43 protein-coding genes are annotated in these 44,097 nt (G+C 70.8%); 18 read left to right on the top strand and 25 right to left on the bottom strand.

The annotated features are described in order from the left end of the window. Nucleotides 1-755: 755 nt before the first annotated feature. Nucleotides 756-2,711 (top strand): substrate-binding domain-containing protein, encoded by a 1,956-nt coding sequence (locus tag ABZU32_RS37540; RefSeq protein ID WP_354930623.1) that lies wholly within the window; start codon nucleotides 756-758, stop codon nucleotides 2,709-2,711. A gap of 205 nt (nucleotides 2,712-2,916) precedes the next feature. On the opposite strand, the gene ABZU32_RS37535 is transcribed toward ABZU32_RS37540, so the two are convergent. Further along, nucleotides 2,917-3,408 carry an Lrp/AsnC family transcriptional regulator gene (locus ABZU32_RS37535; RefSeq protein WP_354930620.1) on the bottom strand — a complete coding sequence of 164 codons (492 nt, stop codon included), beginning with the start codon at nucleotides 3,406-3,408 and terminating at the stop codon, nucleotides 2,917-2,919. Nucleotides 3,409-3,877: 469 nt separating this feature from the next. Here ABZU32_RS37535 and ABZU32_RS37530 point away from each other — a divergent pair, with 469 nt between their 5' ends. Next, nucleotides 3,878-4,792, top strand: a complete 915-nt coding sequence (locus tag ABZU32_RS37530) for a phenylalanine 4-monooxygenase (protein ID WP_354930617.1) — start codon at nucleotides 3,878-3,880, stop codon at nucleotides 4,790-4,792. Nucleotides 4,793-4,979: 187 nt separating this feature from the next. Here the strand turns inward: ABZU32_RS37530 and ABZU32_RS37525 are convergent, their stop codons facing one another. The 5 genes from ABZU32_RS37525 to pstS are packed head-to-tail and all read right to left on the bottom strand — an operon-like array spanning nucleotide 4,980 to nucleotide 9,483. Further along, the gene (locus ABZU32_RS37525; RefSeq protein WP_354930614.1) at nucleotides 4,980-5,696 is read right to left on the bottom strand and encodes a response regulator transcription factor; all 717 of its coding nucleotides are present in this window, start codon (nucleotides 5,694-5,696) and stop codon (nucleotides 4,980-4,982) included. 21 nt (nucleotides 5,697-5,717) lie between these two features. Continuing rightward, complete coding sequence (pstB, locus tag ABZU32_RS37520; protein ID WP_354852983.1) at nucleotides 5,718-6,494, bottom strand: phosphate ABC transporter ATP-binding protein PstB; 777 nt, start codon at nucleotides 6,492-6,494, stop codon at nucleotides 5,718-5,720. A gap of 13 nt (nucleotides 6,495-6,507) precedes the next feature. Next, nucleotides 6,508-7,395, bottom strand: coding sequence for a phosphate ABC transporter permease PstA (gene pstA, locus ABZU32_RS37515; RefSeq protein ID WP_354930611.1), 888 nt, complete (start codon nucleotides 7,393-7,395; stop codon nucleotides 6,508-6,510). Next, nucleotides 7,392-8,372, bottom strand: a complete 981-nt coding sequence (pstC, locus tag ABZU32_RS37510) for a phosphate ABC transporter permease subunit PstC (protein WP_354930608.1) — start codon at nucleotides 8,370-8,372, stop codon at nucleotides 7,392-7,394. Before pstC ends, pstA begins: the two co-directional genes overlap by 4 nt. Before the next feature lie 4 nt (nucleotides 8,373-8,376). Continuing rightward, a complete protein-coding gene (gene pstS / locus ABZU32_RS37505; RefSeq protein ID WP_354852978.1) occupies nucleotides 8,377-9,483 on the bottom strand; it encodes a phosphate ABC transporter substrate-binding protein PstS in 1,107 nt (368 codons plus the stop codon). Between the two features lie 231 nt (nucleotides 9,484-9,714). On the opposite strand from pstS, the gene ABZU32_RS37500 reads away from it, so the two are divergent. Beyond that, nucleotides 9,715-10,227: a low molecular weight protein-tyrosine-phosphatase gene (locus tag ABZU32_RS37500; protein ID WP_354930605.1), complete on the top strand. Its 513-nt coding sequence runs from the start codon at nucleotides 9,715-9,717 to the stop codon at nucleotides 10,225-10,227. Between the two features lie 272 nt (nucleotides 10,228-10,499). Here the strand turns inward: ABZU32_RS37500 and hisN are convergent, their stop codons facing one another. The 3 genes from hisN to aroA all read right to left on the bottom strand — a co-directional run bounded on the left by hisN (nucleotide 10,500) and on the right by aroA (nucleotide 13,846). Then, a complete protein-coding gene (gene hisN / locus ABZU32_RS37495; RefSeq protein ID WP_354852975.1) occupies nucleotides 10,500-11,285 on the bottom strand; it encodes a histidinol-phosphatase in 786 nt (261 codons plus the stop codon). Nucleotides 11,286-11,537: 252 nt separating this feature from the next. Continuing rightward, the gene (gene rsgA / locus ABZU32_RS37490) at nucleotides 11,538-12,599 is read right to left on the bottom strand and encodes a ribosome small subunit-dependent GTPase A (protein WP_354930602.1); all 1,062 of its coding nucleotides are present in this window, start codon (nucleotides 12,597-12,599) and stop codon (nucleotides 11,538-11,540) included. Continuing rightward, nucleotides 12,569-13,846: a 3-phosphoshikimate 1-carboxyvinyltransferase gene (aroA, locus tag ABZU32_RS37485; RefSeq protein WP_354930599.1), complete on the bottom strand. Its 1,278-nt coding sequence runs from the start codon at nucleotides 13,844-13,846 to the stop codon at nucleotides 12,569-12,571. The genes rsgA and aroA overlap by 31 nt, the downstream gene beginning before the upstream one ends. Nucleotides 13,847-13,961: 115 nt before the next feature. On the opposite strand from aroA, the gene ABZU32_RS37480 reads away from it, so the two are divergent. Both ABZU32_RS37480 and ABZU32_RS37475 read left to right on the top strand, forming a co-directional pair. Further along, nucleotides 13,962-14,756, top strand: coding sequence for an SOS response-associated peptidase (locus ABZU32_RS37480; protein ID WP_354930596.1), 795 nt, complete (start codon nucleotides 13,962-13,964; stop codon nucleotides 14,754-14,756). A gap of 176 nt (nucleotides 14,757-14,932) precedes the next feature. Then, complete coding sequence (locus ABZU32_RS37475; protein ID WP_354930593.1) at nucleotides 14,933-15,265, top strand: TraR/DksA family transcriptional regulator; 333 nt, start codon at nucleotides 14,933-14,935, stop codon at nucleotides 15,263-15,265. Between the two features lie 46 nt (nucleotides 15,266-15,311). On the opposite strand, the gene ABZU32_RS37470 is transcribed toward ABZU32_RS37475, so the two are convergent. Beyond that, entirely contained in the window at nucleotides 15,312-16,058 is a 747-nt protein-coding gene (locus ABZU32_RS37470; protein WP_354852967.1) for a methyltransferase domain-containing protein, read from the bottom strand. 235 nt (nucleotides 16,059-16,293) lie between these two features. On the opposite strand from ABZU32_RS37470, the gene ABZU32_RS37465 reads away from it, so the two are divergent. The 7 genes from ABZU32_RS37465 (at nucleotide 16,294) to ABZU32_RS37435 (ending at nucleotide 21,600) form a co-directional block, all read left to right on the top strand. After that, nucleotides 16,294-16,899, top strand: coding sequence for a sigma-70 family RNA polymerase sigma factor (locus tag ABZU32_RS37465; protein ID WP_354852996.1), 606 nt, complete (start codon nucleotides 16,294-16,296; stop codon nucleotides 16,897-16,899). Between the two features lie 79 nt (nucleotides 16,900-16,978). Next, entirely contained in the window at nucleotides 16,979-17,248 is a 270-nt protein-coding gene (gene rsrA / locus ABZU32_RS37460; protein WP_354852965.1) for a mycothiol system anti-sigma-R factor, read from the top strand. A 174-nt stretch (nucleotides 17,249-17,422) separates the two neighbouring features. Then, nucleotides 17,423-18,355 carry an NAD-dependent epimerase/dehydratase family protein gene (locus ABZU32_RS37455; RefSeq protein ID WP_354930590.1) on the top strand — a complete coding sequence of 311 codons (933 nt, stop codon included), beginning with the start codon at nucleotides 17,423-17,425 and terminating at the stop codon, nucleotides 18,353-18,355. Between the two features lie 116 nt (nucleotides 18,356-18,471). Beyond that, nucleotides 18,472-18,594 carry a hypothetical protein gene (locus tag ABZU32_RS37450; protein WP_354930587.1) on the top strand — a complete coding sequence of 41 codons (123 nt, stop codon included), beginning with the start codon at nucleotides 18,472-18,474 and terminating at the stop codon, nucleotides 18,592-18,594. A 32-nt stretch (nucleotides 18,595-18,626) separates the two neighbouring features. Beyond that, complete coding sequence (locus tag ABZU32_RS37445) at nucleotides 18,627-19,982, top strand: HD-GYP domain-containing protein (protein WP_354852961.1); 1,356 nt, start codon at nucleotides 18,627-18,629, stop codon at nucleotides 19,980-19,982. Nucleotides 19,983-20,047: 65 nt separating this feature from the next. After that, on the top strand, nucleotides 20,048-21,256 hold the full coding sequence (locus ABZU32_RS37440) for an HD domain-containing phosphohydrolase (protein WP_354930629.1): 1,209 nt from the start codon (nucleotides 20,048-20,050) through the stop codon (nucleotides 21,254-21,256). Nucleotides 21,257-21,387: 131 nt separating this feature from the next. Beyond that, nucleotides 21,388-21,600, top strand: a complete 213-nt coding sequence (locus ABZU32_RS37435) for a biotin/lipoyl-binding carrier protein (RefSeq protein WP_354852958.1) — start codon at nucleotides 21,388-21,390, stop codon at nucleotides 21,598-21,600. A 49-nt stretch (nucleotides 21,601-21,649) separates the two neighbouring features. Here the strand turns inward: ABZU32_RS37435 and ABZU32_RS37430 are convergent, their stop codons facing one another. After that, on the bottom strand, nucleotides 21,650-22,030 hold the full coding sequence (locus tag ABZU32_RS37430; protein ID WP_354852956.1) for a hotdog domain-containing protein: 381 nt from the start codon (nucleotides 22,028-22,030) through the stop codon (nucleotides 21,650-21,652). 421 nt (nucleotides 22,031-22,451) lie between these two features. On the opposite strand from ABZU32_RS37430, the gene ABZU32_RS37425 reads away from it, so the two are divergent. Beyond that, nucleotides 22,452-24,248 carry a protein kinase gene (locus ABZU32_RS37425; protein ID WP_354930584.1) on the top strand — a complete coding sequence of 599 codons (1,797 nt, stop codon included), beginning with the start codon at nucleotides 22,452-22,454 and terminating at the stop codon, nucleotides 24,246-24,248. Nucleotides 24,249-24,308: 60 nt separating this feature from the next. Here ABZU32_RS37425 and ABZU32_RS37420 read toward each other — a convergent pair whose 3' ends face one another. The 5 genes from ABZU32_RS37420 to ABZU32_RS37400 all read right to left on the bottom strand — a co-directional run bounded on the left by ABZU32_RS37420 (nucleotide 24,309) and on the right by ABZU32_RS37400 (nucleotide 29,802). Next, on the bottom strand, nucleotides 24,309-25,955 hold the full coding sequence (locus ABZU32_RS37420) for an acetolactate synthase (RefSeq protein WP_354852952.1): 1,647 nt from the start codon (nucleotides 25,953-25,955) through the stop codon (nucleotides 24,309-24,311). Between the two features lie 75 nt (nucleotides 25,956-26,030). Beyond that, complete coding sequence (gene bioB, locus ABZU32_RS37415; RefSeq protein WP_354852950.1) at nucleotides 26,031-27,029, bottom strand: biotin synthase BioB; 999 nt, start codon at nucleotides 27,027-27,029, stop codon at nucleotides 26,031-26,033. A gap of 28 nt (nucleotides 27,030-27,057) precedes the next feature. Next, nucleotides 27,058-27,774: a dethiobiotin synthase gene (gene bioD / locus ABZU32_RS37410; protein WP_354930581.1), complete on the bottom strand. Its 717-nt coding sequence runs from the start codon at nucleotides 27,772-27,774 to the stop codon at nucleotides 27,058-27,060. Nucleotides 27,775-27,784: 10 nt separating this feature from the next. Next, nucleotides 27,785-28,519, bottom strand: a complete 735-nt coding sequence (locus tag ABZU32_RS37405; RefSeq protein WP_354930578.1) for a GntR family transcriptional regulator — start codon at nucleotides 28,517-28,519, stop codon at nucleotides 27,785-27,787. After that, nucleotides 28,516-29,802 (bottom strand): 8-amino-7-oxononanoate synthase, encoded by a 1,287-nt coding sequence (locus tag ABZU32_RS37400; RefSeq protein WP_354930575.1) that lies wholly within the window; start codon nucleotides 29,800-29,802, stop codon nucleotides 28,516-28,518. Before ABZU32_RS37400 ends, ABZU32_RS37405 begins: the two co-directional genes overlap by 4 nt. A 69-nt stretch (nucleotides 29,803-29,871) precedes the next feature. On the opposite strand from ABZU32_RS37400, the gene ABZU32_RS37395 reads away from it, so the two are divergent. Continuing rightward, complete coding sequence (locus ABZU32_RS37395; RefSeq protein ID WP_354930572.1) at nucleotides 29,872-31,329, top strand: histidine kinase N-terminal domain-containing protein; 1,458 nt, start codon at nucleotides 29,872-29,874, stop codon at nucleotides 31,327-31,329. A 298-nt stretch (nucleotides 31,330-31,627) separates the two neighbouring features. Here the strand turns inward: ABZU32_RS37395 and ABZU32_RS37390 are convergent, their stop codons facing one another. Both ABZU32_RS37390 and ABZU32_RS37385 read right to left on the bottom strand, forming a co-directional pair. Continuing rightward, on the bottom strand, nucleotides 31,628-31,882 hold the full coding sequence (locus ABZU32_RS37390; protein ID WP_354852941.1) for a WhiB family transcriptional regulator: 255 nt from the start codon (nucleotides 31,880-31,882) through the stop codon (nucleotides 31,628-31,630). Nucleotides 31,883-32,170: 288 nt separating this feature from the next. Then, nucleotides 32,171-33,145, bottom strand: a complete 975-nt coding sequence (locus ABZU32_RS37385; protein ID WP_354930569.1) for a diacylglycerol kinase family protein — start codon at nucleotides 33,143-33,145, stop codon at nucleotides 32,171-32,173. A 60-nt stretch (nucleotides 33,146-33,205) separates the two neighbouring features. On the opposite strand from ABZU32_RS37385, the gene ABZU32_RS37380 reads away from it, so the two are divergent. After that, nucleotides 33,206-33,583, top strand: coding sequence for a hypothetical protein (locus ABZU32_RS37380; RefSeq protein ID WP_354930566.1), 378 nt, complete (start codon nucleotides 33,206-33,208; stop codon nucleotides 33,581-33,583). A gap of 195 nt (nucleotides 33,584-33,778) precedes the next feature. Here ABZU32_RS37380 and ABZU32_RS37375 read toward each other — a convergent pair whose 3' ends face one another. From ABZU32_RS37375 to sodN, 3 genes are all read right to left on the bottom strand, one after another. After that, a complete protein-coding gene (locus ABZU32_RS37375; RefSeq protein ID WP_354852937.1) occupies nucleotides 33,779-34,579 on the bottom strand; it encodes an RNA polymerase sigma factor SigF in 801 nt (266 codons plus the stop codon). Next, nucleotides 34,576-35,013 carry an anti-sigma factor gene (locus tag ABZU32_RS37370; protein WP_354852935.1) on the bottom strand — a complete coding sequence of 146 codons (438 nt, stop codon included), beginning with the start codon at nucleotides 35,011-35,013 and terminating at the stop codon, nucleotides 34,576-34,578. Before ABZU32_RS37370 ends, ABZU32_RS37375 begins: the two co-directional genes overlap by 4 nt. 233 nt (nucleotides 35,014-35,246) lie before the next feature. Beyond that, a complete protein-coding gene (sodN, locus tag ABZU32_RS37365) occupies nucleotides 35,247-35,648 on the bottom strand; it encodes a superoxide dismutase, Ni (protein WP_354852934.1) in 402 nt (133 codons plus the stop codon). Nucleotides 35,649-35,730: 82 nt separating this feature from the next. Here sodN and ABZU32_RS37360 point away from each other — a divergent pair, with 82 nt between their 5' ends. After that, nucleotides 35,731-36,048, top strand: coding sequence for a S24 family peptidase (locus ABZU32_RS37360; protein ID WP_354852932.1), 318 nt, complete (start codon nucleotides 35,731-35,733; stop codon nucleotides 36,046-36,048). 83 nt (nucleotides 36,049-36,131) lie between these two features. On the opposite strand, the gene ABZU32_RS37355 is transcribed toward ABZU32_RS37360, so the two are convergent. Further along, nucleotides 36,132-36,677, bottom strand: coding sequence for a CGNR zinc finger domain-containing protein (locus ABZU32_RS37355; RefSeq protein ID WP_354930563.1), 546 nt, complete (start codon nucleotides 36,675-36,677; stop codon nucleotides 36,132-36,134). A gap of 459 nt (nucleotides 36,678-37,136) precedes the next feature. On the opposite strand from ABZU32_RS37355, the gene ABZU32_RS37350 reads away from it, so the two are divergent. Then, on the top strand, nucleotides 37,137-38,267 hold the full coding sequence (locus ABZU32_RS37350) for an NADP-dependent malic enzyme (RefSeq protein ID WP_354852994.1): 1,131 nt from the start codon (nucleotides 37,137-37,139) through the stop codon (nucleotides 38,265-38,267). 372 nt (nucleotides 38,268-38,639) lie between these two features. Beyond that, entirely contained in the window at nucleotides 38,640-40,001 is a 1,362-nt protein-coding gene (locus ABZU32_RS37345) for a hypothetical protein (RefSeq protein ID WP_354852929.1), read from the top strand. A 162-nt stretch (nucleotides 40,002-40,163) separates the two neighbouring features. Here the strand turns inward: ABZU32_RS37345 and ABZU32_RS37340 are convergent, their stop codons facing one another. From ABZU32_RS37340 to ABZU32_RS37330, 3 genes are all read right to left on the bottom strand, one after another. Then, complete coding sequence (locus ABZU32_RS37340; RefSeq protein WP_354930560.1) at nucleotides 40,164-41,240, bottom strand: trypsin-like peptidase domain-containing protein; 1,077 nt, start codon at nucleotides 41,238-41,240, stop codon at nucleotides 40,164-40,166. Between the two features lie 270 nt (nucleotides 41,241-41,510). Further along, the gene (locus ABZU32_RS37335; RefSeq protein WP_354852925.1) at nucleotides 41,511-42,590 is read right to left on the bottom strand and encodes a trypsin-like peptidase domain-containing protein; all 1,080 of its coding nucleotides are present in this window, start codon (nucleotides 42,588-42,590) and stop codon (nucleotides 41,511-41,513) included. 425 nt (nucleotides 42,591-43,015) lie between these two features. Then, on the bottom strand, nucleotides 43,016-44,056 hold the full coding sequence (locus ABZU32_RS37330; protein ID WP_354930626.1) for a hypothetical protein: 1,041 nt from the start codon (nucleotides 44,054-44,056) through the stop codon (nucleotides 43,016-43,018). Nucleotides 44,057-44,097 lie beyond the last annotated feature (41 nt).

Genomic DNA, 44,097 nt, shown 5'->3' with positions numbered 1-44,097 from the left:
TAAGCTTTCCAGCGCCGATGGTACTGCACCGGGGACGGTGTGGGAGAGTAGGACACCGCCGGACAAAACTTGATAGATAGTTATGTGTGTTATGCAAGGTAGGCCATCCACGGTGTGGATGGCCTACCTGCGTTTATGGACCATTTCCGCCACAGGCCCCGGATCGGCTGTTACGACCCCTGGCGCCCACCTCGGGACTCCCATCCCGCGGGCCGGCCAAGACCCAGGACCCAGGGGAACCGGCACATCCGTGCCCGCCAGGGGCAAGCGAATGGGACCCGCCCGGCATATGAGTGGGTGGTCCGAGGGTCGCTGCCCACCCCGATCGTCAGTCCGACAGATACGGCGGTAGTGAGGTGTCAGTCCGTCAGATGGGGCGGTAGTGAGGTGTCAGTCCGTCAGATGGGGCGGTAGTGAGGCTGGCGCGGGGGACCGAGTTGGTAGGGCTGGGGGCGGGCTCGTCCTACTGCTCGGTCTCGGCTGGTTCGCTCGCAACACGGCCGAGTCGGACTACGTTCTCAGCGCCTTGGCCGGCCGCCGCGTCCCGACATTCACAAGGGGCGGTATCCAGGGACGTACCGGAGTGGTGGTCGCGGTGGTGGGCCGTGCGTCCGAGGGTCTGACAATCGGAGTCAATCCGTTATTCAGGTGGCCGATCGGAGTGGGGTTCGCCGACCAGGGGACACGCTACGCTTCCCCGTACCTGGGGGAGATCTTCGTTGAGTGTCCTTTGTTGGCGTTAAGGGCGTGACGTCGTGACAGGCAGGCATCGTAATCCCGATCCCCTCGACGGTGACGCGTGGAGCCAGGAGGCGCCGTCCTGGCGCGACCGGTTCGCGGGCTTGCTGGAAGCGGCGAGGACGTCCGGCCCGCTGGCCACGGTCCGCAGGCGGGCCGTCGTCGCGCTCTCGCTGGGCGTCGTCCTGCTGGCGTCATTGGTGGGCGGGGCGTATGCGCTGGTGAGCCGTTCGGCGTGCGCCGAGCATCCGCAGTTGCGGGTGATGGCCGCACCGGAGATGGGGCCGGCGCTCCAGCAGGTGGCCGAAAGGTACGCCAAAGACGGCGGTTGTGCCTCGGTGACGGTGCTCACCGGTAGTCCTGCCGATGTGGCCGACAAGTTGGCGCTTCGCAAGGATCTCCTGGACGTATGGGTGCCCGACGATTCGGTGTGGGTGGACCTGGCGAAGGTCCAGGGGGCCGATCGCGAGCTGTTCTCCCCAGGAACGTCGATCGCACGCTCGCCGGTGATCATGGGGGTGACGGAGAGGACCGCCGTCAAGCTCGTCGCCGGAGGAGAGCAGGCCAAGAAGGGGTCCGGCCACGACAGGCCGGCTGACGGCAAGAAGGCTGCCTCAGGCGGCTCGGACGGGGCCGACGCCGACGATCCCGGTGACCGTGACGAAGCGGGCGACGCTGTCGGAGTGAGTGAAGCGGACGCGGAGGCGGGGCTGGCGGTCGGGGAACTGGCGCACGTGCGGGCTTCGTGGATGTTGCTGGTGCCCATGTCGTCGACCAAGAAGAGGCTGCCGAAGGCGTCCACGACCCTGCCTGCTCCGAGCAGGTTCGCGTCAGGGCTGGTCGCGCTGGACGCGTTGAACACGGCCGTGGCGGACCGGCCCGCCGCGCTGAAGATCGTGCAGGGCATGACGACGAACCTGAAGCGGTCGGTCCTTCCCTCCCGGGAGGCGCTGTTCGACCTCGTCGAGCGGCCCGCCAAGGGCACCGATCCGATCATCGTGGACAGCGAGCAGGCCATCTGGCGGCACAACGGCGCGCGGACGGACGGTCTGGTGGTGGGGCTCTATCCGGAGGAGGGAACGCTGGCCCTGGACTATCCCTACGTCCCGATGACCAAGGACGCCGTCAAGATGCGGGCCGCAGAGGAGTTCCGCGGAGTGGTGCTGTCCGGCACCGGCCGCGCGTTGCTGCAGGCGTCGGGGTTCCGTGATCCGTCCGGCAGGGCCGGGGCCGCCATGGACGAGCGGCATGGCGTGCGCGTCGAACCTCCGGAGGAGATCACGGCTCCGGTCGCCATGACGCGGCTGCGGTCGCTGCTGTCGATGAGGCTGCTTCTCGCCGACACCCGCAATCTGCTGCTGCTGGACGTCAGCCGCTCGATGGGGAAACAGATCCCGGGGATGGGGGCCACGCGGGTGCGCGCCCTGGCGGACGTCGCCGCGGCGGGGGTCCGCGCACTGCCGCAGGGCGGCGACATCGGCCTGTGGATCTTCGCGACCGGCCTGGACGGCGACAAGGACTACAAGGAACTGGTGCCGGTCGGCCCGCTGCAGCAACGTGGGCCCGAGGTGGAACGGGCTCTGCGCGAACTGCCCGACCACATCAAGGGCGACACCGGCCTGTACGACGCGGTGCTGGCCGCCTTCCGCTCCGCCTCGGCGCGCCAGGTCAAGAACATGCTCAGCTCGGTCATCGTGTTCACCGACGGGCGGGACGACGACCGTCACGGCATCAAGCTCAACGAGTTGCTGGCCACGCTGCAGAAGGAGTTCGATCCCGGCCGGCCCGTCACGATCACGTTGATCGGTTACGGCGAGGACGCCGACGCGGCGGAACTGAAGCAGATCGCCCGCGTGACGAATGGCGCCGCCATGGTCGCCAAGTCGTTCGACCAGGCACAGCAGATCTTCCTCCAGGCTCTTGCGAACCGGGTCTGCCTGGACAGGGAGAGATGCGACTCCCAGGAGGGCTGAGCCCAGGGCTCTCTCTCGACCTGGATACGCGACCGGTCCCCGGTTCTGCTCGGGTCCCCGGTTCTACTCGGGTCCCCGGTCCTGCTCAAGGGCCGGTCCTGCTCAGGTCCCGGGCCCGCGTACGTGGTGGTCTGTGACAGTGGCCGCGTCAGGCCGGCCGCGAGGTGGTCAACTCCATCATTTCTGTCAGTGGTGGACGGCGCCGTCATTCGGGGTCGGGGCGGGTGGCGGCTCTCAGGAGGGGTTCGACGCGGTAGGGCACCTGTGTCGAGAGGGCGATGGTGGTGTCGGTGCGCTGGACGGCCGGGGAGGCCAGGACGCGCGCGATGATCTCCTGAAGCTGGACGGTGGAACGCGCCACCACGCGGCAGAGCAGGTCGGCCTGGCCGCTGGTGCCATATACCTCCAGGATCTCCGGGACGGCTCCCAGCGCCTCCACAGCCTCCGCCAGCCTGCCTTGGGAGATCTGCAGGGACACGAAGGCGAGGATCGGATATCCCATGTCGGCGGGGACGACCGTCGGGCCGAAGTCGCCGATGACGCCGCGGGCGAGAAGCTTGTCGACGCGGGCCTGAACGGTGCCTCGGGCCACTCCCAGCAGGCGCGCCAACTCGGTCAGGCCGATGCGCGGATGCGCCCGCATGGTGGTGAGCAGCCGGGCGTCCAGAGGATCGACGGGACCATGAGCCGTAGGCATGGCCCGAGGGTACGGCCTCGTCACGACCAAGGACCACGCCACGTCCAAGGACCAGGTAGCCCATCGAGCCAGGACCGGGACAGCGGGATCAGAACGAGCCCTCCCGGCATGCAGGCGGGTGGTCCAGCCGTGGCTGCCACCCCGATGGCCAATTCGTGGGCGGCGGTACCCGTGGGCGGCGGTGGCGATGGTGGCGGTACGGGTGGGCGGTGGCGGCAGCGGTACCCGTGGGCGGTGATGGCGGTACCCGTGGGCGGCGGCGGTACTCGTGGGTGGCGGTGGCGGTACCCGGCGGTGGCGGTCGGGGTGGAGGGTGCCGGTGGCTTGTGAGGGGTGGACAGGGGGGTGCGGAGGAAGGGTGGGCGGATCGACCAGTGTTGGGGAGGTCTGAGGGGGCTGCTCTGGTGGGAATGACCATCTCGAGTGGCCGCTCTTGCCAGCGAAACCCCCGATTGCCGATATTTCTGTCATGTTCGAAGAAGCCCAATACTTCGCCCCGGTGGCCACGCGGGAGGACGGGTCCGTCGTCGTCGAGCTGGCGGCGAGCCACCCCGGGGTCGCGGATCCCGCCTACCGTGAGCGCCGCAACGCCATCGCCGCCCTCGCGCTGAACCACGTGGCCGGACGGCCGGTTCCCGTGGTGGAGTACACCGAGCGGGAGCACGAGGTCTGGGCCCTGGTCGCGCGGGAACTCGCGGTCAAGCACCGTGCGTACGCCGCCACGGAGTACCTGCGCGGGTTCGAGCGGCTCGGGCTTCCCACCGACCGCATCCCGCAGCTCCAGGAAGTGGGCGACCTCCTCGCGCCGCTCACCGGCTTCCGGTACCTCCCGGCCGCGGGCCTGGTGCCGCTCCGCGACTTCTACGGCGTGCTGGCCGATGGCCTGTTCCACTCGACGCAGTACATCCGCCACCACTCGGTGCCGTTCTACACTCCCGAGCCGGACGTGATCCACGAGGTGATCGGGCACGCCAACGCGCTGGCGTCCGACCGGTTCGCGGGCCTCTACCGGCTCGCCGGCGCGGCCGCCCGCAGGGTCGAGACGCAGGAGGCGCTGGAGTTCGTCTCCAAGGTTTTCTGGTTCACGATGGAGTTCGGCGTGCTCGCGGAGAACGGGGAAGACCGCGCGTACGGCGCCGGGATCCTGTCCTCCTACGGCGAGATCGAGGAGTTCCGCGGCATGGACATCCGGCCGCTCGACATCGGCGCGATGGGCACCACCGCGTACGACATCACCAAGTACCAGGACGTGTTGTTCCGCGCGGAGTCGCTCGCCCATCTGGAGGACGTCGTCGGCGCGTTCTGGGAGAACTGCGACGATGAGGTCATCTCCCGCATCGCCGCCGACCACGCCGCCGACCGGGCGGTCGTCACCGGCTCCTGAGGGGCCGGTCAGACCGCCACGGCCTTGAGGCGTCCGAGGCGGCCGGCCTCGTGTCCGCCGGCCTCGTGTCCGCCGGCCTCGTGTCCGCCGGCCTTGTGTCCGCCGGCCGGCGGCGGGTCGGTCGCTCCCTGGCCGGCGCCGCCGGTGCCCGGCCGGGAGGATCGGCCGGGCGATCGTCGCCTGGCGGTCAGGCGGGTGTCACCAGGCGGTAGCCGACCCCGCGTACCGTCTGTATCAGCTGGTCGTCCTCGTCGCCGAGGCGGGCGCGCAGGCGTTTGACGTGCACCGCGATGGTGTTGGTCGACATGCTGTCCGCGGCGTGCCAGACGTGGCGCATGATCTGCTCGCGCGTCACCGTGCGGTCGGCGTTGCGCATCAGGTAGTGCAGCAGCTCGAACTCGCGGAGTGGCAGGTGGACGGGCGACCCGGCCACGCGCACCTGGTAGGCGCCGACGTCGAGCTCGACGCCTCCCACGGTGAGCACCCCGCGCCCCGCGACGTCCCCGGGGAAGGCCGCCTGCACGAGCGGCAGCAGCTCGGGCACGCGGTAGGGCCGTGCGACGCACGCGGTGGCGCCCGCGGCGAGGGCCTGGACGGCCTGCTCGGCGTGCCCCTCGCCCACGCCGAGCAGCACCGGCACGGCCCGGGCGAGCCGGACCGCCCGGACGAAGTCGACCGGCCCGATGACCGGCAGCGTGGCGCTCACGAGCACCACGTCCGGCCGGAGGGCGCCCGCTTGGAGCAGGGCCTGCGCCCCGTCCAGGACGCCCGCCACGAGGATGCCCTCGCGCTCGAGCGCCGACGCCAGTTCCCGCACCAAGTCGGCGTCGGGATCGGCAACCAGCAGCATGGGCGCCGGCCGAGTGTCCCCGTCCACTACAGGTGCCGCCTGCGGCTGGCTCACACCATCTCCTTTACGAGCGGGTCATCCGAAGCGCCCGGTGATGTAGTCCTCGGTCGCCTTCTGGGTGGGGTTGGTGAAGATCTTCGAGGTCTCGTCCATCTCGACGAGCTTGCCGGGCTGGCCCTGGCCGGCCAGGTTGAAGAACGCCGTCTTGTCGCTGACCCGCGCCGCCTGCTGCATGTTGTGGGTGACGATCACGATGGTGTAGTCGTTCTTCAGCTTGGAGATCAGGTCTTCGATGGCCAGCGTCGAGATGGGGTCCAGCGCCGAACAGGGCTCGTCCATGAGCAGGACGGCGGGGCTGACGGCGATGGCCCTGGCGATGCACAGACGCTGCTGCTGGCCGCCGGACAGGCCGGAGCCGGGCTTGTTGAGCCGGTCCTTGACCTCGTTCCACAGGTTCGCGTCCTTGAGCGAGGTCTCCACGATGCCCTCGGTCTCGGAACGGGACACCCGGCCGTTGAGGCGCAGGCCGGCGGCGACGTTGTCGAAGATGGACATCGTCGGGAACGGGTTCGGCCGCTGGAAGACCATGCCGACCGTCCGGCGCACCGAGACGGGGTCGACCTCGGTCCCGTAGAGGTCCTGGTCCTCCAGCATGATCTTGCCTTCGACGCGGGCGCCCGGGATGACCTCGTGCATGCGGTTGAGCGTGCGCAGGAAGGTCGACTTGCCACAGCCGGACGGGCCGATGAAGGCGGTGACCGAGCGGGGCTCGATCGTCATGGTGATGCCTTCGATCGCCTTGTGCGATCCGTAGTACGCGTCGAGGTCGGACACCTCGATCTGCTTGGCCATTGTCGAAAACCCCTTATCGGCCCTTGGCGGGAGAGCGCCACCACGAGATGAGGCGCGCCACCAGGTTGAGCAGCATGACGAACAGGATGAGGGTGAAGGCTCCGGCCCATGCCCTGTCGATCGCGGTGTCGTTCGGGCGGCTCATCTGGTCGAAGATGTAGAGCGGGAGGCCCATCTGGGGCCCGTGGAACGGGTCCGGGTTGATGGAGTCGGTGATGAACACCGTCAGCAGCAGCGGCGCCGTCTCGCCCGCGACGCGGGCGATGGCCAGCATGATGCCGGTGATGATGCCGGTGAACGCGGTCGGGAGCACGATGCGCACGATCGTCTTCCACTTGGGCACGCCCAGCGCGTACGACGCCTCGCGCAGCTCGTTGGGGACCAGGCGCAGCATCTCTTCGCTGGACCGGACCACGGTCGGCATCATCAGGATGGACAGGGCGAGCGCCCCGGCGAAGCCGGAGTAGCCGAGCCCGAGGATCAGCACCCAGAACGCCAAAATGAACAGACCGGCCACCACGGAGGGGATGCCGGTCATCACGTCGACGAAGAAGCTGATGGAGCGGGCGAGGCGACGACCCCGGCCGTACTCCACCAGGTAGATCGAGGTCAGCAGGCCGATCGGCACAGAGATCAGCGTGGCGACCCCGACCTGCTCCAGCGTGCCGAGAATGGCGTGGTAGGCGCCGCCGCCCGCGTCGCGCGGGCCGATGTTGCGCATCGAGTGGGTCAGGAACTCGACGTCGAACCGGGCGAGCCCGTTCTTGATCACCAGCCAGAGCACCGACACCAGCGGGACGACCGCGATGGCGAAGGCCAGCCAGACCAGCCCCTGCACGATGCGGTTCTTGACCCGCCGGCTGACGGAGACCGGAGTGATGACACTGGGCGACATGGTCATGCGGCGGCCCTCGAGTACTCCTTGCGGCGGGCGATGATCAGGCGCGCGGCCATGTTGACCACCAGGGTGATCACGAACAGGATCAGACCTGAGGCGATCAGCGCGCCCTGCCCGATCGGGGTCGCCTCGCCGAATCCGTTGGCGATGTTCGCGGCGATGCTGTTGCCGCTGTTGGACAGCACCTTGAACGTGATGTCGAAGGTGGCGGGGAAGATCAGCGCGACCGCGATGGTCTCGCCCATCGCCCGTCCGAGGCCGAGCATCGCGGCGCTGATGACGCCGGGACGCCCGAACGGCAGCACCGACATCCTGATCATCTCCCACCGGGTGGCGCCCAGGGCCAGCGACGCCTCCTCCAGCATCGTGGGGGCCTGGAGGAACACCTCGCGGGAGATGGCGGCGATGATCGGGAGGATCATGATCGCCAGCACGAGCGCGGCGGTCATGATCGACTTGCCGTAGACGCCGTCACCCCCGAACAGCGGGATCCAGCCGAGGTAGGTGTTGAGGAAGGTGTAGGGGCCCTTGACCAGCGGGACGAGGAACAGCACGCCCCACAGGCCGTAGATGACGCTGGGGACGGCCGCCAGCAGGTCGATGACGTAACCGAGGACCCCGGCGAGGCGGCGCGGCGCGTAGTGCGAGATGAACAGCGCCACGCCGATGGCGACGGGCACCGCCATGATCAGCGCGAGGAAGGAGCTGATCATGGTGCCGAACGCCAGAGCCGCGATGCCGAAGGCCGGCTGCGTCGCGTTCGGCGTCCAGTTCTTCTCGGTGAGGAAGTTCGCGGTGTTGGCCTGGAGGGCCGGAACGGCCTTCACGATCAGGAAGATCGCGATGGCCGCCATGATGGCGAGCAGGAGGATGCCGGCGCCGGTCGTCGCGAACCGGAAGGGGCCTTCGCCGCGACTGCGCCGGAAGGCGGACCGGCCAGTGGCCGGCCCGCCCTCGCGTGTACGAAGTGGCGTGGCCATCGAGTTAGGAGATCGCCTCGACGGCCGTGCGAACCTTGGTGACCAGGCTGGCCGGCAGCGGCGCGTAGCCCAGGCTGGTCAGGGCCTGCTGGCCCTCGTCGCTCGCGGTGTAGGTGAGGAAGGTCTTGACGAGCTTGGAGTCGTCGGCCGACAGGCCCTTCTCACAGGTGATCTCGTAGGTCACCAGGACGATCGGGTAGGCGCCCGCGGTCTTGGTGGCGTAGTCGATCGAGAGCTTCAGGTCGTTGCCGGTGCCCTTGATCTCGGCGGCCTCGACGGTCTTGGCGGCGCTCTCGGGGGTGAGCTCCACGAACTCGCCGGAGCCGTTGGAGACCTTCGCCTTGGTCAGGCTGGAGTTCTCGGCGTAGGAGAGCTCGACGTAGCTGATCGTGCCCTCGGTGCCCTTGACGGTCTGGGCGATGCCGTCCGACCCCTTGGCGCCGGTGCCCTTGGCCTCCGCGGGCCACGCCTTGGCGGGCTCGTAGGGCCATTCGGCGGTGGCCTTCAGGAACTTGGTGAAGTTGTCGCTGGTGCCGGACTCGTCCGAGCGGTGGACCGCCTGGATCGCGGTGGACGGCAGCTTGGCGTCGGGGTTGTCCTTCTTGATCGCCGCGTCGTCCCACTTGGTGATCTGGCTGTTGAAGATGCCGCCGATGGTCGCCGGGGACAGCTGCAGGTTGTCCACACCGGGCAGGTTGTAGACGACCGCGACCGGGCCGATCACCATCGGCAGGTTGATCGCCTTGCCGGTCTTGCAGCGCGCGTCGGCCTGCGCCGGCTCGCCCTTGTCGTCCTTGAGCGCCGAGTCGGAGCCGGCGAACGCGACGGTGCCCTGGATGAAGGCCTGCACGCCCGCGCCCGAGCCGCTGGGCTGGTAGTTGATGCTCACGCCGGGGTTCGACGACTGGAACGACTTCTTCCACTCGGCGATGGCGTTGGCCTGAGCCGAGGAACCGGCCGCGTTGATGGTGCCGCTGAGGGCACCGCCGCCCGCGTTGCTCGCGGGGGCCGAAGCGGCGTCGGTGCCACCGCCGTTGTTGTCGGTGCCGCACGCAGCGAGCGAAAGCACGCCGGCGATGGCGGCTACGGCGAGCCGGCCTGCATACTTCACGTCTGTTGTCCTTCCACGTTGTTCTCTTAACGGGTAGGACGGTAGGCAGCGAAGATGACTTGATTCCCGGTTCAAGGTGAACGAAGAATGAACGGGCCGGGTCACTATCGTGGTGAACGTTCCATGACGCTCTACCCGCCCATGGTGTTGGCGGCATGATGGTCTACCTGCGCATGGTGTTCGCGGGGCCACCGGCGCGACCATGGGCGTTCATGGCCCATCATGGCGTTCATGACGCGCGTATGCCTGGTGTGCATGGGGAACATCTGCCGCTCGCCGATGGCCGAGACCGTCCTGCGGCGGGTGCTCGCGGACCACGGGCTCGATGACCAGGTGACCGTCGACAGCGCCGGCACCGGCGGGTGGCATGCGGGCATGCCCATGGACGAGCGCGCGCTGTCGACGCTGTCCTCCCACGGCTACGACGGGTCCGGCCACCGGGCCCGGCAGTTCGAGGCGCGGTGGTTCGCCGAACGCGACCTGGTGCTGGTCATGGACGCCGACAACCTCAGGGCGCTGCGCCGGCTGGCGCCCCCCGGGGCCGAGGTCAGGCTGTTCCGCTCCTTCGACCCGGCCGCGCCCGAGGGGGCCGAGGTGCCCGACCCCTACTACGGCGGCGCCGAAGGCTTCCTCGACGTGCTCACCATGGTCGAAGCCGCCTCGGAGGGGCTGGTGAAGCACCTCAAGGAGCGCCGGTCCCCGCAGGTCGACCTAGCATGCCGCCCGCCATTGGACGGTCGCTGATACGCGACTGTTCCCGCACGGACAGTAACGTTCGCGGGGATGTGCCGTAGCGTCGGGGAAACGACGGCGAGGAGGAGGGGCGATGCTCCCAGGGTGCGGAAACTGTGATTGCTACCTCGACGACCGGGTCATCTCACGACCCCCCGACGAGCGCTGACCGGCGTTCACCGGCGGGCGGTGCGGGCGCTGACCCGCACCCGGCAAGACCGCCTGGTACCGGCCGGCGGGTGCCGGCCGGCGGGTGGCGCAGGCGCTGACCCGCGCTCCGGCCGTCAGTCGCCGAGGCGCTTGAGGACCTCGGGATGCAGCATGGGGTTCGCGCACACCATGCTGCCGCCCTCGACGTCCGGCGCGCCGGAGAGGTCGGTCCACACGCCGCCCGCCTCTTCGACGATCACGGTGAGCGCCGCCATGTCCCAGGCGGACAGCTCGGGTTCGGCCGAGATGTCGACCGCGCCCTCGGCGACCATCATGTGCGACCAGAAGTCGCCGTAGGCGCGGGTGCGCCACACGGCCCTGGCCAGGCCGAGGAACTCCTGAAGGCGGCCGCGATCCTCCCAGCCGCCGAAGCTGGAGTAGGAGAACGACGCGTCGTGCAGGCGGCTCACCGAGGAGACCTGGCAGCGGGACGCCTTGGTCAGGCTGCGCCCGGTCCACGCGCCGCCGTCGCGCGCCGCCCACCAGCGGCGGCCGAGGGCCGGCGCCGAGACCACGCCGACCACGACGCGCCCGTGCTCCATGAGGGCGATCAACGTGGCCCATACGGGGACGCCGCGCACGTAGTTCTTCGTGCCGTCGATCGGGTCGATGATCCAGCAGCGGGAACCGTACCCGCTGGTCTTGCCCATCTCCTCGCCGACGACGGCGTCGCGCGGGCGGGCTCGCCGCAGCGTGCCGCGGATGGCCTCCTCGACGGCGCGGTCGGCGTCGCTCACCGGGGTGAGGTCGGGTTTGGTGTCGACCCGCAGGTCGACGGCCCGGAACCGGCGCATGGTCAGGTCGTCGGCGCTGTCGGCCATCATGTGGGCCAGTCGCAGGTCGTCGCTATAACCCGTCACAGGGACAAACGCTATCGTGCCGCCGCCCGTTTCAGCAGTCCTGTCCGGCTTCGAAGCGTCGCAACCCCGTCATGCTGGGTCACCTCATCCCGCACGGCGCGTCGTCCACGAAGCATGGCGATACGCCGCGTACTCCACGTCTCCGTTGAACATGGCGATACGCCGCGTATCTCGCGTAGCCCCTGAAGCATGGTGATAGGTCGTGTTCTCCGCGTCTCCGGTGGAGCCGGAGGAAACGCCGCGGGTGCCGCCTCAGTCGTCGTCGGGTTCGCCGTCGCGGCTGGCGAGCAGGCGGCGCAGGGACGCCAGGCTCATCGGGTCGGCGTGCCCCTCGGCCACCCACGCGTCCAGCGAGCACTCCTCGCTGCGGTGGGTGCAGCCCTTCGGGCAGTGGACGGTGCCCTCGGCCAGGGAGGGGAAGGCCGCGAGCACGTTGTCGACCACCACGTGGCCGAGGCCGAAGCTGCGCACCCCGGGAGTGTCGATGATCCACCCGCCGCCGGGCAGCTCGAGGGCGACCGCGGAGCTGGAGGTGTGGCGCCCGCGGCCCGTGACCGCGTTGACGTGCGAGACGGCCCGCCCGGCGTCCGGCACCAGGCCGTTGACCAGGGTGGACTTGCCGACCCCCGAGTGTCCGACCAGGACGCTCAGCCGGTGGTCCAGTCTCTCGCGCACGGGGTCGAGGTCGCCGCCTTTGCTCACCACCAGAAAGGGGACGCCTAGCGGCTCGTAGCGGGCGACGAGGTCGTCGGGCGCGGCCAGGTCGGCCTTGGTGAGGCAGAGCAGCGGCTCGATGTCGGCGTCGAACGCGGCCACCAGCAGGCGGTCGATCATGCGGGGGCGGGGCGGCGGGTCGGCCAGCGCCGTGACGATCACCAACTGGTCGGCGTTGGCGACGATGGGGCGCTCGACCTCGTCGGTGTCGTCGGCGCTGCGCCGCAGCATCGACGTGCGCGGCTCGACCCGGACGATGCGCGCCAGGGTGTCGGGCCGGCCGGAGGTGTCGCCGACCAGGCTGACCAGGTCGCCCACCACGATGCCCTTGCGGCCGAGCTCGCGGGCACGCATCGCCGTCACCGGGCGCGGCGGATCGTCCCGCCTGCCGCGGCCGTCGACGCCGGTCTCGGTGACCCCGCCCCCGACCAGGCAGGTGTAGCGCCCCCGGTCGACGGCCACGACGAACCCGGGGACGGCGTCCTCGTGCGCGGGACGGCGCCTGGTCCTCGGCCGGGACCCCTTGCCCGGCCGGACCCGTACGTCGTCCTCGTCGTACTCCCGTTTCCTCAGCGGGCTTCCTCCAGCATCAGGGCCCACATGCGGGCGAACTCGGGGAGGGTCTTGGCGGTGGTCGCGATGTCCTCCACCTCGACCCCGGGCACGGCCAGGCCGATGACCGCGCCGGCCGTCGCCATGCGGTGGTCGGCGTAGGAGCGGAACACGCCGCCGTGGAGCGGGCGCGGGCTGACCACCAGGCCGTCGGCGGTCTCGGTGACGTCGCCGCCCAGGCCGTTGATCTCGGCGGCGAGCGCGGCGAGCCGGTCGGTCTCGTGGCCCCTCAGGTGGGCGACCCCGCGCAGCGTGCTGGGCGAGTCGGCGAGCGCGGCCAGCGCGGCCAGCGTCGGGGTCAGCTCGCCGACGTCGTGCAGGTCGGCGTCGATGCCGCCGATGCGCCCGGAGCCGGTGACCCGCAGATCGCCGCCGACGCGGGTGACGGTGGCGCCCATGCCGGCCAGCAGCGTGCGCAGCGCGTCACCGCCCTGGGTGGTCTCGGACGGCCAGCCGGGGATCGTGACCGAGCCGCCGGTGATCAGGGCGGCGGCCAGGAAGGGGGCGGCGTTGGACAGGTCCGGCTCGACGGTGAGGTCGCGGGCGGCGATCGGGCCGGGCTCGACCCGCCAGACGTCCGGCTCGGTGTCGTCCACGCCGACCCCGGCCGCCCGGAGCATCTGCACGGTCATCTCGATGTGCGGCATCGACGGCACCGGAGGGCCGTTGTGGCGTACGGTGACGCCCTTCTCCAGGCGCGGGGCGGTCAGCAGCAGCCCTGAGACGAGCTGGGAGGAGGCCGAGGCGTCCAGCGTCACCTCGCCGCCGGTGAGCGGCCCCCTGATCGTGAAGGGGAGGGCGTCGCCCGTGACCTCGGCGCCGAGGGTGCGCAGCGCGGCGAGGATCGGGCCCATCGGCCGCGTGCGGGCGTGCGGATCGCCGTCGAAGGCGACCTCGCCGTCGGCCAGCGCCGCCATCGGAGGGACGAAGCGCATCACGGTGCCGGCGAGCCCCACGTCGATCGACGCGCCGCCGCGCACGGGGCCGGGCTCGACGTGCCAGTCGGCGCCGAAGGCGGACTCCTCCGAGGAGGTCAGCCCGGCTCCGAGCGAGCGGAGCGCGGCGACCATGAGGTCGGCGTCGCGGCTGCGCAACGCGCGCCGGACCGTGCCCGGGCCGTCGGCCAGGGCGGCGAGGAGCAGGGCGCGGTTGGTCACCGACTTGGACCCGGGCAGCTGGACGGTCGCGTCCACCGGCCCGTGGGCCACGGGCGCGCGCCACAGGGGAGCTGACATAGCCCTGAGCCTACCGGGAGCCACCCCTCGCGAGGGGTGACGCCGGCCTCGCCCGCGCAGGGCCGTTCGTGCGTGAGGGGACGCGCGAGGCGCGCGAGTGCGGCAGTCTATGGGCATGTGCGGGAGATACGCGTCGGCGCGCAAGCGCCAGGAGTTGCTCGAGGAGTTCACCGTCGCGGAGGACGGGGCGTCCGATGAGCTGAAACCCGACTACAACGTCGCCCCCACCAAGAAGGTCTACGCCGTGATGGAACGGCCCCCGGGCAAGGGCGAGGGCGCGGGGGGCGGCGACGCCGGCGGCGAGAAGCGCGCGGCGGACGCCGGCGACGGGCCGGGAGAGCCGGTCCGGCGGCTGGAGGTGGTCAAGTGGGGGCTGGTGCCGAGCTGGGCCAAAGATCCTTCCGTCGGCTCCCGCATGATCAACGCCCGGGTCGAGACGCTCACCGAGAAGCCGTCCTTCCGCAGGGCCTTCGCCAAGCGCCGCTGCCTGATCCCGGCCGACGGCTACTACGAGTGGCACCGGACCGACAAGAAGACCAAGCAGCCCTACTTCATCCACCCCGAGGACGGCGGCGTGATGGCCATGGCGGGGTTGTACGAGTTCTGGAAGGACCCGACCCGCGCCGAGGACGACCCGCTGAAGTGGCTCACCACCTGCACGGTGATCACCACGACGGCCGAGGACCACCTGGGGCACATCCACGACCGCATGCCGGTGATCATCAAGCGCGACATGTGGGCCGACTGGCTCGACCCCGGGCGCACCGACCCGGCGGAGGTGATGGGCCTGCTGAAGGACGCCCCGCCGAGCGGGCTCGCCGCCTACCCGGTGTCCAGCGAGGTCAACAGCGTCCGCAATAACGGCCCGCACCTCATGGAGCCGGAGAGTTCCGAAACCGCGTTGTTCTGAGCCCCGGGCGGTGTAAGACCCCGGCGGAACGGGCATCCGGTGAGGAAGGCGATGACGTGCCGGAACAGAGTCCTGGCACAGCGTCACCGCTCAGAGGTGGGAAAGACGGCCAGGCGGGATGTCCGGGGGGTCCCGTCCCAGGCTTCACCCCGTTTCCTTCCCGGAGGTGCGGACTCGTGGACGACGCGACCGCTCGTGCCCAACTGAAGAACATGCTGGCCGAACTCGACCGGTCCATCATGGTGCTGCGTGGTGACCCCGTCGCCGTGGCGGACAGGTCGGCGGCCGACGCCGGGTCCGACCTCACCGGCGCCGACCGGGCCCAGGCCATGATCGATGTCGCGACGCGCCATCGCACGGCCGTGGTGGACGCCCTCGAACGGCTGGACGCCGGCGTCTACGGCAGGTGCGTCGACTGCGACAAGCCCGTGCCGGAGGGCCGGCTCGCCGCCCGGCCCGAGGCGGCCCGTTGTGTGAGGTGCCAGTCCGAACGCGAACGCCGCCGCTGAGCCGACACCGGCCGGCCGCGTACCCCGGCCTCAGGAGACAGAACGGCTAGCGCGGCCTGCGGGCGCTCGCCACCAGGTGGATCCCCACGGTGTCGTCGTCGTCGGGGTGGGCCTCCAGCTCGGTGCGGACGAGCCAGTTGAGCGCGCGCGTGTCGGCGGCCAGCACGTGGTCGACGGTGGAGGGCGACAGCACCGTGCGCGGCCGGATCCACTCCACCTCCAGGCCGGCGTCGGTCAGCAGCTCACGCAACTGGACGCTGCTGAAGCAGCGGGTGATGCTGCCGTCCGGCCACGGCACGAGCATCACCTCGCCCGTGCCGGTCTGGCACAGGTGGGCCCAGTAGTTCTGCTCGGCCATGATCGCCATGCCGAGCACCAGCGAGTCGACGCACGCCAGCACCCGGCCGCCGGGCCTGAGCACGCGCACGACGTCCTCGATCGTGGACTCGGCCATCAGCTCCAGCGACAGGGCGCGCTCCTCGGCGATCACCGCGTCGACCGAGGCGTCGGGCAGGAACGACAGGTCGTCGGCGCGCACCCGGCGGATGCGGTTGGAGGCGTCGCGCAGGCCGGGGGCGGAGGGACGGCGGAAGTCGACGACCTCGATGACGTGGTGTCCCGCGCCCGCCGCCTGGACGGGCCAGCGCCCGCGGCCGCCGGACAGGTCGAGCACCAGGCCCGGCCGGTCGGGAAGCCACCGTTTGAGCTGCTCGGCGACGACGGCGTGGTAGAAGGTCCAGTACGGCCCGAGTGCGCCTGAGCCGTTCAGTTCGTTGGCTGGGATGGGCAGCACAATGGCTCCTGGACGGTCGGGGCTCCGGGGAATCGCTACCAGCCGGTACGTATCTTTTTCCCCGTACCGGGTCGTTCGTCACCTTCTACTTACCGGGAACAGATGCTATGCCTCGCGTGTTGCAGACGCGTGTAAACACGCGAGGAGGTTCCGTCCCATGCTGATGGCCGAGGTCGGCGATCGGTCGATCGTGCGCAAGCCGGTATTCTCGGCTGTGTACGGCGCGTATAAGGGGGTGGGTCCGGTCTCCAAGACAGCCGAGGAGACTCTGGAGCAGCGCAGTGAGCGGTTCGAGCGTGACGCCATGCCGTACCTCGACCAGCTCTACAGCGCGGCGCTCCGGATGACCAGGAATCCCGCGGACGCGGAGGACCTGCTTCAGGACACCTTCGCCAAGGCCTTCGGGTCCTTCCACCAGTTCCAGGAAGGCACCAACCTCAAGGCCTGGCTCTACCGCATCCTGACCAACACCTTCATCAACAGCTACCGCAAGAAGCAGCGGGAGCCCAAGCAGGCCGGCACCGAGGAGATCGAGGACTGGCAGCTCGCGCGCGCTGAGTCGCACACGTCGGGCGGCCTGAAGTCCGCCGAGGTCGAGGCGCTGGAGCACCTTCCTGACAGCGATGTCAAGCAGGCGCTCGCCGCCCTCCCCGAGGATTTCCGGATGGCGGTCTACCTGGCCGATGTCGAGGGTTTCCCGTACAAGGAGATCGCCGACATCATGGGCACTCCCATCGGGACCGTGATGTCCCGCCTGCACCGCGGGCGGCGCCAGCTGCGGACGCAACTCGAGGATTACGCGCGCGAACGCGGGCTTGTGCGATCGGAGGACCCGTCGTGATGCAGTGGGGTGACACCGGCCGATCATCGAGGAAGGGCGGCCGCGGAGACGGCGCCGGCGCGTCGGCGGGGTGTCGGTCATGAGCTGTGGCAACCCGCACGACACCGACTGCAAGGAAGTGCTGGACAAGGTCTACACCTTCCTTGACGGCGAGCTGGACGAGAGCCGGCGGTCGGACATCAGGCAGCACCTCGACGAGTGCGGCCCCTGTCTTGAGGAGTACGGCCTGGAGCAGGTCGTCAAGCAACTGGTCGCCAAGCACTGCGGCTGCGACCCCGTCCCCGAGGACCTGCGGTCCAAGGTGCTCAAGCGCATCCAGGCGGTACGCTCCGAGCTCGCCGCCGACTGAACGGCCACGCCCGCCGAGCACGCACGGCCCGGCGCGGACGACCGCGGCGATCACGCGGTCGCGCCGGGCACGGGGCCGGGGCCGGCGGGCGGCCCGGTCCGCGGGGGTTCCGGCCTTCCAGGACACGGGTCCTGCGCCCCGGGCCGGTGTGAGGAGATCGCCTAAGATACCGGGATGCGGCTTCTCGTAACCGGCGGTGCCGGCTTCATCGGCTCGACCCTCGTCGACCGCCTGCTCGCGGACGGCCACGAGGTGGCCGTCGTCGACGATCTGTCCTCGGGCGACCTGGCGAACCTCGCCGGCGCGCGGGAGCACCGGCGGTTCCGGTTCCACGAGCTCGACGTCCGCGATCCGGCCCTGCGGGGGCTGATGGGCGAGTGGCGCCCCGAGGTGGTCTGCCACCTCGCCGCGCAGATCAGCGTGCGCGCCAGCGTGGCCGATCCGGTGCACGACGCCCGGCTCAACGTCGAGGGCACGGTCAACATGCTGGAGTCGGCGCACGCCGCCGGGGCCAGGAAGGTCCTCTACGCCTCCTCGGTCGCCGTGTACGGCCGCCCGGCCGTGATCCCTGTCCCGGGCGACGCCGCCACCGACCCGCGCTCGCCGTACGCCGCCTCCAAGCTGAGCGGCGAGCTGTACCTGTCGATGTTCCGGGCGCTGCACGGCCTGTCGTACACCACGCTGGTGCTGTCGAACGTCTACGGCCCCCGCCAGTCGCCCGCCGGGGAGGCGGGCGTGGTGTCGATCTTCACCGACGCGCTGCTGCGCGGCGCGCCGACGGTGGTCTACGGCGACGGGTCCCAGACGCGCGACTACATCTTCGTCGACGACGTCGTGGACGGGTTCGTCCGGGCGTGCGGCGACCGCGGCGACGGCCGCAGGTTCAACCTCGGCACCGGCGTGCAGACCACCGACCGCGAGCTGCACTCCCTGGTGGCCTCCGCCGCGGGCGCGCCCGACGAGCCGAGGCCCGAGCCGGCGCGGCTCGGTGACCTGCCCGCCATGGCCGTCGACCCGGCGCCGGCGATCGACGGGCTCGGCTGGCACCCACGCACCGACCTGCCCACCGGCCTGAAGGCCACCGTCGAATGGGCCAGATCTCGTTAGCTACGGGTAGTGGTTTGATTACGCTTTGGATGCGATTCTTCGACTTCCCCTGCGCGTCACCTCCGCTTCTGTAGCCTGAATCCGGATTCGAGGGGAGGCGGCACATGGTGAAGGCAATGGCCACACGCCTGGTGGCGGCCGTGAGCGTCGGCGGCCTGGCATGGGCTCTGGGCGCGCTAGCTCTGGTGGTTCTCACGGGGGGCGCCCTCGGCGTGCCCACGGGCATTTCCTGGACCTGAGCGCGTGCTCGTGACGGCCCGAGGCGGTCGCAATGCGTGAACTACCTTGGCCGGCCAAGGCATATCTCGTCACGGTCGTCGCGGTGGCGGCGGCGCTGATCGTCCGGGGTCTCATCGACCCGGGCCGCCTGGCTGGGCGCGAATGGCCCACGTTGCTGGTCCTCGCGCTGCTGTTCCTGGTGTGCGAGTCGGTGCCGACGCTGCTCAACGTGGAGCAGGCGGCGATGTCCGTCAGCTTCTCCGCGGCGCTCGCGGCGGTGGTGCTGGTGGGGGATGTAGGCGCGGCCCTGGTCGGGGCGACGGCGGTTCTGAGCGTCCGGCCGGGGCTCCCCCTGCACAAGCGGCTGTTCAACGGCGCCCAGTTCGCGCTGTGCGGCTACACCGCGGGGTGGGTGTTCGAGTCGCTCGGCGGCCAGCAGGACGTGCCGAGCGTGGGCCGGTTCACCGACCTGCTCGTCCCGTTCATGGGCGCGGCGGCGGTGTTCGTCCCGCTCAACGCCGTGCTGTTCACCGTGATGCTGTCGCTGGCCGGGCAGCTGCGCCTCGGAGAGGTGCCGCTGCGCTCGGTCGCCCAGTTCCTGGTGTCCTACCTGGGCTACGCCACCTTCGGCCTGCTGATCGCGGGCCTGTGGGCCACGGTGCAGTCGATCTCGGCGGTGCTGGTGCTGCTGCCGCTGTTCATCGCCCGGTGGGCGTTCGGGCAGTACCTGGCCCAGCAGCGGTCCTACGACGCGACGATCGCCGCGCTGTGCCAGGCCGTCGAGACCAAGGACTACTACACCCGCGGCCACTGCACCCGCGTGTCCAGCGCCTCCACGATGATCGCGCAGGAGATCGGCATGGGCCCTGAGCGCATGCGCGCCATCGGCTACGCCGGCATGCTGCACGACGTCGGCAAGCTCGGCGTGCCGACCAAGGTCCTGCAGAAGGACGGCAAGCTGACCGAGGAGGAGTACGCCGCCATCCAGCTGCACCCGATGCGCGGGCTGGAGATCGTCCGGGGCATCGACTTCCTGGACGAGGCGTTCGCCGGCATCATGCACCACCACGAGCGGCAGGACGGCAAGGGCTACCCGATGGGCCTGGCCGGCGCCGAGATCCCGGAGTTCGCCCGCATCATCGCCGTGGCGGACGCCTTCGACTCCATGACCTCCGACCGCGCCTACCGCAAGGCCAAGTCGCTGGAGGAGGCCCTCGCCGAGCTGCGCAAGGGGTCGGGGACGCAGTTCGACCCCGTCATGGTGATCGCTTTCATCAAGGCCGTCGACCGGCGCGGCTGGGACGCTCCGGGCGCCATGCCCGCGCCGCCCGCCGACCAGGACGTCGAGACCGTCGCCAAGGACCACGACGACCCGACCACGCCGATCGAAGTGGTGTCCGAGCGGTGAGCGTCGCCTCCCGGCCCATCAACGGGCTCGACTCCGGCCAGCTCCTGCTGATCTGCGCCGCCGGCATGGTCACCGTCGCCGGCATCGCGCACACGGCCGCCGTCGGGCTGGCCGACCCGCACATCGCCATCGCCTTCGGCGCCCTGGTCGCCGCCGGCGAACTGGCCAGGCTCACCATGCCCGGCAACCGCGAGGTCGCGCCCATCGGCGCCGCTGCGGCCCTGGGGTACACCTTGCTCCTGGACGTGGGGGGCGTGCCGACGCGCCACTCCGCGCTCCAGGTGGTGGCCGTCATGTCGGCCGGGATGACGCTCGGCGCGCTCCCGCACATCGCCGTCGGCCGGCCGCCCCGGCTCGACGCGATCGCCCGCCGGCTGCTGTCGGGCGCCCTGCTCGCCTTCGCCTACCGCCCGCTCGCCGCGGTGCTGTACGAGACGGACGACCGCGGCGACGGCCCCTGGTGGGTGGTGCTCGGCGTCATGGCCGTGCTCATCACCGCCATGCTGGCCGCCGACGTCGTCATCGCCGCCGTGCTGCGGGCCGAGCAGGTGCGCACGGCGCTGCGCGTGGCCGTCCGGGACGAGCTGCGCATGGCCGCGCCGCTCGGCGCCGCGGTCGCCGCCTCGGGCACGCTGCTGGCCCTGGCCTCGCACAGCATGAACCTCGCGGCGCTCGTCGTGTTCGCGGCCCCGCTGCTGGTCACCCAGGTCGCCTTCCGCAAGTACGCGGGCATCCGCGCGACCTATCTGCAGACCGTGCGCGCGCTCGCCCGGGTGACCGAAGTCGGCGGGTACGTCGAGCCGGGTCACTCGCGCCGGGTGAGCATGCTCTCCCTGGCGATCGGCCGCGAGCTCGGGATGCCCGAGCCCGAGCTGCTGGAGCTGGAATACGCCGCGCTCATGCACGACATCGGTCAGCTGTCCCTGCGTGACCCGATCCCGGGCGGGGCGACCGTGCTCACCGACCCCGAGCAGGCGCGCAGCATCGCCGAGCTGGGCGCCGAGATCATCAGGAAGACCGGCGTGCTCGACCGCGTCGCCGACATCGTGCGCCGCCAGGGCGACCCGTTCTCCGGGCCGGAGACCCCGCCGCTCGCCAGCCGCATCATCAAGGCGGCCAACGCCTACGACGACCTGGTGGGCGGCTCCACCGACCGCGACCGGGCGGCGGCCGCCCTGGAACGGCTCCGGCTCGACGGCGGCGGCGAGTACGACCCCGCGGTGGTGGAGTCCATGGCCAGGGTCATCGACCGCCTCACCCCCACCGCTCGCTGAGCTCGGTGGCCTGCGCCTTCGAGGCGGCGACGTCGGGCGGGGGCGGGTGGGGTACTCGCTCGGGGGGCGCGGGAGTGCGACGATGGGCGGGGCCTTCCGACCCGGTCGATCATTGGTTGAGGGGAGTTCCGATGGCGGAAGTACGCGCCGAGATGGTGGCGAACGTCTGGAAGATCGTGGTCGCCGAGGGCGACGGGGTCAGCGAGGGCGACACGCTGGTCATCCTGGAGTCGATGAAGATGGAGATCCCGGTGCTCGCCGAGGACTCCGGCGTCGTGACCCGGCTCAAGGTGGCCGAGGGCGACGTCATCCAGGAGGGCGACCTGATCGCCGTCATCGAGTGACGTCCGCCGTGAGCGGGTGACGTCCGCCGGCGGCGGGTGGGGACCGTCGTCAGCGGGTGAGGCCGGCGAGGAAGCGCTCGCGGTCCACGACGACGCGCTCGATGGTGGCGACGGCCACCGTGCGGTCGCGGTCGGCGGCGGTGACCTCGAAGACCAGGCGCCTGCCGTCCACCTGGACGAGCTCGGCCGAGATCGCCACGTGCGCGCCCACCGGGCTCGCCGCGCGGTGCTCCAGGGTGACCTTGGTGCCCACCGAGGTCTGCCCGGGGGCGAGGTGGTCCCGCACCGCCCGCACGGTGGCCGCCTCGGCGAGCGCCAGCAGCCGAGGGGTGCCCAGCACCGGCACATCGCCGCTGCCCACCTTCATCGCGGTGTCCCCCCGCTCGACCATGATGAGCACCTCGGCGCGCAGCCCTGGAACGATCGTCATGCGGGCAAGCCTACGGTGCTGTCCGGCGCCATCCTGTTCGCGCGGTCTGGCACCACCTTCGCCGGTTGGCGGCCTTGGCGGGGATCGATGGAATACGCTCTTGGCGTGAGCCCTTACTGCGACCATTGCGGACGTCTCGCGGGAGACGAGGACCACTCCGCATGTCAGGCCGCACGGCTCATGGAGCCGCCTCGCTACTGTCCGGCGTGCCGACGCCGGCTGGTGGTGCAGGTGACGCCTCGGGGCTGGTCCGCCCGTTGCGTCGAACACGGCGTTACGACTCGCTGACACCCCGGCGCGAGTCGATACCGCCACAGGGTTTTGTGACTCCGGCGTGACCTTGTCGCGACACAAATCCGCTTGGTTGGAGAACTCTGGGGTGACGTCGTGTTGAACGCGGATTGGGGTTAGCGGGGGAGAGATGGTTGCCCAAGGGACCACGCTGGCGGGACGTTACCGGCTGGACGTCCGTCTCGGTGCCGGCGGCATGGGTGAGGTGTGGCGGGGCGAGGACACCGTCCTGGCGCGCACCGTCGCCGTCAAGGTGCTTTTACCGGGTCGCATGGACGATCCCGGGTTCGCCGCGCGCTTCCAGGGGGAGGCGCGCGCCATGGCCACGATCAACCACCCGGGGGTCGTGGACGTCTACGACTACGGCGTCAGCGAGGTCCCAGGGGACGGGCCCACCGCTTACCTGGTCATGCGGTTCGTCGACGGGGAGCCGCTGGACCGGCTGCTCACCCGGCTCACCCGCATCGGCCCCGAGCCCGCCATGGAGCTCATCGCCCAGGCGGCCTCGGCCCTGCAGGCGGTGCACGACCGGGGCATCGTCCACCGCGACGTCAAGCCGGGCAACCTGCTGGTGCGCCCGGACGGCTCGCTCGTCCTGACCGACTTCGGCATCGCCCGTGCCGACATGGGCCACCGGCTGACCGACGCCGGCATGGTCCTCGGCACGGCCGCCTACTGCGCGCCCGAGCAGGCCGAGGGGCAGCCGGTGACCCCGGCCGTCGACCTGTACGCGCTGGGCGTGGTCGCCTACGAGTGCCTGGCCGGCTACCGGCCCTTCGACGGCGACACGCCCGTCACCATCGCGCTCAAGCACATCCGCGAGGACCCGCCCCCGCTGCCGCCCGACGTCCCGCCGGCCGTGCGGCACCTGGTCGAGCGGGCTCTGGTGAAGGATCCGGCACGCCGGTGGCACAGCGCCGCCGAGATGAGCGTGGCCGCGCGGCAGGCCATGCGCGAGGACACCGGAGCCTCGGCCGCGGTGGCCGGGGTCACCGGACTGACCGGCATGATCTCCGCACAGCGCACCGCGACGATGGCCGGGCACCCGCACCAGATCGCCTCGCCGGAGACCGGGGTGCGGATGAACCAGGCCGCCGGCGGCTGGGGCGAGGGCGACCGCGGGCCGGCCACCGGGCCGCCTCCGGCGTACATCATGCCGGGCCCGGCGCACGCGACCGGTGCGCACCAGGCCGGCTCGTACCAGGCGGGCACGTACCAGGTCGGCACGCACCCGACCGGAGCGCACGCGCCTCCGGCCGTCACCGCCGCCTCCGCCCCGCCCCCACCTTCGCGCGGGCCCCGCGGGCGCCGCGCCGCGGCTCCCAGACGCGGCAAGGCCACCCTCATCATCGGCGTCATCGCCGCCGGGGCCGTCCTTGGCGGCGGCGGCGCGATCGTGTTCAACCAGGTCGCGGGGGCGGGCAATGCCTCGGCCGCCGAAGCGCCCCCCTCGCCGTCGGCGGACGCCCCCAGCGCCTCGCCCTCGCCCAGGAAACCGCGCCCCAACCGGCCGGCATCCAGCCCGCGTGACACGGTGGCCGGGTCGGCGCACACCGAGCCGTCCCCCTCGCCCACGCCCTCTGATCTGTCGCCGTCGCCGAGCGCGACCAGGACGCGCACTCCGTCGCCGTCGCCGACCATCAGCAAGTCCTCGGCGATCAAGAGGGTCGTGCCCGCGGTGATCAATCTGCTGCAGGCCAACGCGGTGACCAGGCTGCGGGCGGCCGGCTTCAAGGCCAAGGTGGACATCAGCGGGGAGCCGAGCTCCGAGGGGTGCAGCCGCGTGGTCGACCAGACCCCGGCGCCGGGCACGTCCTGGGCGGTGGACAAGGTCGTGACCATCGTCGTGGAGCAGGGCATTCCCTGCGGTGACCCGAGCGAGCCCCCCTCGCCGACGCCGACCCCCTCGGCCACCGCCACCTCCTGACCCCGCGGCCCCCGGCCGGCCCGCGCGCCTCGCGCGGGCCGGCCGGGGGCCGCGCGGAGGTCAGATGCCGGTGGTGGTGCGGGGGTAGGCGATCTCGGGGTCGGTGGCGATGTTCACCATGTACGGCACGCCCGAGTCGAACGCCCGGCGCAGCGCGGGACCGATCTCCTTGGGGGAGGTCACCAGCTCGCCGCCGCCGCCGAGCGCGGTGACGATCTGGTCGTAGCGGGTCTGCGGCCGCAGCTCGGCGGCCACGTCGTACCCGTACAGCATCTGCATGGGGTGCTTCTCCAGCCCCCACATGCCGTTGTTGCCGCAGATCATGACGACCGGCAGGTTGTGGCGGACCAGCGTGTCGACGTCCATCAGCGAGAACCCGGCGGCGCCGTCGCCGAGCAGCAGCACGACCTGCGAGGACGGGCGGGCCAGGCGGGCGGCGATGGAGTACCCGAGCCCGGTGCCCAGGCACCCGTACGGGCCGGGGTCGAGCCAGCACCCGGGCCTGCGCGGCTCGATGTACTTGCCGGCGTAGGACACGAAGTCGCCGCCGTCGCCGATCACCACGGCGTCGTCGGCCAGCACGCGGTTGAGCTCGCCGTAGATGCGCATCGGGTGGATGGGGTCGGCGTCGGACGACAGCAGCTCGAAGTCGCCCGCGATGGCGGTCGAGGCGGCCTCGGCCAGATCGGCCACCCAGCGGGAGTGGGAGGCGGGAGACACCCCGGCCTCGGTGCACGCCGTGCTGAGCCCCCAGAACAGCAGCGACAGGTCGCCCGCCGCGGAGGCGGCCGTGCCGACGTGCGTGGCGAGCTGCGACGGGGCGTCGGCGAGGTGGACGACCTTGGCCAGCGGGACGCCGTCCCTGCCGCCGAAGAAGCCGTAGCCGAGGCGGAAGTCGAGCGGCGTGCCCGCCACGATGACCAGGTCGGACTGCGAGAACGCCATGCCCCGCGCCCGGGTGACCAGCAGCTCGTGCCCGGCGGGCAGGATGCCGCGTCCCTGGCCGTTGGGGATGACCGGCAGGCGGTGGGCCTCGGCGAAGTCGCGCGCGGCCTCCTCGGCGCGGTCCATCCACACGTCCGAGCCGAGCACCAGCACCGGCCGCTCGGCCTCGGCGATCATGCGGGCGATCGAGGCGAGGGTGTCGGAGTCGGGTTCCAGCGGCGAGGGCGTCATCGTCTCGGCCTGGTGCGCCGGCGAGGGGGAGAACAGGTGGTCCATGTAGAAGTCGAGGAACACCGGGCCGCGGTGCGGGGCGACGGCCGTGCGGAAGGCCATCTCGACGTCCTGGCCGATCGAGTCGGCGCCGCCCGCCGTGAACGCCAGCTTGGTGATCGTCTCGAACAGCGGGGGATGGTCCATCTCCTGCAGCGCGCCGGACCCCCACCGGGAGGCCGGGGCCCTGCCGCCCATGACCACCATGGGGGAACCGTTGAAATGGGCGGTGGCGACGCCGCTGACGCCGTTGGTGATGCCGGGGCCGGCGGTCAGCACGGCCAGGCCGGGCCGCCGGGTCAGCCGTGCGGTGGCCTCCGCGGCGAACACCGCGCTCTGCTCGTGCCGCACGTCGACGATGCGCATGTCCTCGTGGACGGCCCCGTCGTACAGGGGGAAGACATGGCCGCCCGACAAGGTGAACATGACATCGGCACCGTATGCGCGTGAGACGGCGACCGCGATGTCGCCGGCGTGTTTTGCAGACTCCATGCGGTGAACCTACCTGTTCTGGCCTCGGTCAATCCTTGGAGCCCCATCTGTGCAGATCACGAGGCCCGGGCGAGGTCACAGAGCCTGCGACAGCGCCTTGATGGGCATCTTAAGGTCCGCCAGGAGCGCGAGGTCGCGTTCTGGGGAACGGCCGAGCGTCGTGAGGTAGTTGCCGACGATGATGGCGTTGACGCCGCCGAGCATGCCGTCGCGGGTGCCGAGGTCGCCGAGCGTCAGCTCGCGCCCGCCGGCGTAGCGGAGGATGGTGCGCGGCAGGGCCAGGCGGAACGTGGCGACCGTCTTCAGCGCCTCGCGGCCCTCGACCAGGGGGTAGGAGGCGAACGGCGTGCCCGGGCGCGGGTTGAGGAAGTTGAGCGGCACCTCGTCGGGCGCCAGCTCGCCGAGCTGGCCGGCGAACTCCGCGCGCTGCTCTCTGGTCTCGCCCATGCCGATGATGCCGCCGCAGCACAGCTCCATGCCGGCCTCGCGCACCATCTCGCAGGTCTGCCACCGCTCTTCCCAGGTGTGGGTGGTGACGACGCTGCCGAAGTGGGAGCGGGCGGTCTCCAGGTTGTGGTTGTAGCGGTGCACGCCCATCTCGGCCAGCTCGTCGACCTGCCGCTGGGTGAGCATGCCGAGCGAGCAGGCGACGTTGATCTCGACGGCCTCCCGGATGGCCTTGACGCCCTCGCGCACCTGGCCCATGAGCCGCTCGTCTGGCCCGCGCACGGCGGCCACGATGCAGAACTCGGTGGCCCCGGTGGCCGCCGTCTCGACGGCGGCCCGCACCAGGGACGGGATGTCCAGCCACACCGACCGCACCGGCGAGGTGAACTGGCCCGACTGCGAGCAGAAGTGGCAGTCCTCCGGGCACCCGCCGGTCTTGAGGGAGACGATGCCCTCGACCTCGACCTCGGGGCCGCACCAGGCCATGCGGACCTCGTGTGCCAGGGCCAGCAACTCGGGCAGGCGGTCATCCGGCAGCTCCAGGCAGCTCAGAGCCTGCGCGGCCGACAACCCCTGGCCCTGGTCGAGCACCTGGGCCCGTGCGATGTCGAGGATGTCCTTGGTCATCGGTTCCGCTGCTCCCTCGTCGGTTGCGTCACAGACTAAGGGTTGCCCGGAACCTGGAAGGATCGAAACCCCCGCCCAGGAGGGGGCCGAGCCCGTCGTGGGCCACACCGGCGAAGGCCGCGCGGCCGAGCGCGCCCGCCCCCTCGGGCAGCGCCCCGGCGAGCGGCCGCGCGGCCAGCGTCTCCAGGTCGGTGACGTTGCTCCGTTCGGCCAGGCCGGGGTCGCGGGGCCAGGAGCCGATCACCACGCCCGCCAGGTCGATGCCCCGGCCGGCGAGCGCCTCCAGGGTGAGCGCGGTGTGGTTGAGCGTGCCGAGCCCGGCCCTGGCCACCAGCAGCACGGGGGCGTGCACCAGGCGGGCGAGGTCGGCGATCGTGGCGCCGTCCTCGTCGAAGCGCACCAGCAGGCCGCCCGCCCCCTCGACGACCACGAGGCGGTGGGTGCTCGCCAGGTCGGCGACGCGCTCGGCGACGGCGGGGAGCGAGACGGGCGGCAGGCCGGCGGCCCGGGCCGCGGCGGCGGGGGACAGCGGGTGCGGGAAACGGCCGAACTCGAAGGTCGTGGTGACCCCGCTCAGCCGGATGACCTCGTCCAGGTCGCCCGCCTCGCCGGCCGCCACGCCGGTCTGCGCGGGCTTCACCACGGCCACCGACGCCTGGCGGGCGAGCGCCAGGGCGGTGACGGCGGCGGTCACCACGGTCTTGCCCACACCGGTGTCGGTGCCGGTGACCACCAGGATGCTCACCGGCCCAACCTTAGAGCCCCTGCTGGGGCGGCCTGTGCAGGCGCGTGACGAACTTGTACCGGTCGCCGCGGTACAACGACTGGGCCCACTCGACCGGGTGGCCCTCGGCGTCGAAGGCGTGCCGGGTGAGCAGCAGCATGGGCAGGCCCACGTCCACCCCGAGCACCTGCGCGTCGTACGGCGTCGCCAGCACGGTCTCTATGGTCTCTTCGGCGTCGGTGAGCTGGACGTTGTAGGCGTTGTGCAGCGTCTCGTACAGCGAGGAGTGCATCTCGAGCTCGCGCCGCAGCCGGGAGAAGCGGCGGGCGGACAGGTGGGTGGTGTCGATCGACATCGGCTCGCCGTTGGCCAGGCGCAGCCGGTGGATGCGCAGCACGCGCCCGCCGGGGTTGATGCACAGCCGCCGGGCCAGCGTCTCGTCGGCCGTGACGTAGTTGATGTCGAGGATCTTGGTGTCCGGCTCCAGGCCGACCGCGCGCAGATCTCCGGTGTAGGAGGTGAGCTGCAGCACCTGGGCGACCTTCGGCTTGGCGACGAAGGTGCCCTTCCCTTGGATGCGCAGAAGCCGTCCCTCGACGACCAGTTCGGTGAGCGCCTGCCGGACGGTGGTGCGGGAGGTCTCGAAGCGCACGGCGAGAGCGCGCTCGGGCGGCAGCGCCGCGCCCGCGGGCAGAGACTTGGTGAGTTCCAGCAAGTTCCGTTTGACGTCGTAGTACTTGGGAATTCGGGGAGAGTCTTCCGTCACACGTTCACCTTCATCTCGGCCACGGCGGTGAGCGCGCGTCCGATCACCGCTAGATCATCCGAACCCAGATTGGCCCGAGCGGTCAATCTCAGACAAGACAGACCTGGTGGCACCGAGGGCGGGCGGAAGCACCCGGCGCGCACCCCGTGCTCGGCGAACACCGCGGCGGCGCCGAGCGCGGCCTCCGGGGGGCCGAGCACGACCGGTACGACGGCGGCGGCGGGGGTTGTGGCGGGGAGACCACGCTCCTCCACCGCGCGGGCCAGCAGCGACGCATGCCGCCGGGCCTGTCCTGGCAGGTCAGGATGGTCGCTCACGATATCAAGCGCGGCGAGCGCGGCCGCGGCGGACGAGGGGGCGAGGCCGGTGTCGAAGATGAACGCCCGTCCCGCGTCGACCAGCGTGTCCACCACTTCGGGGGCCGCCAGCACGGCCCCTCCTTGGGAGCCGAGCGCCTTGGACAGTGTGACGGTTATCACGACCGACGGATGACCGGCGAGCCCGGCCGCGTGCACCGCCCCCTGGCCCCGCTCGCCGACGACGCCGAGCGAGTGGGCCTCGTCCACCAGCAGCAGCGCGCCGTGCCGGACGGCCACCTCGTGCAACTCGCGCAGCGGCGCGAGGTCGCCCTCGACGGAGAAGACCGCGTCGGTGACGACCAGGGCGTGCTCCTCGGCACGGCCGGCGAGGGCCTTGTCCACCGCGTCGACGTCCTTGTGCGGGGTGACCGCGACGCGCGCCCGGGACAGGCGGCACCCGTCGATGAGGGAGGCGTGGTTGCCCGCGTCGCTCACCACCAGCCCGCCGGCGCCGAGCGTCGCGACCGCGGCGAGGTTGGCCAGGTAGCCGGAGGAGAACACCAGGGCGCGGGCGGCACCGGTGAACCCGCGCAGGCGGTCCTCCAGATCGGCGTGCAGCGTCGTCGTCCCGGTGACCAGCCTGGACCCGCTGGAGCCGGTGCCCCACGCGCGGGCCGCGCGCACGGCGGCCTCGACCAGCCGTTCGTCACGGGACAGGCCCAGGTAGTCGTTGGAGGCCAGGTCGAGCAGGCCGTCGTGGTCGGGCGTGCGCGGGCGCAGGGCCCGCCCCAGCCCGGCGGCCCGGCGGGCCTCGGCGGCGGCGCGCAACCGCGCCAGAGGATCGGGCGGCGTCGTCTCACCTGGGTGACCCGTGCCGTCGGCCACGCCGTCCACGACCCTGCCGACGACCCTGCTGACGACATTGCCGGCGACCATGTCCATCGGGCGCTCCACGGGGTGTACGAGCACTTCTGTGTGCTCCATTAAGGGAATCTTCCCAGTGTGGACTCCCGCGATTCGCCTTGAGGTGGGGTTAGCACGCATGATGCACAGGTGCCGACTCTGAGCGAACTGGTGGCGCGCCACACCACCTGCGATCCCGCCGATCTGGAGTGGATGCACTCGCTGGTCTCCGACTGGCAGCTCCTCGCCGACCTGTCCTTCGCCGACCTCATCCTGTGGATCCCCTCGCAGGAGGGTTCGGCGTGGGTGGCGGTCGCGCAGATGCGCCCGACGACCGGCCCGACCGTCTACCACGACGACGTGGTGGGCTCCATCGTGGCGGTCGGCGAGCGTCCGCTGATCGACACGGCGTGGCGCGAGCACCGCATCTGCCGCGAGGGCGACCCCGACTGGTCCAGCGGCGTGCCCGTCCGCGAGGAGACCATCCCGGTGCGGCGCGACGACCACTTCGTGGCGGTCATCCAGCGCTCGACCAACCTGTCGTCGGCGCGCACGCCCTCGCGGCTGGAGCTCACCTACCTGCAGAGCGCGTCCGACCTGGCGCAGATGGTCTCCGAGGGGCGTTTCCCCTTCCCCGACGAGGGGCCCATCCTGGTGCGCTCCCCGAGGGTCGGGGACGGCCTGCTGCGGCTCGACCGGGCGGGCCGGGTGACCTACGCCTCTCCGAACGCGCTGTCGGCCTACCGGCGGCTGGGGCTGCACGCCGACCTGGTGGGCACCGAGCTGGGCAAGACCACCGCCACGCTGTGCTACTCCGGCGAGCCGATCAACGAAGACCTGATGCTGGTGGCCAGCGGGCGCACGCCGCGGGAGACCGAGGTGGAGGCCGGCGCCATCGTGGTGCAGCTGCGGGCCATCCCGCTGATCGTGGGCGGCGGCCGCATCGGGGCCCTCGTGCTGGTAAGGGACGTCACCGAGCTGCGCCGCCGCGAGCGCGAGCTGCTCACCAAGGACGCGACGATCCGCGAGATCCACCACCGGGTGAAGAACAACCTGCAGACGGTGGCCGCGCTGCTGCGGTTGCAGGCGCGGCGGCTGCGCGTTCCGGAGGGCCGCGAGGCGCTCGAGGAGGCCGTGCGGCGGGTCGGGTCGATCGCGATCGTGCACGAGACGCTGTCGCACACGCCCGAGGAGATCGTCGACTTCGATGACATCGCCGACCGCGTCATCGCCATGACCGGGGACGTCTCGGAGGCCAGCGTGGCCGTCCGCCGGGTGGGGTGCTTCGGCATGCTGCCGGCGATGATCGCCACTCCGGTGGCGATGGTGCTGACCGAGCTGCTGCAGAACGCGGTCCAGCACGGCTTCGCCTACGGCAGCGGCACGGTCAAGATCATCGTGTCGCGCACCGAGGAGCGGCTGGACGTGATCGTCGCCGACGACGGCCAGGGGCTTCCCGAGGGGTTCGACCTGGAGGCCTCGACCAGCCTCGGCCTGCAGATCGTCCGCACGCTGGTCGTCGGCGAGCTGTCGGGCCGCCTGGCGGTCCGGCCGGGGAAGGAAGGGGGCACCGAGGTCTCGGTGACCATCCCGGTGCAGCCGGCGTAGCGGCCGGCGTTCTCACCCGGACGGGGCGGGCTCCCGCGCGAGCGGCCGGTACTGTCGCCCCGACATGCCGTCGTCTTCGGGTGCGGTGCGGGCGTCCTGCGCGGAACGGGCTCCATGAACTGCTACGCCCGGCCATCGCGCGTGGCGATGCCGGGCGTTCCTGGTCCTGGCGCCGGGTCCGCGCGTGGCGACGCCGGCGTGTCCTGTTCCGTCCGCCGCGACACTGGGGCGGCCCGGAAGGCGAGGATGGGGGATGCGAATGCGTGGGACGGGCGGAGCTCAGGGGGTGCGTGGCGGTTCAGACGCCCGCACGGGCGCGGGCACGAGCGGTACGGCGCTTCACGGCGCGACGCTCGTCCTCGCTGAGGCCGCCCCACACGCCGGCGTCCTGGCCCGACTCGATGGCCCACTTCAGGCACGGGTCGCTGACCGGGCAGCTGCGGCACACCTGCTTGGCCTCTTCGATCTGCATGAGTGCCGGGCCGGTGTTGCCGATCGGGAAGAACAGCTCGGGGTCCACGTCACGGCAGGCAGCGCGGTGGCGCCAGTCCATGCGTTCCACTCCTTCGTAGGTGGAGCCTCGCGGCTCCGTCCGGAGACTGACGGATGTTTGTGAAGAGTTTCACTAACCAGGGCGAACTTTTGCCCGGACCAGAGGATGGGGGCCGGGAAGCTCGTGTCAGGGCGTGAAACGTCGAGGACACGGTGGATCCTCAAACGTCCTACGTTCCGACGTCACGACGAGCTTTTCAGGCATGCCCAGGTCACGCAAGAGGTTTGGGAGAACGTTTTGCACGTCATGGATGTCGGATGCATCACACTATGACGGGCTTGTACCAAATCAGACCAGAACTTGTAACGCCGCTGGAACCGACCGGAAGGTCACCCGCTCGCGCTCGCCGAGATAGTCACCGTCGAGCTGGAAGGCCGCGGGACGCCGCGCGACCAGCGTGAACTCCTCCTCGTCGTGCAACTGCACCAGATTGCGGCCGCGAGGAAGGCCGACCGGCTCGGCGATGATCTGGCGGGTCAGCCCGAACATGGTGACGATGCCCATCTTGCGCAGGCCCAGCAGATCGAGGCCCGTGTCGAAGCCCGCCCACGGCGTCGGGTTGATCGGCCGGCCGCCGACGTAGGTCCACGGGGAGGTGTTGGAGACGATCGCCAGGAACAGCCCCTCGACGGCCGGTTGGCGCGGGCGCTCCAGCCGCAGCGCTGGGCGGTGGCGGTCGGTGATGAGGTAGTGCCGCAAGGTCGTGTTGACGTAGCGGCTCGGAGACGCCTTGTACCCCGCGCCGCGCAGGCCCTCGACCGCGCGGATCACCTCGGCGTCGTACCCGAGGCCGGCGCAGAAGGTGAAGTACCGCCGGTCGTGCCCGGGCCCGCCCGCGGGCTCGGCCCCGTCGCCCAGCGCGCCGTCCTCCCAGACCGCGAGGCCGAGGCCGAGCGTGCGGCGGCGCCCCTCGCGGATGGCCTCCAGCACCGCGCCGGTCGCCTCCACCGGATCGTTCGGCAGCCCGAGCGAGCGGGCGAACACGTTGGCGCTGCCGCCGGGGAGCACGATCAGCGCCGGGGACGGATGCTCGCCGCCCATCATGCCGTTGACGGCCTCGTTGATGGTGCCGTCGCCTCCCAGGACGGCGACGACGTCGAACCCCTTCTCGCGCGCGGTCGCGGCGAGCGCCGTGGCGTGCCCGCGATGGCGCGTCTCCTCCACCGTCAGCTCGATCGCGGCGCCGAGCGCGCGGACCAGGACGTCCGTCGTGCGCCGGTTTGCCGAGGTCGCCGCGGGGTTGATCAGGAGGAGTGCGCGCATGCCGCCCAGCGTATCCACCGGCGGGGGACCCGCGACCTGGGTCAAGTAGGGTGACCCGATATGTCGAACCGTCCGGTGACCCTGACCGTCGCCGCCATCGTCCTGGCCGTCGAGGGGGCCGCGGCCGTCCTGCTCGGCGGTTACGTCGGCATCGAGACCATCATCGGCGCCCCGGCCGACGTGACCAGCTCGCTCTTCGTCGCCGCCTTCGGGGTCGTGGCCGGCGCCGCGCTGCTCTGGGTGGCCAGGGGCGCGCTCAAGGCCGCGCGGTGGAGCCGCGCGCCGGGCGTGGTCACGCAGATCTTCGCCCTGCCGGTGGCCGTTTCGCTCGTGCAGTCGGGGCAGGGGATCATCGGCGTGCTGCTCGCCCTGGCCGCGCTGGCAGGGCTGGCCGGGTTGCTGGCGCCCGCCACGACCCGCGCCATGATCGAGCGGTGACCGGCCGGCGCGGACGCGCCGTCCCGGCGAGCATGACCCCGCGCGGCCTCGGCCCGGCTTCCGATGGCGAAGGCCTCGCGGTCTCGGCTGAGTCCTGAGCGGTGAGGCCCTCGCGCGCCTCGGCTCGGTCTTCGGCGGTGAGGCCTCGCGCGCCTCGGCTCGGTCTTCGGCGGTGAGGCCCTCGCGCGCCCCGGCTCAGTCTTCGGCGGTGAGGCCCTCGCGCAACTGGGCGAGGGTGCGGGCGAGCAGGCGTGAGACGTGCATCTGCGAGATGCCGAGCTCGGTGGCGATCTGCGACTGGGTCATGTTGCCGAAGAAACGCAGCAGCAGGATGCGCTTCTCGCGGGGCGGGAGGCGTTCGAGCAGCGGCTTGAGCGACTCGCGGTACTCGACGCCCTCAAGAGACTCATCGACGATGCCGAGCGAGTCGGACACCGCGGGCGCGTCGTCGTCGCCGGAGTCGGGGGCGTCCAGCGAGACCGTGGAGTAGGCATTGGCCGACTCAAGGCCCTCCAGGACCTCCTCCTCCGACATCTGCAGATGGGCGGCGAGCTCGGCGACGGTCGGGGCGCGGCCCTGGCGCTGGGACAGCTCGCTGATGGCCTTGGTCAGCGAGAGCTTGAGCTCCTGCAGGCGGCGCGGCACCCGCACCGCCCAGCCCTTGTCGCGGAAGTGGCGCTTGATCTCGCCGACGATCGTCGGCGTGGCATAGGTGGAGAACTCGACGCCGCGCTCCAGGTCGAAGCGGTCGATCGACTTGATCAGACCGATGGTGGCGACCTGCGTGAGGTCGTCCAGCCACTCGCCCCGGTTGCGGAAGCGCCGGGCGAGGTATTCGACCAGGGGGAGGTGGAGCTCGACGAGCTCGTCGCGGATGCGCTGGCGGCGCGGATCGTCAGGGGACAGCTCGGCCAGCTCGCCGAACAGCCCGCGAGCCCGCACCCTGTCGGGGACGGTGCTGTCACTGCCGGCCACGGCGCGGGTCCTCTCGGTCACGGCAGCCTCGCAGACCCTCGGCGCTTGTGCAGGACGATCGCCATGCGATCAGGGGTGTCGGTCTCGGCGTCCACGTCGTCGGCGAGCGCGGTGAGCACCATCCACGCGAAGTCGTCACGCTTGGGCTCGGCCTGGCCGACCGTGCTGACCTCGACCCGGACGATCATCTCCTGGCCGGTCAACTCGAACTCGGCGATCAGGTCGGTGCCGGGCACGGCGTGGCCCAGCAGCATGGCGCACGCCTCGTCGACCGCGATACGAAGATCTTCGATCTCGTCCAGCGTGAAATCGAGCCGTGCCGCCAGCCCGGCGGTGGCCGTCCGGAGCACGGACAGATAGGCGCTGGCGGCGGGCAGGCGCACGCTCACAGCGTCACGGATCCCCGAGAGGCCACCGGGGATGTCGTCCGCACGCGTCGCTGTCTCGTCGGTCACGTTCCTCCTCGCACAGAGCTGCTGATTAGCAACTTACCGCCCCGTGCCCCATGGTGCAGGACTGGGACGCGCCGATAGTCGTGATCTTGTGGAAATGCGGCCGCTCCGCCTGACGTCCCGCTGGCCATTCCTTGGCACACCGGTGCCCTGACCGGGGTTTACCCGGCAGGAAAGACCTCTGGCCTCGCGCGCGAAGACAGCCGCGCGAGGCCAGAGAACGGGTAGTGCAAGGCTCAGGCGGCCTTGGTCTCCCAGAAGATCTTCGAAATCTCGTCGATCTTCCCGAGCAGGTCGTCGGCCTTGCTCACGTCCACCGTGCCCTTGGCCCCGGCCGCGCCCGCGAGCTTGGTCGCGTCCCAGAACAGCTGGTGGAGCTGGGGGTACTGCTCGAGGTGCGGCGGCTTGAAGTAGTCGGTCCACAGCACCCACAGGTGGTGCTTGACCAGTTCGGCCCGCTCCTCCTTGATCACCAGAGCCCGCGCACGGAACACGGGGTCGTCGTTGTCGGCGTACTTCTGCATGATCGCCTTGACGGAGTCCGCCTCGATGCGAGCCTGCGCGGGGTCGTAGACACCGCAGGGGAGGTCGCAGTGCGCGGAGGCGACATGGCCGGGCCGCAGCAGTCGTGCGAGCATCGGTTTCCTTCCTTGATGCTGATAACAGACAGCACTATCCGGTTCCCAACTTACTCGCCTTGATTCGCGGAGGCGGAGGGGGATGTGGTTCATGAGGGTCCGCGTCGAAGGGGAGTCGATGCTGCCCGTCCTGCGGCCGGGAGACTGGCTCGTCGTCCGCCGGGACGCGCCGGTGAGACCCGGCGACCTCGTCGTCGCCCGGCTCCCCGCGGACCCGTCGCGCATGATCGTCAAGCGCGCGGCGTGGCGGGAGGGCGACGGGTGGTGGCTCGAGAGCGACAACCAGCGCGCGCCCGGCCGCAAGGACAGCTGGGACTTCGGCGCCGTGCCCCCTGCGCTGCTGGTCGGCCGGGTCGTGCTGCGCTATTGGCCGCTGCGTGGCGGCCCGCGCCCCCGGTGACCTGACGGGCTCCTCGGGCGAGGCCACCGTGAACGGGTCGGTCGGCAGGACGCCCGTACAGGCGGAGCAGGCTGGGCGAGAGGTCAGGCGGGGTGGCCGCTGAGGTGGCGGCGGCGGGCGCGGTAGGCGGCCACGTTGGCCCGGGTGGCGCAGCGCTCGGAGCAGTAGCGGCGCGACCGGTTGGAGGAGGTGTCTAGGTAGACCCGCCGGCACGGCGTCGCGCCGCAGGCGCCGAGCCGGTCGACGCCGAGGTCGGTGACCAGGGTGGTGAGCCCCATGACCGCTCCCGCGGCGTACTCGTCGGACGGGCGCCCGGCATCGGTAAGGTGGAGGTGCCAGCGCTGCCCGTCGTGGCGGGAGATCTGCGGGCGCACCGGGTGGCGCACGAGCAGGGCGTTCAGCCGGCCGACGGCACCGTCCTCGTCGTGGCGCGCGGCCGCCGCGAACACCGCGGTCAGCTCGCGGCGCAGCTCGCGAAGCACCTCGAGGTCGGCACGGGTGAGCCGGGCGGCCTGCTCCTCCCGTCCGGCCTCGGTGAGGAGGCGGGCCGCCCCTTCGAGGGTGTCGAGCGCGGTGTCGTCGCTGTTGACCAGCAGCACCGCAAGCTCGGCGTAGGAGGTCAGGTCCACGTCGCCTCCGCGGCGGTAAGAGTCGGTTCGGCATATCGAGTATTACATGTTCCCCGGTGGGGTGCCCCTGGATGTCCCTACGGGTGGGGGATCGGCGGCTGTCGGGTACGGCCGGGGGAATCACGGCGTGAACGTCCGGGTATGAGTCCGAGGCGGGGGGAGAAGTAGTGATATGTCCGGTTTGAAGCGTCTGGTGGTGCGGCGCGATCCACGGAACCGTGGTCTCGCGGGCATCGGCAGGCGTCTCGACATGTGGCACAATCAAGCAACGGGTGACCCCCGTACCCCCTCCAAGGACGACCGTCAACGACGACGGCCGCCGGGCGGCTACAGAAGCCTGGGCCTCGTTCGCCTGCGGCCGTCTACCGAAGGAATCCGTCCTTAGACACAGGGGTCGCTGTGGCAGTCACGCCGTTCTCCGCTTCTCTCGAAACACTCGATCTCGATCCCGCGTTCGCGATGCACCGCGGCGGCAAGCTCGAGGTCCGCTCCACCATCCCGGTCCGCGACGCCGACGACCTGTCGCTCGCCTACACGCCGGGCGTCGCCAGGGTCTGCACCGCCATCGCCGACCAGCCCGAACTCGTCTCCGAGTACACCTGGGTGTCCAACCTCGTCGCCGTCGTCTCCGACGGCACCGCCGTCCTCGGCCTCGGCGACATCGGCCCGGCCGCGGCCATGCCCGTCATGGAGGGCAAGGCGCTGCTGTTCAAGGAGTTCGGCAACGTGGACGCCGTGCCGATCTGCCTCGACTGCACCGACGTGGACGCCCTCGTCGAGACCGTGGTCCGTCTCGCGCCCTCCTTCGGCGGCGTCAACCTGGAGGACATCAGCGCCCCCCGCTGCTTCGAGGTCGAGAACCGGCTGCGCGGGCTGCTCGACATCCCCGTCTTCCACGACGACCAGCACGGCACCGCCATCGTGGTGCTGGCCGCCCTGCGCAACGCCGCCCGCCTGACCGGGCGCTCCCTGGGCGACCTGCGCGCCGTCGTCGCCGGTGCGGGCGCGTCGGGCGTGGCAGTCACGCGCATCCTGCTGAACGCCGGCATCGGCGACATCGCCGTCTCCGACTCCAAGGGCATGATCTACCAGGGCCGCGAAGGGCTGAACCCCTACAAGGAGGCCCTGGCCAGGGACACCAACCGCGGCGGCCACACCGGTTCCACCGAGGAGGCCCTGGCCGGCGCCGACGTCTTCATCGGCCTGTCCGGCTCCACGCTCTCCGAGCACGCCGTCGCCGCCATGGCCCGCGACTCCATCGTCTTCGCCCTGTCCAACCCGACGCCCGAGGTGCTCCCCGACGTGGCCCGCAGGCACGCCCGGGTGGTCGCCACCGGCAGGTCCGACTTCCCGAACCAGATCAACAACGTGCTGGCCTTCCCCGGGGTGTTCCGCGGCGCCCTCGACGTCCGCGCCACCACCATCACCGAGAACATGAAGGTCGCCGCCGCCGACGCCCTCGCGGCCGTCGTCGGGGACGACCTGTCGGAGGACTACGTCATCCCCAGCCCCTTCGACCAGCGCGTCGCCCCCGCCGTGACCGCGGCCGTCGCCGACCAGGCCCGGCTCGACGGCGTCGCGCGCACGTAACCCTCGGCCGGCTCGCGTGCCCGTGCGGCACGCGGCGGCTCGCCATCCAGGTCGTTCCAGCGCCATGCGCGCCGTCCATGCGGCGCCGTTCAGGGGGCGCCGGGACCCGCCACGCGGGCCCGGCGCCCTCGTGCTTTCCCGCGCGAAGGCTGTGCATCGAACATCCCCGGCGAAATGACGCCCCTTCGTCATGACCCGGCGCTCCTGCGGTCAAGTCTTGGGAATTCCCACACCGCGTCACGCATCGTGCTATAACAAAAACCCTCCGTTACCCGCCGGACGACGGCGTGCACGAAGGGCGCACGCTCGCACCAGAGCTCACGGCGGAGTGCCGACAACCGATCCGCCGTAGTCCTCCCTGGGGAAAGAGCGATGCGACGCGAGCCCAACCTTCTTCTTCGGCACCTCATCGCCGAGGCCGGCTTCTCCCACAAGGGGCTGGCCCGCAGGCTCAACGACCTCGGAGCCGCGCGGGGCCTGATCGGCCTGCGGTACGACCACAGCTCGGTGTCGCGCTGGATCGACGGCCAGCAGCCGCGCGACCCGGCGTCCGCGCTGCTCGCCGAGATCTTCGCCCTGCGGCTCGGCCGGCCCGTCACCTCGGAGGACCTCGGTATGGCGGGGGGAGCCACGCCCCTCGACCTCGGACTGGAATTCCCACACACGTGGCAGGAGGGTGTCGAGACCGTGACAGCACTATGGAGGGCGGACCTGCAACGGCGCAGGTTCCTGCTCGACTCCGCCTTCGCCGTCGGAGCGGGCTCGTCGGGGGCCCTGCGATGGCTCACCTCCCCCGCCGAGGACCGGCCCCGCGCCTCCGGGGTCCGCAAGGTCGGCGCCCACGACATCGCCGCCATCCGCGAGGTCACCCGGTCGTTCGGCGAACTGGACAACCGCTTCGGCGGCGGCCGGGTGCGCCCGGCGGTCGTCCGCTACCTCGACTCGGCCGTCGCCCCCCTGCTCAAGGACGGCGTCTACGGCGAGGCCACCGGCAGGGCGCTGGCGTCGGCGGCGGCCGAGGTCACCCGCCTGGCCGGGTGGATGGCCTACGACCTGGAGCAGCACGGGCTCGCTCAGCGTCACCTCATCCAGGCGCTCAGCCTGGCGCGCGGCGCCGGCGACCACGGCTTCGGCGGCGAGATCCTCGCCGGCATGGCGCACCAGGCCATATATATAGGCCGCCCCCGGCACGCCCTCGACCTGGCGCGGGCCGCCCAGGTGTCGGCGCGGCGGGCCGAGGTCCCCTCCTTGCTGGCCGAGGCGTACGTGCTGGAGGCGCACGCGCACGCCCGGCTCACTGACGGCGTGGCGTGCGCCATGGCCCTGCACGAGGCCGACCTGGCCTTCGACCGCCGCCGTCCGGAGGAGGAGCCCGAGTGGATCCGCTACTTCGACGAGGCCTACCTCGCGGCCAAGTACGCCCACTGCTTCCGCGACCTCGGTGACGGGGCGCAGGCCGTGCGGTACGCGCGCCGCTCCCTCGACATGGACGGCCGCTACGTCCGGGGGCGCATGTTCAACCTGTCGCTGCTGGCCTCGGCGTACGCCCTGTGCGGGGACGTCGAGCAGGCCTGCCACGTGGGCGGCGACGCGCTGGACCTCGCCGGCGGCCTGCAGTCGGTCCGCACGAGGTCCTATGTCGCCGACCTGCGCCGGCGGCTGGAGCCGCTGAGCAGGGAGCCGGCGGTGGCCATGCTGGTCCGGCGCAGCCGCGAGCTGGCTCCCGCGGCCTGACGGCCGGGACGGGGGTGATCCGCGTCCGCGGCGGTCGTGGATGGGGGAGGTCGCCTCGAAACGAGCCGGCCCGGCCCCGGGAGTCCGGGGCCGGGCCGATCGTGGCGGAGGATCTCAGCCCCACAAGTGAGGCCGGGGCGTCCGCCGGTGGAGCGTGGGTGGTCAGCGGATGGAGCCGGACCACAGGTTGGCGGCCTTGCGGTAGACCGCGTAGGTCTCGCTGTCGAAGTACGGCGAAGTGCTGAAGTCGTACCGGCCGTTGCCGTCGGAGTCGCCGATGAGGCTGGTGACGCCGTTGACGTAGCCGAGCCGCTTGGTGCTGCTGTACTTGGTGATCCACGGGCCGCCCGCGGAGCCGGCGGTCATGGAGCACTTCAGCGCGACCTGCGCCTCGGCCTTGTAGGCGGCGCTGACGCCCGCGGGCTTGGTGGCGCCGTAGCACCACTTCGGCGTGACCCCGGTGAAGGGCCGGTCGCCGTCGGGGTGCGGGCCGGCGGGGTAGCCGAACGCGTAGACCGACTGGCCGATCTTCTGGTTCCAGGCGAAGCCCTGGCCGCCGACGTTGTCGCCGAGGCGGCCGACGTCCTTCCAGCTACCCGGCTGGACGCCGTTGTAGACCGTGACGAAGGCGTAGTCGCTGTCGTAGTCCTCGTAGTTGGCGAAGTCGAAGTGGGTGTAGGCCGACTTGCCGACGTAGATGCCGTAGGGCGTCTTGCCCTGGTAGTACGCCGGAATGAACACCCAGTGGTCCAGGGTGTCGCGGTTGGCGTCGGTGTCGTAGACGCAGTGACCGGCGGTGGCGACGAGGTTGTGGTACTTCGACTGGATCGAGGACGCCGAGCACCAGTAGGGCTTGCCGTGGACCCGGAAGAACACCTTGCCGATGGTGCGCGGCAGGTTGACGTTCTTGACCTTGGTCGGGGTGATCTTCTCCTGGCCGATCGGCGGCACGACGCCGGTCTTGCCGTCGGGAGCGGCGTCGCTTCCGCCGAACTTGACCTTGCCGCTGATGGAGGAGTCGTTGGAGTAGCGGGTGGCGGCCTTGAGCTGCCTGCCGCCGTTCGCGCTCCAGAACTTCGCGGTGGTGCTCGCCTTGCCCTTGCTGGAGGCGAGGGAGACGTTCGTCGGCTGGGGCTTGGCCGTGGCCCCGGCGGACGAGGTGAGGGCGGCGCCGATCATGCCGGTGGCGGTGACGGCGGCGCCCAGGGGGAGGATGAGGTGGCGTGCTCGGATACTCATATAGCTCCTCTTGTTCTGACATGGAAACATCACTTATGTCCCATGCGTCCCAAAGGGGATGACTTGAGCCTATGTCATTTCTTTACACGCACCGTATGAACCGCCCGTTTATCCGGACATTAATGCCTTAAATGGGATATTAAGTGAGTAAAACCTCACTGGACAGTGAGGTTGAAATGACGAAGGGCCCGGCTTTCGCCAGGCCCTTCCGCACGCCGTGCTCAGCGGTCACGGCACCTCAGGCGCCGTTCCGCCCCGCCGGCGGGATGCTCACTTACCGATCTTGCCGGACCACAGGTTGGAGGCGGCGCTGTAGATCGAGTAGGTCTCGCTGTCGAAGTACGGCGAGGTGGCGAAGTCGAACCGGCCGTTGGCGTCGGTGTCGCCGACCAGGCTGGTCACGCCGTTGATGTAGCCGACGCGCGCCGTGCTGCTGTACTGGGTGATCCACGGGCCGCCGGAGGCGCCGGCCGTCATGGAGCACTTCAGCGCGATCTGCGCCTCGGCCTTGAAGCCGGGGACGGTGCCGGCGGCGGAGGTCTTGCCGTAGCAGTACTTCGGCGTCAGGCCGGTGTAGGGCCGGTCGCCGTCGGGGTGCGGGCCCGCGGGGTAGCCGAACGCGTACACCGTCTGGCCGATCTTCTGGTTCCAGGCGAAGCCCTGGCCGCCGACGTTGTCGCCCAGGCGGCCGACGTCCTTCCACGTGCGGGGCTCGACACCGTTGTACACGGTGACGAAGGCGTAGTCGCTGTCGAAGTCCTCGTAGTTGGCGAAGTCGAAGTGGGTGTAGGCCGACTTGCCGACGTAGATGCCGAACGGCGCCTTGCCCTGGTAGAAGGCCGGGATGAACACCCAGTGGTCCAGGGTGTCGCGGTTGGCGTCGGTGTCGTAGACGCAGTGACCCGCGGTCGCCACCAGGTTGCGGTACTTGCCCTGGATGGAGGAGGCGGAGCACCAGTAGACCTGGCGGCCCAGGCGGAAGAACACCTTGCCGATGGTGCGCGGCAGGTTGACGTTCTTGGCGTGGGTCGGGGTGACCTTCTCCTGGCCGATCGGCGGCACGACGCCGGTCTTGCCGTCGGGAGCGGCGTCGCCGCCGCCCATCCGGACGCGGCCCTTGACGGCGGCGTCCTCGGTGAACTTGGTGGCGGCCTTGAGGGCCTTGCCGCCGCTGGCCGTCCAGAACTTGACGGTGTCCAGGGCGGCGGCCTTGGTAGTGGCCAGGGCGTCGGAGGCCGGCGCCGCGGCGGCGGAGGCGGAGGCCCCCGCGGTGAGGGATGCCGCGATCATGCCGGCGGCGACGGCGGCGCCGCCGAGAGGGAGCACGATTCGCTTGACTCGGGTGTTCAATGAGACTCCTTGTTCTGCCGCAGGACCTGACTCCTGCCTCAGTGACCCCAAAAGGGACAGTCTGAACCTATCGGTCTGATCATGAAAAACGGGCCGTAAGGATCAATGGACCGACCGGCTTCCGGCCGCTCCACGTGGCGCTCACCCGCCCCCTGAACCCGGCCGTCGATCACGCAACCACAGGTGGAAACGGTCCAAAGGCCCAGTGCGTCAGCGGTCGGGTTGGATTACACACAAAGCGAAATGTGATGCAAATCACTCCGAATGGTACCTATTGCTGACCTTCGACGAGCGCCGCAATCATTGGTGCGCAGGTCAGAGCGGAGGAGGGATCGGAAATGTGCCGAAATGGCCGCAGGGCCCGGCACGAAATGCCGGGCCCTGCGGTTCACTGCTGGAGACTGCTGTTCCGATCAGAAGGAACGTCAGGCCTTGGAGACGAGCCCGCCGTCCTTGGTGACGATCGAGCCGGACCACAGGTTGGCGGCCGACTTGTAGATCGAGTAGGTCTCGGTGTCGAAGTACGGCGAGGTGCTGAAGTCGATACGGCCGTTGGTGTCGGCGTCGCCGATGAGGCTGGTGACACCGTTGATGTAGCCGAGACGCTTCGTGCTGCTGTACTTCAGGAGCCACGGCGCACCGGAGGAGCCGGCGGTCATGGAGCACTTGAGACCGATCTGGGCCTCGGCCTTGAACGCGGCGGCCGGCTTGGCGGCGAAGGTCTTGCCGTAGCACCACTTCGGCGTGACACCGGTGAACGGCTTGTCACCGTCGGGGTGCGGGGCCGCGGGGTAGCCGAAGACGTAGACCGGCTGGCCGACCTTCTGGTTCCAGGTGAAGCCCTGGCCACCGACGTTGTCGCCCAGGCGACCCGCGTCCTTGTAGTAGATGATGAAGTAGTGGGTGACGTAGTACTCCGTGGCGGTGGAGGTCTTGACCCACTTCTTCACGAAGAAGGACTGCTTGAACCACGCGGTCTCGGTGCCGTTGGCGTCCTTGGTGACCGTGAGCTCGCCGAGGAACTTGCCGTCCGCCTTCTGGGCCAGGAGAGTCTTGTACTCCTCCTGGCTGATGGCGACCTTGTCGCTGATCTCGGGGAACTGGGTGCCGTTGTCGAAGCCCTTAGGAGCCTTGTCGTAGGTCGACTTGACGACCTCGACGCCGGTCAGCTTGACGCCGTTGATGCCCTCAGAGATGTACTTGGGCAGGTTCTGCGCGGTCGGAGCCGGGTTCGTCGGCACCGCGACGCTCTCGACGCTGTCCGAGACCTTGGTCCAGGTCGGGCCGTTGGGGCCGTACTTCTCGACGAGCTTGTCGTACTCTTCCTTCGTGATCTTCTCGTCCTTGGCGTACTTGTCGCCCTTCCAGGAGTCGAAGGTGGACTTGGTGACTTCCTTCTCACCGGCGTAGTTGATGCCGTTGTAGACCGTGACGAAGGCGTAGTCGCTGTCGTAGTCCTCGTACACCGCGAAGTCGTAGTGGGTGTAGGCGGCCTTACCGACGTAGA

Source organism: Sphaerisporangium sp. NPDC005288, assembly GCF_040607475.1.
Lineage (GTDB): Bacteria > Actinomycetota > Actinomycetes > Streptosporangiales > Streptosporangiaceae > Sphaerisporangium > Sphaerisporangium rhizosphaerae.
The sequence above is the reverse complement of the archived record's forward strand: the minus strand, read 5'-3'. Positions and strand labels throughout refer to the sequence as shown.

What these genes read in the sequence shown, in the direction of transcription:
- ABZU32_RS37535 (WP_354930620.1), bottom strand. Translation starts at nt 3,408, where the DNA reads ATGCCTACGGCTCATGGTCCCGTCGATCCTCTGGACGCCCGGCTGCTC.
- ABZU32_RS37530 (WP_354930617.1), top strand. Translation starts at nt 3,878, where the DNA reads ATGTTCGAAGAAGCCCAATACTTCGCCCCGGTGGCCACGCGGGAGGAC.
- pstB (WP_354852983.1), bottom strand. Translation starts at nt 6,494, where the DNA reads ATGGCCAAGCAGATCGAGGTGTCCGACCTCGACGCGTACTACGGATCG.
- pstA (WP_354930611.1), bottom strand. Translation starts at nt 7,395, where the DNA reads ATGACCATGTCGCCCAGTGTCATCACTCCGGTCTCCGTCAGCCGGCGG.
- pstC (WP_354930608.1), bottom strand. Translation starts at nt 8,372, where the DNA reads ATGGCCACGCCACTTCGTACACGCGAGGGCGGGCCGGCCACTGGCCGG.
- ABZU32_RS37500 (WP_354930605.1), top strand. Translation starts at nt 9,715, where the DNA reads ATGACGCGCGTATGCCTGGTGTGCATGGGGAACATCTGCCGCTCGCCG.
- aroA (WP_354930599.1), bottom strand. Translation starts at nt 13,846, where the DNA reads ATGTCAGCTCCCCTGTGGCGCGCGCCCGTGGCCCACGGGCCGGTGGAC.
- ABZU32_RS37480 (WP_354930596.1), top strand. Translation starts at nt 13,962, where the DNA reads ATGTGCGGGAGATACGCGTCGGCGCGCAAGCGCCAGGAGTTGCTCGAG.
- rsrA (WP_354852965.1), top strand. Translation starts at nt 16,979, where the DNA reads ATGAGCTGTGGCAACCCGCACGACACCGACTGCAAGGAAGTGCTGGAC.
- ABZU32_RS37455 (WP_354930590.1), top strand. Translation starts at nt 17,423, where the DNA reads ATGCGGCTTCTCGTAACCGGCGGTGCCGGCTTCATCGGCTCGACCCTC.
- ABZU32_RS37450 (WP_354930587.1), top strand. Translation starts at nt 18,472, where the DNA reads ATGGCCACACGCCTGGTGGCGGCCGTGAGCGTCGGCGGCCTGGCATGG.
- ABZU32_RS37445 (WP_354852961.1), top strand. Translation starts at nt 18,627, where the DNA reads ATGCGTGAACTACCTTGGCCGGCCAAGGCATATCTCGTCACGGTCGTC.
- ABZU32_RS37440 (WP_354930629.1), top strand. Translation starts at nt 20,048, where the DNA reads ATGGTCACCGTCGCCGGCATCGCGCACACGGCCGCCGTCGGGCTGGCC.
- ABZU32_RS37435 (WP_354852958.1), top strand. Translation starts at nt 21,388, where the DNA reads ATGGCGGAAGTACGCGCCGAGATGGTGGCGAACGTCTGGAAGATCGTG.
- ABZU32_RS37430 (WP_354852956.1), bottom strand. Translation starts at nt 22,030, where the DNA reads ATGACGATCGTTCCAGGGCTGCGCGCCGAGGTGCTCATCATGGTCGAG.
- ABZU32_RS37425 (WP_354930584.1), top strand. Translation starts at nt 22,452, where the DNA reads ATGGTTGCCCAAGGGACCACGCTGGCGGGACGTTACCGGCTGGACGTC.
- ABZU32_RS37420 (WP_354852952.1), bottom strand. Translation starts at nt 25,955, where the DNA reads ATGGAGTCTGCAAAACACGCCGGCGACATCGCGGTCGCCGTCTCACGC.
- bioB (WP_354852950.1), bottom strand. Translation starts at nt 27,029, where the DNA reads ATGACCAAGGACATCCTCGACATCGCACGGGCCCAGGTGCTCGACCAG.
- ABZU32_RS37400 (WP_354930575.1), bottom strand. Translation starts at nt 29,802, where the DNA reads ATGGAGCACACAGAAGTGCTCGTACACCCCGTGGAGCGCCCGATGGAC.
- ABZU32_RS37390 (WP_354852941.1), bottom strand. Translation starts at nt 31,882, where the DNA reads ATGGACTGGCGCCACCGCGCTGCCTGCCGTGACGTGGACCCCGAGCTG.
- ABZU32_RS37385 (WP_354930569.1), bottom strand. Translation starts at nt 33,145, where the DNA reads ATGCGCGCACTCCTCCTGATCAACCCCGCGGCGACCTCGGCAAACCGG.
- ABZU32_RS37380 (WP_354930566.1), top strand. Translation starts at nt 33,206, where the DNA reads ATGTCGAACCGTCCGGTGACCCTGACCGTCGCCGCCATCGTCCTGGCC.
- sodN (WP_354852934.1), bottom strand. Translation starts at nt 35,648, where the DNA reads ATGCTCGCACGACTGCTGCGGCCCGGCCATGTCGCCTCCGCGCACTGC.
- ABZU32_RS37360 (WP_354852932.1), top strand. Translation starts at nt 35,731, where the DNA reads ATGTGGTTCATGAGGGTCCGCGTCGAAGGGGAGTCGATGCTGCCCGTC.
- ABZU32_RS37350 (WP_354852994.1), top strand. Translation starts at nt 37,137, where the DNA reads ATGCACCGCGGCGGCAAGCTCGAGGTCCGCTCCACCATCCCGGTCCGC.
- ABZU32_RS37345 (WP_354852929.1), top strand. Translation starts at nt 38,640, where the DNA reads ATGCGACGCGAGCCCAACCTTCTTCTTCGGCACCTCATCGCCGAGGCC.
- ABZU32_RS37340 (WP_354930560.1), bottom strand. Translation starts at nt 41,240, where the DNA reads ATGAGTATCCGAGCACGCCACCTCATCCTCCCCCTGGGCGCCGCCGTC.